This is a genomic window from Kitasatospora sp. NPDC087271 (genome assembly GCF_044744605.1).
Classification (GTDB): domain Bacteria; phylum Actinomycetota; class Actinomycetes; order Streptomycetales; family Streptomycetaceae; genus Kitasatospora.
Genome location: NZ_JBIUYQ010000001.1, coordinates 684,717 through 742,387, shown reverse-complemented (window position 1 = coordinate 742,387; position 57,671 = coordinate 684,717). Strand labels below are relative to the sequence as shown.

The window sequence follows — 57,671 nt, the reverse complement described above, 5'->3', positions numbered from 1 at the left end:
CAACAAGACTGACATTCCTACGCCGCTGAACCAGATCGCCAAGATGGACACGCCACAGGCGGTCTACTTCAGGTACTTCTGGATGCAGATCCTGGACACCCCGGAAGCGTGGGTGCACCTGGAGCCTTGGTTCAATGGGCCGGCCGCCTTCCAGCGCACGCTCGGAACGGCCCGGGGCCTCTACTATGAGTTGCTTGTGGAGCAGCAGACTGCGGCGCTGAAGACCAGCAAAGCTGGGCAATCGGAGCCGCAGCGGAAGATCGAGGCCCAGCGGACGGTGGCGGCCGCGCTTCGCTACGCGCTGAAGAACTGGTTCTACGACAGCCACGAGCCCTTCGCCTCCTGGATTCAGGAGTACGGCGAGAATGCGAAGTCGGTGCAAACACCCGCCGTAGTGGCGGCAGGTGTGCCGGCCCAGTCCCATTTGCCGCTGGACTCCGAAGGCGGCGACGAGGCGCTCTCGGGGCCCGGTGTGGCTGACCTCCTGAGCGAGTGATCGTAAGTGAGCAGTCAGGTGAGGCAGGGGACCGTGGCACTCGGTGAGGAGCCATCCGTGCAGGGTGTGTCTTCCGGAAATCCCGCCGGCCTCAACGGAGACGGGGCTGGATCACGTTCATGTGGGGCCGCACCCGGCCCCACATGGCGGATTCTGCTTCCGTGGCTGGACTGGCTGGCGCCCTCCGAACTCCTTGCGATGCAGCGGTTGGGTGGTCCCGCGCAGTGGTGGCTGCGTGAGACTCCGGACCAGACTGGCGGGCGCCGGCCCGATCTGGAGGACGTCTTCGAGCTGCTCGGCTCCTTCCTCGAATCGGCGCCGCTGGACGACGAGCCGCTCTCGTCCCTCCTGCCCGCCCTTCCCGTGACCGGGACGGGTACCGCTCCGGGACTCACCGCGGAGGTGCGTGCCGTCCTGGAGACGGCCGGTGGTTCCACCCTGGGGGCGATGGGTCGGCTGACGCCGCGGAACATCCTGCGCGTACCACTCGGTACTGCCGGGGAGCGGCGGAGCGTCCTGGCAGCACTTGTGCGCGAGGGCGTTCAGCCGGGCGTCACCGGGGCCGAGCCCGCTCTCCCATTGGAGTACGGGGCGTCCTGGCCTTCGGCCACGGACAGTCCCGACGGCGCAGTCGCCGATTGGTTCGGCCGACTCGACAGCCGCCAGCGGGATCTCATTGTTCACAACCTGTGTGCCGAAGCACCGCTTTCGGTGGAGGTGCTTGCAGCACGCCACCGGACACCGCGTGAGCAGATGAGGGAGCTGCTGGCAGGGCTCTCCCGGAGCCTGAGGGAGGAGGCGGGGCGACAGCCGATGCTCGGCAGCGCCGTCACGCGGTTCGAGGACGCGGCCGGCGAGCCGGTGACCCGTACTGATCTGGCTGGCCGCCTGCCGTGGCTGTGCTTCGCTCCCGCTGCCGGCGACGTGACCGTCCTCGATGTCCTGGCCGCGGTCCTCTTGGGCGCGTCCCCAGCCGAGGAGTGGTTGTTCGCGGGATCGCTCACGCGGGCCCGTGCGCTCACGCTTGAAGCACTGGCCATGGTTCCCGGGGAGTGCCTGTCGTTGACTGCGGCCGCGCGGTTGCTCGGCGACACGGGCATGCCACTCAAGCCCACCCGGGCATGGCTACGGTCCTGTGGTCTGAACGTCGTGGCCGGGCAGGTGGAGAACGCCGCCGGTGACCGACCGGTGCCCGATACGGACCAGGAGACGCCGAGAGCACATCGACCCGAGGACGACGAGAATTGCCTGCTCGTTCTTCCCGCGGTCACCGTCGAGCCCGTCCAGGTGTGGATCGATCCGGAGAGCGGCGCTGACCCGCTGCTGCGGCTCCTCGATGAACTGCACACCCATGTCGTCCAGGAGGCGCCCGGCGTGCGGCTCTTGGACCTGCTGGCCGGAAAACATTCATTGTCCGGGCCAGCCGGGCGGCTGGTCGCACGTCTCTTGGCTGCGACTGTGGAGGCTGACGGCTGGGTCCTTCCAGAAGAGTTGCCCCAGCTCGTCCGTCTCGTGGTGGTGGCGGACCGGGCCAACCTGGCGGAGAGCTCGGATGACCCGGAACGCACGGAGGAGGCTGCCTCCGCGCCGATTGACGGCACGCTCAGGGAACGAGCATGGCACGTCCTCGACCAAGGGGGACACCCGATGACCACGCAGGTCCTGGCCGAGCGAATGGGAGACGGCGTCAACCTGCGTTCCCTCAAGTCCCAACTCCCGACCGACGAACGGTTCATGCGCAGCAACGCCGACACCTGGGCGCTCGTCGCGTGGGGACTGCGTGCGTACACGACGATCAAGGAACTGATCGCGGAGGAGATCGACAATGCCGGTGGCGTGATTCCCACGGCCGAGCTGGTCGCGATCCTGACCAAGGATTTCTCTATCAAGGAGTCGAGCCTGCTCCAGGCGGCTTCCTCGCCCCCGTTCACGGCCCGGGGCGGGGTGGTCCGGCGTCTGGGTGATACCCAGGGGGACAACATTGTGCCCCTGGGGCGTTCGGCGACGGCAGACACCGCGGTGGACCGACCCGATGGCGAGGGGCCATCCACCGAAGACCTGATCGATCTGATGGGCCTGTGATGTCGACCCGTCCCATGACTGACCTGCGCTCAGCCGGACTGCTTGGCGACTACCGGAGTGATCGCTGCGACATGGTCACCGACTTCTACGCCCCTTGCCTGGCGGTGGCTAAGGAGTACGACCGGGCAGTCGGGTACTTCAGCGCGTCGGTCCTGGCTGTACTGGGCCGAGGGCTGGATCGCTTCGCGGCCCGCGGTGGAACCATGCGCATCATCGCCTCCCCCCAGCTAAGCGCACAGGACGTGGAGCAGATCCGGGCGGGGTACGAGGTCAGGGCCGTCCTCGAACGTGCGGCCCTGAAGGACCTTCAGGACGCCTGCGAGGACCCGAGGGCCGTTCACGGGCTTGGCCAGCTCGGTGCACTCGTTGCAGAGGGTCGGCTCGACATCAAACTTGCCTACATCTCCGCGGGTGACCGCATCGGCATGTACCACGAGAAGATCGGCATCTTCCGGGACGGCCAGGACCTCGTCGCCTTCAAGGGGAGCGCGAACGAGACCATGCCCGGACTTGTGGGCAATTTCGAATCCATCGAGGTCTTCCGCACGTGGGAAGCCGGGGATAGCGCCCGTGCCATGCGGATAGACCAGGACTTCGGGGACCTGTGGTATGACCGCACCCCATTGTTGCGAGTCCTCGACTTCACCGATGCGGCGAAGGAGATCATCGAGTCCCGCGAGCACCGGTCGTCGGGAACGGCCGATTACGTGCTACCGCCGTTGGACGGGGCAATGATCACGGTGCCACGTCTGGACCAGCCGGGTCAGCTGGCCATTCCCGCCGAACTGGTGGTTCGTGACTACCAGAAGCGAGCGGTGGAGCGCTGGTTCGAGGGTGAGGGCCGCGGCATCCTGCGCATGGCCACCGGGACGGGGAAGACCCTCACCGCGCTGTCCGCTGCCGCGCAGCTGGCACGGATGCTCGCCAAGCGTGACGAGCCCCTGCTCACCGTGGTGATCGCCCCGTACCAGCACCTAGTTGACCAGTGGAGCCGTGACATCGCATGGTTCGGCGTGACTCCGGTGCGCGCCTATGAGTCTGTTAACCGCTGGTACGGCGACGCCTCCGCGTTGCTTGATGCCCTGGCCCTGGGCACCAGGAAGGGAGGCGTGATCGTAACCACCAACGCCACCTTGGCCGGCGGACCCCTCCAGGATATCCTCGAACGGCACCGGGGCCACACGCTGGTGATCGCGGACGAGTGCCACAACCTGGGCGCCAAGCGGCTGCGCGACAAGTTGCCGGCTAACGCACGCTACCGACTCGGCCTTTCGGCAACCCCGGAACGCTGGTTCGACGACGACGGCACCGCATCCCTGCGCACCTACTTTGGCAGCGTCGTCTTCGAGATGGGCATAGGTGACGCCATCCGGGCCGGAGCGCTGTGTCGTTACACCTACACTCCGGTGCTCGTCGAACTCGACGACGAGGAAGCGGAACTGTACTCGGAGGTCACCGAGAAGATCGCGAAGCTCATGGCAGTGCGTGATCTGGTTGATGACGCGGACGAGGACACCCCGCTGGGCAAGTTGCTCCGCAAACGGTCCAACATCCTCGGCCACGCCAGGGCTAAGCTTCCGGCACTGCGCCGGGAGATCAGTGGGCGTCGGGACGACTGGCACCAACTGCTCTACTGCGCGGAGGGACGCCACCCTCTTGTGCACGAACACGGCACATCTGACGAGCCGACCCAACTCCAGCAGGCGCTGATGATGGTCGGTCAGGACTTGCGCATGCCGGCCGCCCAGTACGTTGCCGAGACACGCCGCGGCGAACGGCAGGAACTGCTGCGCCGCTTCGCTGATGGCCGTGACCTGCAGGTCCTGTTGTCGATGAAGTGCCTGGACGAAGGGGTGGACGTGCCGGCGGCCCGCACGGCTTACCTGCTGGCCAGCTCCTCCAACCCCCGGCAGTTCATCCAACGCCGGGGCCGGGTGCTGCGGAAATCTCTGGGGAAGGATCACGCGGACATCGTCGACTTCATCGTTGTTCCGCTCGATCAGTCCCCGGGAGCGCAACGTGGCACCGAACGCCGCATGTTGGCGCGGGAACTGGCGCGTGTCACTGAATTCGCACGTTTGGCTGACAACGAGGGACAGACCCTGGACATCCTGCGTCCCCTGCGCGTGCGCTACGGCCTGCTGGACACCTGAGTAAGAGCGGCCAACCATGACCACAATCCGAAGCGTGGAGGCTTCATGACCACTCAACAGACGCCTCGGGAGATCCTCAACGAGCTCTCCCCGGAGGCCAAGGCGCTCGCGCAGCGGGTCTGGCAGATGGAGCGGCAGTATCTACACGTGAAGAACCCGACCCTGCTGACCGAAGAGATCGTTCGAGCCGCCAAGGAGCTGGCCAAGTGAAGCTGCTCAAGCTCACTCTTGAGGACTTCAGGGTCTTCCACGGCGTCCAGGAGCTGAACCTCGAAGTCACCGAGGAGAAACCGGCAGTCCTGTTCTTCGGAATGAATGGAGCGGGCAAGACCACCCTGCTCAATGCCTTCACCTGGGCGTTGTACGGAACCTTCTCCGGGGACGTGGAGTACCAGGAACGCGTCATCAACGACCACACGTGGAGTCAGGCCAGCCCTGGCGATCAGATTGGGGCCTCAGTTCGGCTGCTCTTCGAGCACGAGGGGCTGCTGTTCAACGTGCACCGCTCGGTTTCCACCGTTAAGAGATCGGACGAGCAGAGCGGACTGCCCGCGAAGCTCACCGTCACGGAGACCGACCACGGAGTCAGCAAGACGGTCGAGAACGGCCAGGACCGAATCCAGAAGATCCTTCCTGAGGAACTACGACAGTTCTTCTTCTTCAACGGTGAGCGCATGGAGCGCATGTTCACTGGTGATCGGACCGACGAGGTTCAGCAGGCCATCAAGACCCTCATGGGCCTGGAGGAGATCGAGCGTGCTATCAGCAATCACCTGCCCAAGGCCTCGGCCAAGCTAGCCCGGCAGGTGGGCAAGGACGGCGACTCCCGTCTGCAGATGCTGACCGCAGACCAGGAACGGCTCGTGCAACAGAAGCTCAAGGTGCACGATGAGCTCCTGAGACTGTCACAGAACGCGGCAGGGTACGAGCGAGAAGTCGACGCCGCGAACCGCGCACTTCTCGCGAACGGCAAGGCCGCGCCACTGCAGCGCCAGCGAGCCAAGCTCGAGGAGCGTCGCCGGGAGCTCCTGGAGAAGCGGGACGCACGCCAGGAGGACAAGAAGGACCTGCTCGCCAAGAACGCGTTCCTAGCCTTCACCGGATCCCTCGACGAACAGGTGCTGGACCTGGCTGAGGGCATGCGCAAGCGTCGTGAGCTCCCGGCCGGCATCCAACGCGACTACATCGACGGGTTGCTGGACGACGGCGTGTGCATGTGCGGTCGTGATCTCGCAGAGGGGTCTGGGGCCCGTAGGGCGCTCGAGGAACGCCGGTACAACGCGGGACTGGCCGACGTGGAGACCCGCTGGATGTACCTTGCGGGCAAGGCCGCCGATCTGCCGCAGGTGCGTGCCGAGGTGTTGGAGCGACTGCGTACCTGTGTCCAGGACATCGAAGAGCTCAAGCTGTCGATCGACAAGGTCGACGCCGAGGAGAGCGACATCGCCCGCGAACTGCAGGGCGTGGACGTGGTGGACGTCCAGAAGCTGGAGGAGCGCCGCAAGGACTTCGACCGCAAGCGTGTGGAGGCTCTGCAGCTGCACCGGGATGCCAAGACGCAGATCGAAGAGCTCGACGAGCAGATCGAGAAGGTCAAGCGCCAGTTCCATGCTGCGAAGGTGCAGGACGAGGAGTCGCGCAGGATTCAGCGCCAGGTTGCCTTGGTGGAGGAGGTTCTGGAGGCCTTCCGGAAGGTCCGGGATGTCAAGACCGAAGAAGTGCGCAATGCGCTGGACGCGAAGATCAAGAGTGTGTTCGCGCGGATCTGTATCAAGCCGTTCACCCCGCACCTGACACCGTCGTTCGCTCTGGAACTGGTGAACGACACGTTTGGTGGTTCTGCCGCACGCAGCACTGGTGAGAACCAGATCCTTGGCCTGTCCTTCGTCGGCGCGGTCTCCGAGTTGGCCAGAGAGACCCACGACCGGAAGGAGGGGGCGGGCGACGCCGCGATCGGGGGAGGGGGCATCTACCCCGTCGTGATGGACGCCCCGTTCGGTAACCTCGACGTCGCCTACCAGAACGACATCGCCGAGTCCTTGCCCAAGCTGACCTCGCAGATCATCACCCTGCTCTCCCAATCGCAGTCCCGCGGAATGGTTCTGGACCACCTCGGCGGAGCAGCCACTCGCATGTACGTGCTGCGTTCGTTCACCACCAACGGCGATGCCGACGAGCAGACCATCACCATTTGTGACCAGGTCTTCCCCTACGTCTCGCACGGCGAGTTCGACCACACCGTCCTGGAAGAGGTGTCCCTCTGATGGTTGTCGAGATTCGTTTCCGGCGTCCTGCCGAGCACGAGCAGCTGCTCCTCGCCCTTACCGGCAAGGACGGGCCGTTCCGGTCAAACTACGAGGCCCTCCTCTTCTCGGCGGCCCTCGGCAAACGGAAGGGACAGCGCAGGGCCTTCGAGAAGTCCGGCGAGCAGATTCGTTACGCCTTGGTGGAGAACCGTCCGTACGGAGATGTGCTCATCGACCTCCTCGCAACCACCGAGAAGCCGGGAGACGCCAAGATTCTCGCGGACGAGCGTCTCGGCGAGCGGCTGAGGATCTTCGAGGAGTACGCCAACGGCGGGTTGCACTACCTTCAGGGTGAGGTCAACAGCCGGGGCAGCCGGGACCTGGTTGCGATCGTCAGTTCCCTGGTGCTGGACGCTTTGACGCCCGCTCCCGTGGTGGACGACAACCCGGTCAAGGACATGCTCGACGCCTTGGAGTGGTAGCGCTGCGGTGGTCCGCTGGGTGCCCTGCGGACCACCGCAGCGCTGGTGAACTCCCATTGTCAGCGTTGCTCCCTACCCTGTTCGAGGGGCCATGCTTCCCCGACAGTCGCAACTACGTGGAAGAGCCTGTGACTCGCCGTACCGAACACCACAGCCAGACCAGCACCACGCTGTGCGATCTCCTCCCCGCGTTGCGTTGGGGCGATCCCCGGCAGCTCGGGTCCGTGCTTGACGACCCCCGCCTCCCCGACGCCTGGTGGATTCGTACGGGGCTCGCTGATGCGCTGGCGACGACCTCGGCGGACGCGATCGCGCACCGTGCGGCGACCGCACTGCGTGCCTTCTGGCCGCACCTGACGCTCAATGCGGCCCTGCCCCATCTGAGGTTCTGTACCGAGGGCCAGCAGTTCGACCTCGACCAGACCGTGGAACAGGCCGTCGCGGGCATGCCGGTCGCGGACGGCGACGCGGTGCTGTACGGACTCGTGCAGGCCCAGCTGCATCCCTTCCAGCACCGCGGACGCGACCTGAGCGTGCCCCAGGCGCCGGAGCCGCCCGGCAGTGCGGCGGCACGGGCGGATGATCTGGGTACCCTAGCTGCGGCACTGCTGGCGGTCCTTCCGATCGATGCGCCCGAGGAGATCAGGAGCGGGGCGGAAGCCGTCAGTAGGTGGGCGCGGGATTATTCGGTCAATGCGGTGGAGGGGGCCGGCCTGTCAGGAGGCGTGATTGCTGCGCAGCCTCCGGACGTGGTGCCCGGATTCCTCGACAGCCCGCTAGCCGTCCTCGGTGAGCTGATCGACGCTTGGGACGAGCGGCAGCTCGCAGTTGCCAGGGCACGCATGTTCACCACGAACAGGGTGGCCCTGGAGGTTCTCGGTGAGCAGTTCGGTGTGACGCGTGAACGAATGCGGCAGATCCAACTCGGTTTGGAGAAGCGGGTCCAGGAATGGCGGCTCGCCGAGCCCGGTCGGGGGTTGTACGGCCATCTGCTCGCTGCCCAGGAAGCCATGGGCGCCGTGGCAGTGGAGACGGAGTTTCTGGCGCTCCATGAGGAGCACGGCCACTCGGTGCCAGGTCTGGAACTCCCCTTGTGGCAGGTTCTCGTCTGCTGTCTGCCTGACCGCCGGTGGTCGGACGGATGGCTAGTCCAGGGTGACTTGCGCGACCTGCAGGAGCGGACGCGCATTTCGCTGCAGGAGCTCTGCGATGAGAGCGCCAAGCCTTGGGCCGAAGCGCTGGACCTGCTAGCGGAGGCCGGAATCCGTGAGGAGAGCGCACGAGACTGGCTGGAGGAGCTGAGCGGTTTCAAGATCCTTGACGATCACCTCCTGTGCTGGGGGCGGTCGGTCAACGAACGGGCGGAGGCGGTTCTCTCCCTGGTTGGCCGTCCCCTGCCGGCAGCCGACCTGCTCGCTCGACTCGACGACGGCATCGCCCTGGCCAGTCTGCGCAACCAACTCCAGAGTGACGGCCGATTCGTGCGTCGTGACCGGGACCTCTACGGGTTGAGGCGCTGGGGTGGAGCGGAGTATCTCGGAATTCGCGAGATGATCGTCCGTGAGCTCGAAGCAGTCGGTGGTTCCGCCAGGGCCGAAGACGTCGTGAGTGCGTTGTGCGTCGAGTTCGACGTGTCCGAGAAATCCGTTCATGCCTACCTCAGCGGTCCCGGCTTCGAGCGTTTCCAGCGTGGCTGGGTCCGGCTCGCTCCAGTAGCTGCCGAGGATGGGGGTGAGTACCAGCCCCGACGCGACGTCGCGCGGACCCGCCGGTGCTTCCAGACCGGACAGGGCATCTGGTGGTACCGACTTGACGTGAACCACGACCACCTGCGTGGTTCCGGCTTCCCGGTGCCCTCGGGATTCGCCGTACACCTGGGTCTCGCTCCTGGCGGCAAGATCGAGCTGGTGCACCAAGCCGGTGACGCCACTGTCGCCTGGGGGAACCAGCCGACGTTCGGCTCCTTGCGTCCCTTGCTGGAGTCGCTCGAAGCGGTCGAAGGCGACCACGTCTTCCTGACGGCGAAGGACGGCCGGATCAAGGCACAGCGCATCGCCCAGGAGCCGACGAACCAGCTCGCCGATGTCCAGTGCGCACTGCGCCTGATGGCACTGTCCGGCCAGGTCGACGAGGCCACGATGCCCGAGGTCATAGGCCGCCGGATCGGCTTGACCGGGGCGACCACGATGGAGGAGGTGTACAGCCACCTGCGTGTCCGCGGGGACAAGGACATTCTCCAGCTTCTCCAAGCCGATGTGGAACCGGCCGACGATGGCTCCACTACCCCGAGGCTGGACGCGTCCTGTCGCTCGGAGAAGGAGCCCGGCCAGCTACACGCCGAGGAGGAAGGCGGAGACGAGGCGGCCGCCGCTGTTCAGCGGGACCCTGCTTGGGATATGGAGATCATTCCCCTCCTCGATGAGGGCTCCGAGGTACAGCTTGTCACCCTTGCCCGAGCCCTGGCTGCTCGCGGCAAGCAGGTTCCGGTGTTCGGTTACGAGCTCGGGGATGACCGCTGGCAAGCCGACTTCGCATGGGACACGGAGACCGGCAGGATCGCGGTGGTGTCGGAGCAGCCGGCCTCGCCCGGGGGGTCGGCCGAGATGGTGGAGCGCGATGAAGCCTACCGGTCCGCGGGGTGGATGGTCCGCACGGCCGCTGAGTGGCTCGACCAACTCGACGAGCTCGCCAGGAGCTTGCCCGATGCCGAGGTCAGGAACTGACACGCCCCGCCAAACCGTGCACCTTCACGACCCACGCGAAAGGCACACCCCATGACTGTTCGGCTCGCCATGTACCAGAAGGCGGAGCAGGAGCTCTACCGGCTCGATCGCGTGGTGAAGGCGAAGTTCTACGACTTCACCCACCGGTTCCGGGCGAACCCCTACGGCAACGGCCTGCAGCTCAAGCAGCTCAAGGGGAACCCGCGTGTCTTCTCTGCACGGATCGACGATTCCTACCGCGCGCTGCTGGCCCGCGCGGGCACGGAGACCGACGGTACCGAAACATGGTTGGTCATCGCCGTGCGCCACCGGCGCGACGTGTACGAGCAAACCACCGTCGCAATCAACCGGGTTTCCGGAGAGATCGAGTTCATCGACCTCTCGGTAGTGGGGGCGGACGCCCTCCACCGCGCCGGGATCGAACTCACGCCGGCCGAACCGGCTGCTGTGACGATGCCCGGGCGCACCGAAGGCATCACGGCAGCCGAGCCGTTCACCACGGGGCCGGGGCCGTCCGAGCCCGCGCTGTTGGCCGGCCATTCCGCAGAACTGCTTCGTGAACTCGGAGTTGCGGAGCCACTCATTGCCTTGGCACTCGCCGTGACCCGCAGCGAGGACCTCGATCGCCTCCTGGCCGACGCGCCGATGCTGTCCAAGGACGTCCTGTACGGCCTCGCCTCCGGCTTCACGCCGGAGGAGGTCCGCGTGGAGATCACCGATCCGGTGGCTGTGGAGGGGCATGTAGACACCGACGACTTCCGCGCGGCGCTGTCCCGTACCACCGTGACCACGGTCGACGACGCGTTGCGCAAGGTGCTGGAGGAGGATGACTTCCAGGCCTGGAAGGTCTTCCTCCATCCGACGCAGGCGCGTCTCGTGGGGCGGAACTACAACGGTCCGGCCCGGGTCTCCGGCGGCCCCGGAACCGGAAAGACCATTGTTGCCCTCCACCGGATTAACCACCTCGTCCGACAGCTTGGGCCTGGCCGGGACAAGCCGATCCTGTTGACCACCTTCACCAAGAACCTGGCCGCCGACCTCAGCGACCGTCTCGCCGAGCTCATCGATGATCCCGAGCTGTTCGCCCGCGTCGAGATCACCCACATCGACGAGCTGGCGTACAAGGTCGTCAGCGAGAACACACTCGCTGGCCGAGCCAAGCAGCGGGTGGCCGACAGCGTAGCGCTGGCGGAACTGCGGGCGCTGCTCACCGAGTCAGGGGAGCCAAGCTCCTGGGAGCCCGAGTTCGTTATCGACGAGTGGGAACAGGTCATTCTCGCTCACTCCGTCCCCAACCGCGGAGCGTACTTCCGGACCCGTCGCGTGGGCCGCGGCCGAGCTCTGACCCGACCGGAACGCGCCGGAGTTTGGGGGCTCCTCGACCAGTTCACCGTTCGGCTCGACAGGAAGGGCATCGAGACCCTGGGACAGGCTGCCGAGCGGGCCGCCCGCTTCGAGCAGGAGCGGGCGGCCCGCATTGAGGCCCGACGGGTGTACAAAGAGCAGATCGGTGGCCCCGACCTCATACACCGTGACGTCGAGGCCCTGATCTCTGACTTGAAGCATCGGTACCAGCACGTCGTTGTCGACGAGGCCCAGGAACTGCGGGCGGCGCACTGGAAGATGTTGCGCGCGATGGTGGCCCCCGGCGTAAATGACCTGTTTATCGTGGGGGACCCACACCAGCGAGTTTCGGACAACCAGGTGGCGCTCGGGGCTCTCGGCATCAACATCAAGGGCCGCTCGGCACGGCTGTCGCTCAGCTACCGCACCACGAAGGAGATCCTCGCCCGAGCCCTCACAGTGATGACCGGGGAGCCCTTCGATGACCTCGACGACGGCACCGACACTCTCGCCGGGTACCGTTCAGTTCTGCACGGTCCGGTGCCCGAGTACCAGCGCTATCTCACCTGGGAGGAGGAGCTTGACGGCCTTGCCGGAACCCTGTGTGCCTGGCATGAGGAACTCTCCGTTGATGGGCAGGGCAACCCGCGCGAGACCTGCGGACTCATCGCCGTCGCTGTACCCGACCGTGACATGGTCAGCCAGGTCATGTACCACCTGGCGTCGAAGGCGGGCCTCGGGTACGCGCAGTTGACCTCTGAGGGGCCGCGTGGGGACGGGGACATTCACGTGGGCACCATGCACCGGTTCAAGGGGCTGGAGTACCAGCGCGTCATCATCGTCGGCGCGAGTGCCCACCTGGTGCCGTTGGCCTCGGTGATCGACCGCCTTCGCAACGACGACCCGGCTCGCTACCGTCGGGAGGTACGGAAGGCACGGTCGATGCTCTTCGTCGCCACGACCAGGGCCCGCGACGCTCTCAGGGTGACCTGGCATGGCGAGCCGAGCCCGTTCATCGATCCGACAGCGACCGCCAGCCTGCCTGAGTAGAAGAATGCTGTTACGCGGTGACACCCGGGTCTCTTAGAGTGTCAGGGTCGGTTTAGGGGCTCGAATAGGGGAGCATTCGCAGTGGGGTTGGACAGTCCGTTCTTGAAGACAGTGCTCGAAGACGTGGGAACGGGCAAGGTTCAACTTCCCAACTTCCAGAGAGAGTGGAAGTGGGACGACGAGCGGATCAAGGCCCTGATCGCTACGGTCACTCAGGGTTATCCACTGGGTGTCATCATGACGTTGAGTACGGGTGGCCAGCCGCAGTTCCAGCCGCGCTCGCTGGCCGGCGTGGAGCTGCATGCTGAGGTCGTTCCCGACGACTTGCTCCTCGACGGACAACAACGGACGACCTCGCTCTTCCAGGCCCTGTGCCGGAACGAACCGGTCGAGACCGCGGATGCCAGGGGGCGTCCCCTTCGCCGTTGGTACTACATCAACATGGAGGCGGCGGTCTCGGAGGGAATCGATCGGGAGGATGCCATCGTTTCGGTTCCCGAAGACCGGGTCCTCCGCGACGACTTCGCCCGCAAGATCCGCTTGGACCTGAGTTCGGGCAGACAGGAGCGTGAGTACGGCCACTTCCCGTTGAACCTTGTGTTCAACACCGAGGGGCGCGCCCACTGGCGCAAGCTCTACTGCCAGCAGACGGACAACTGGGCCCTATGGGACAAGTTCGAGGCGTGCGTACTCAAACAGGTTGACCAGTTCCTGGTTCCGACCATCAGCCTTCCGGCGAACACCGCCAAGGAGGCTGTGTGCTCCGTTTTCGAACGCGTCAACACCGGCGGCGTGGTGCTAAACGTCTTCGAGCTATTGACCGCCACGTACGCCGGTGACCGTGCGTACCTTGAGGAGACGGGCAAGGACTTCGACCTGGCTGCTGGCTGGCGAGAGATCCGGACTTCGCTATGCCAGGAACACCCCATGCTCGGCGTGGCCGATGACTTCGGTCAGGATGGCCTGACCAGTAGCGACTTCCTCCAAGCCGTTGCGCTGGTCTACACCTACAACCGCAAGCTGCAGCGCCGCGCCTCCGCGGTCGCCTGCAAGCGGAAGGACCTGCTGAACCTGCCGTTGGCGGATTTCCGCGACCTCGCCCCGAAGCTCACCGAGGCGTTCGCCTGGGCAGGTTCCTTCCTGGCCCGGCAGTGCATCTTCAACGCACACGACGTGCCGTACCGAACCCAGCTCGTCCCGCTCGCCGCGATCCGCGCCCTGCTCGCTCAGGAGGACGCATGGACGTCACGGGCTGAGGGACAGATCACCCAGTGGTACTGGGCGGGAGTGCTGGGCGAGATGTACGGGGGAGCGATCGAGAGCCGCTTTTCGCGCGATGTCGAGCAGGTGCTCGCCTGGGTGACCTCGGCGTCGGCCCCGGTTCCCGACACCATCGCGGAGGCGAACTTCCACGAACAGAGGCTGGCAACCCTCAAGACGAGGAACAGTGCGGCCTACAAGGGCATCTATGCACTACTGATCAAGCAGGGCGCGGTGGACTGGTACTACGCCGCCGAGCCGATTGGACGCGAGGCGGTGGTGGGCCGCGGCGTAGACATCAGGCAGGTCTTCCCCAAGGCGTGGTTTCAGAAGCGGTACGGTCAGGACCCGAGAATGGCCTCGATCGTCAACAAGACGCCGATCTCTTATCAGGCTGCGCTCTGGGTTTCGGGCGCCCCTTCGCGCTTCCTGCCGATCCTTGCCATGGAGGCGGGAATGAAGCCAGTGTGGTTCGACGACGTCATCGCCTCACATCTGATCGACCCGAGGCATCTCTACGACGACGACTTCGAGGCCTTCTACTCGGACCGGTCCACTCGCTTGATTAAACTGATCGAAGAAGCCATGGGGCGCCCGGTGTTGCGTATCGCCGATGCTGAAGAACTCGACACCACGCTCGAGGAGAAGATGTAGTGGCCGATATCTTCCCCGACCGTGAGCAGGTCGCCGGGCTCAAGGGTAAGGAGTGCACCGTACTCGAGCTCCTCGACTTCTTCGGTGTGCGGGTCCGTCACCCAGGCGAGATTGCCAAGATCGATCATGCGCTGTTGGACGCTGGTCTTGCCACGCTGCCCTACTTCGGCAATACCCCTCGTGACGAGCGCGTACGCATTGTGATAGCCAGTGTGGAGACCGCACCTGATGGCAGTTCGTCGAGTGGCTCGAAGGGAGATGGGTCGGACGGCGAGCTTCCCATGGGGGTCATGCCGACCGATCCGCTCCTGCTGAGGTCAGTGCCGTCGGCGAGGGGCGGCTTGGTCTCGGTGCGTACGGATAATACATTGCAGCACGCAATTTCCTTGATGATGCAGCGGGATTTCTCACAACTTCCAGTTATTGATAACGTGTACACGCTCGTGGGTGTTGTTACCTGGGACTCCATTGCTCGGATGTATGCAACCAGCGTGCAGCACGACCTCAAGCGGGCAATGGTTGAAACTGGCCCGGTAGCTGAGATCAACACACCGCTCCCAACGGCGCTTCCCCTGATTGAGAAGGAAGGCTACTGCCTCGTTCGCGATAGCAGAGGGCAGCTCCAGGGTATTGTCACCGCATCCGATATCGCCATTCAGTTCGAGCAGTTGAGTAGGCCGTTCTTTACCATCGGTCAGATCGAGCGATGCCTGCGTGAACGTCTCGGTCCGGTCTTCACTCCGCAGGAGATCCAGGAAGCTGGCGCGCGATACCAGGGGAAGCCATCCCAGTCCATTGAGCACTTGATGTTCAGTGGATATGCGAAGCTCATCAAGGATCCGGAAGGCTGGAAGCGGATGAACTGGCACGGAATTGACCACGATGAGTTCGTGCATCACCTCCGCAAGACTGGACATATCCGAAACGAAGTCATGCACTTCGATCGAACTCTCGATGCGGCGAGCTATGACGCGCTCACTCGCTTCGCGGAGGTCCTTGCTAGTATTCCTAGGCAGAATTACGGGGACTGAACACCATCTGGTAGTGCGTTGTCAGATGCGGCACGAGGCTTTCATGGGTGCGGAGTTCCGGGGGCGTCGGTGTGAATGCCGGCGACGGTTGAACCGCGACCCTTGGCGATGTCCGCCAGCGCCACCGACTGCAGCTGCCCGCGCCGGCCCAGCGACTCCTCGTACACCGCGACCGCCCGCAGCGCCGCCTGGCCGTGGCGGGTCAACTGGTAGAGGTAGCGGGCCCGGTGGAAGTCCTCGACCGACGTCACCCGGCCGGTGTCGGCGTCCGCGCGGAGGTTCTCCCAGTCGACCAGCTTCTCCAGCGCGCCACCCACCGCCTCGATCGACACCGGCACCGCGCTCCGGTCCTCCGCCGCGTCCCGGCGACGGAGCTCCGCCGCGACGTCCTCGGGCCGCAGATGGACGATGAACCGCTCCCGCGCCTGTGCGAAGACGTCCAGGATCCGGCCGTACAGGACGGCGTTCGGGGCTTGGAGGTAGGCGAAGGGCTGGGGCTGCGGAGCGGTGGACACGCGCTCCAGTGTGGCAGACCGCCCCGGCACCGGAGGAGCTGCGGCGGGAACGAGGCACGGGACCGAACCGACGCGCAAGCAGGCGACTGTGCACCCACGGTGAGGTTGCGCAGGCTACCGTGGGGCCGGACGCGAGGGTGCGGCGGCTGCTGGTCGGGTGTGCCGCGATGGACCAGGGGGTGTGGGGTGTTCGAGCCGGTGTCGCTGTCGGCGGTGGCCGCTGTTTTCGGCGCCGTGGGTGCGAGCGTGGCGAACGAGGCCGGTAAGTGGGCCTGGGAGTCGGCGGGTGCCTTCGTCCGCCGGGTGACGGGACGGGACGTGCCGGCGCCGACCGGCGCCGCCGAACGGGCCACTGTGGCGCAGCTGTTGCTGGATGCGGCGGGGTCGGATCCCGCGCAGGCCAGGGCGCTTCGTGCCTGGCTGGGTGGCCAGGGCGGGGGCTGGTCCGGGCCGTTGGCGGCGCCGTCCCTGCTGCCGCCCTCGGACCGCTTCTTCACCGACCGGCGCAAGGTGCTGGCGCTGCTGGACAGGGAGGCCGGACGGAAGGCGGACGGCACGCCCCGCGTCAGTGTCCTGTACGGGCCTCAGGGAATGGGTGTGAGCGCCGCGGCCGTTCACTGGGGTGCGCTGCAGCGGAAGCGGTTTCCGGACGGGCAGCTCTACGCTGACCTCTCCGGCGGGTCGCCGGCCACCGCACCCGATGCGGCCGCCGTGCTCCGGCAGTTCCTGATCCACCTCGGCATGCCGGCGGACCGGGTTCCGCCGGCCGCGCAGGACCGGGTCGAGCGGTTCCGGTCGCTGGTCGCCGAGCGGCAGCTGCTCGTCGTGCTGGACCACGCCCGGTCGGCGGCCCAGGTCCGGCCGTTGATCACCGCGGCCCCGGGCGTCGTCACGGTCGTGGTGGCCCGGCGTCCGCTCACCGGTCTCGACGCCGTTCCGATTCCGGTGGGGCCGCTGTCCGACAAGGACGCCAGGCGGCTGCTCACGGACCTCGCGGGGAAGGAGACCGTCTCCGCCGCCGGCCCCGCCCTGTCGGGTGTTCTCGAACGGTGCGGCGGATCGCCTTTCGCCCTGCGCGCCGCGGCTCCCCGGCTGGCGTTCATCCCCCAGCAGCGCCGGGGCCGGGGCGGTGGTGGCGACGGCGGTGGCGATCCCCACGCGGGTGATCCGGTGCGCGCCGCCGTGCAGGAGTCGTACGAGGTGTTGGAGCCGGAGGAGGCCCGGCTGTTCCGGCTCTGTGCCCTGCGGCCGTGGCCGGCCGTCGGTCCCGAGCTGGCCGTGGCGGTCGCAGGCCCCGGCGGACCCACGGTTGAGCGTGCTGGTGTCCTGCTGGCCGGGCTCGCCGAGGCCGGTCTGGTGGAGGCCACACCCGAGGGCCGCTACCGCTACCGGCCCGCCGTGCGCCGGTTCGCCGAGGAGCAGGCGGCGCGGGTGGACGGGCTGGCCGCGTGCGCGGGTGCGGTGACGCGTGCCGTGGAGCACCTGCTGCGCTTCGCCGTCCGGGCCGACTACGCGGCGTTGCGGGAGCGTTGGCACGTCGGGCCGCTCTACCGCGAGCTCGGGCCCGGCGACTACCCGGACGCCGGTGCGGCGTTGGCCGCTCTGGCCGCGGAGGTGGGCAACCTGGTCGAGGCGGTGCTCGCCGCCGAGGAGTTGGCCGCGCCGGCCACGGCGTGCGAGCTGGCGGAGGCGTCGTGGGCGGTGCAGCTCAAGGCCGGTCGGCACGAGGCCTTGTTGCCGGCGCTGCGAACCGCCGTGCGGGCGGCGGTCGCGCACGACCCGGACTCGGCGATGGCCGGCCGGATGCACACCCAGTTGGCGTTCGCCCTGATGGAGCTGGACCTGCTGGCCGAGGCCGAGAGCTGTCTGGTCGACGCCTCCTCGGCGTTCGAACGGGCCGGCCACCTGCTGGGCCAGGCCACGGCCGTCGAGTCGCTCGGGCTGCTGAGGCTTCGGCAGTGGCGGTGGCAGCCCGCGTACGACTGCTTCGAACGGGCCGACGGACTGCTCGCCTCGATCGGCCCGGACCACGAGCGGGCGGGGGACGTTCCGCGGGCCCGGGCGCTGCTGAAGCGGCACCGGGGGCGGGCGCTGCGAGGCCTGACCGAGTACGAGCGGGCCCGGGTCTGGCTGACGGAGGCGTTGTCCGAATTCCGGCGTCTGCGCGACAACTACAACGCGGCCCGCACCCTCACCAATCTCGCGGAGACCTGGGCGGACACCTCGGCGACGGATCAGGCGCTGGCCGCGATCGAGGAGGCCACCGCGATCCTGGACCGCGAGCAGGCGGAGCCCCATCTGCGCTACCTGGCGGGCCTGCGGCAGCAGTGCCTCACGGAACGGGACTGACCAGGACCGGGTGGGACGCGCCGCCGGTGCGCACCGTCAGCTCCATCGGCGGCAGGGGTCGCAGGGGTCGGGGGACGGCGGCGCCGTCCAATTGGGCGAACAATGCCGAGGCGGCCGCCGCCGGGTCGAGCGAGGGACTGGTGAGGCGGACGAATCCCCACTCACGCAGCAGCACTTCGCAGGTGTCCGGACCGGAGACGAAGGCCGCGAGCGAGCAGTTCGGGTAGCGGGCGAGCGTCGCCGCGGCCCACTCCCGGGGCGGACCGATCCGGGGATCGTCGGCCTCCCCGTAGCGGAGGATCGCGTCGGCCAGACCGAGGAGGCCCTGGTCGAGGGTGTCCTCGTGCACCGCGAGGTGATCGGAGCCGGGCCCGGAAGGCCCGTACCGGCCTTCGGCGACCCGCTCGACGGTGACTTCGTGCGGGCGGGGCCCCGGGCGGGTGCGGACCCGCAGCGGCACGGTTCGGGTCGGTGGCCGGTAGTCCGGGAGTGGGAGCAGGTCCAGGAGAGCCGGCTCTGTCGGCTCGGGCAGCCCCATGACCTCGTAGAAGAGCGAACGCAGCAGGCCGGCCGCCTCGCCGGGCGCCGAGGTCGTCAATTCGCTGGCACTGGTCATGGATTGATGATCCATCAGGAGCTGGTCCAGCTGCGGTCGCAGGGGGGAGTCCAGGGCGAGTCGGGGGGCTTCGCGGACGAAGGCCGCTACCGGCGAGGTGGCGCCCAGGACCTCGTCGGAGGCCGTGCCGAGCAGAACGGGGGTGCCCAGTGCCGCGGCGTAGTAGCTGACCGAGCCGAAGTCCCCGATCACCGCGTCGGCGGCGATCAGCGCCTGTCGCCAGCTGTCCAGGGGGTCGATCAGGGTGAGGCCGGCCCGCTCGGCGCGGTCCAGCCAGAGGCGGACCTGGCCGGGGCCGTGGCCGTGCCAGATGTTCGGGTGGAGGACGGCCGCCACCCGGTAGTCGTCGACCGGGAGTTCGGCGGTGAGGCGGTCGAGCAGCCACGGCAGCGGGTCGTCCGTGCCGGCGTCACCGAAGAGCGACTGCGGGTTCCAGGTGGAGTTGAGCACGACGAGCCGCTGTCCGGGCCGGACAGCGAACGCGCGGCGGTGGCGTTCCCGGTGCGGAAGGGCGGCCAGGATGCGGTCGAAGCAGGGGTCGCCGCCGAGCACCGCCGTCGGAGCGGCCTCGGGGCAGGCTTCGCGCAGCCGGCCGAGCTGCTCGGGGTGGGAGAGCACCATCGCCCGGGCGAGCGGAACCCCGTCGGACAGCAGCCACTCGGGCGCCAGGCCGAAGACAGGGGCATGCGGTGCGTTCGGTGTTCGGTGTTCGGTGTTCGGTGTTCGGTGTTCGGTGTTCGGTGTTCGGTGTTCGGTGTTCGGTGTTCGGTGTTCGGTGTTCGGTGTTCGGTGTCGCAAGCCTTTTATTGTATCCGGCTCCGTGCGAGAGGACGACCAACTTCCCCTGGAAAACGGAGAGTTCGCCGCCGAAGCTGGCTGACAGGGCGAGGTCGACGGGTGTCTGCTTGGCCTGCTCCCACGGAAGTACCGGAACCCCGAGGGAGCTCAGCAGCTCGGCGACTCCTGCGCTGAAGGGGGACGATCCCGTGCAGGCGGCCAGCAGTTGGATCCTGAGGTCGTCGCGGAACAGCGGAACGACGTCCAGGAGCCGGGTCGCGGAGGTCACGTTGTGGACGACGAGGAGAACCCGGCGGCAGCCACCGCGGGTGGTCCACCTCGAAGCGTCCTCGCCCACCGGAACCCGGATCCAGTCGGTCACCAGCCCTGCCAACCCGCCGCTCCTTCGATGCTCGCCGCCTCCCCTCGCGAGGTCCGTCCATTGTTCCACGGCGTGGATGTCGAGGATCGGCCTCGGTCGGGACCGGTCGGTTCGGCCGGACCCGACGCGCGGTCAGGGTCTCCGCCCGGCGGCGGGTTGGAGGGTGGGGGTGATCAGAGGTGTTCGAGGCGGATGGCCGCGGCCGGGCAGACCGCGGCGGCGTCCTGGACGGCCTGGTGGAGGTCGGCGGGGGGTGCGGCGTCGAGGAGGATGACGATGCCGTCCTCCTCGCGCTGGTCGAAGACCTCGGGGGCGGCGAGTACGCAGTGGCCGGCGCCGCAGCACTTTTCCTGGTCGATGTGGATGAGCATGGCTTTCCCTTCGGAGGATCGGTTCGGACGCGGGGGGCCGCTACCAGGCGAGGGGGAGTTCGTGGACGCCGTAGATGAGCATGTCGCCCCGGAAGCGGATCTCCTCGAACGGTACGGCCAGGCGCAGTTCGGGCAGTCGCTGCAGGATGGAGTTCAGCGCGATCTGCAGTTCCAGCCGGGCCAGGGGCTGTCCGAGGCACTGGTGGACGCCGAAGCCGAAGGCCAGGTGGAGGCGCGCGTCGCGGGAGAGGTCGAGCTCGTCGCCGTCGGGGAACTTCTGCTCGTCCCGGTTCGCGGTGCTGATCATGCAGATCACGCCCTCGCCCGCTCGGATCCGGACGCCGCCGACGGTGACGTCCTCGGTGGCGACCCGGGTCAGGCCGGAGTGCACGATGGTGAGGTAGCGCAGCAGTTCCTCGACGGCGCCGGCGACCGACTCCGGGTGCTCGCGCAGGTGGGCGAGCTGGGTGGGGTTCTGCAGCAGGGCCAGGATGGAGAGCGCGGTCATGTTCGCCGTGGTCTCGTGTCCGGCGACCAGCAGCAGCCGGCCCATGGCGCCGATCTCCTCGGTGCTCAGTTCGCCGCGGGCGACCAGGCGGCTGAGGATGCCGTCGTCGGGCTCGGTGCGCTTGGAGTCGGTGAGCTTGACCAGGTAGTCGACCAGGTTCTTCTGGGCGATCTGCACCTCTTCGGCCGAGGAGTCGCGGCGCAGCAGGACCCGGCTGCACTCCTGGAAGAAGTCGTGGTCCTGGTAGGGGACGCCGAGCAGCAGGCAGATGACCAGGGACGGCAGCGGCAGCGCGAACTCGTGGACCAGGTCGCCGGAGTTGCGGCCGGCGGTCAGCTCGTCGAGCAGTTCGTCGGCGATGCGCTGGACCTCGGGGCGCAGTGCCTCGACCTTCTTGATCATGAATTCGCTGGTGAGCATCCGGCGCAGGTGGGCGTGCTCCGGGTCGTCCATCCGGATGAAGGTCCGCTGGCCGGTGCTCAGCTGCCGGGCTCCGGCGCTGATGAACGGGAAGCCGGTCCGGGCGGCGTCCGAGCTGAAGCGGGCGTCGCTGAGCACGGCCTTGATGTCGTCGTGGCGGGTGACCAGCCAGCTGGGGGCGCCGTCCCAGAGGGTGATCCGGCTGATCGGTTCGTCCTGCTGGGCCTGCTGGTAGGCCGGCGGCGGGTCGAACGGGCAGCCGCCACGGGCGGCGGGGTGGGTGAACCGGGGGTTGTGAGCGGCGGTGGCCATCATGGGCTCCCTTCGCGGAGCGGATTTGCCGGTGGCGCCGAGCGGATGGGCCTGCGGTGCCGTGGGGTAGCGCCCGGGACCATTGCATGCCCTAAGCAACTAACTCACCGTCACGCTAACTCGCGGTCAGTGGTGGCGAAAGGGCCCATCCGGTGGCGAACGAATCTGTCCGGAAACCGGTCAGTGGTCGAGGGGGGAGCCACTCCCCGAACGGGGTCGCTACAGTTCCCCCATGCCGGACGCAACAGACAATCCGACCGCCACCTCCGAACTGGAGGAGGTGCTGGCCTCGCTGGCCTACCTGCTGACCCGCTCGCAGGAGCACGAGCGCCAGACGGCGCGGGCTGGCATCACGGCGGCGCGCTCGGACGTCTACCTGCTGCGCGCGCTCGCCGAGGCCGAGGAGGTCAGCCGCGTGGGCGACCTGGCCGCCCGGCTGATGGTCAAGCCCTCCCACGTCACCCGGCAGATCGACCGGCTGCAGACCCAGCAACTGGTGGAACGCACTCCGGACGCGCTGGACCGCCGGGCCCGCCAGGTGGCGCTCACGGCCGAGGGGCGGGCGATGCTCAATCGTCTGAAACAGGCCAACATCGCCGGTCTGGCCAATGCGCTGGACGGCATTCCGGCGCCGGACGTCGCCGCCACGGTCAGCGTGCTGCGCCACTTGGTGGACCGGTATGTGCGGCAGGTCCGGATCAAGATGCTGTCCGAGGACGCCACGCCGGCGGACCGGGCGCCCGGGAGCGTCGGCATCGCCGACCCGGGCCCGAACCGCTGCCCCTGACGCGGGGCCCGGCAAGGAGGGGGCGCCGGAGCGGGCGCCCCCTCCGAGGTCAGGACCGTACGGCGATCGAAACCGTACGGTGATCAGGACCGTGCGGCGATCAAAACCGTACGGAGATCAGGACCTTACGGAGGTCAGGACCGAGCGGCGATCAGGGCGGCCAGTCCGTCCAGCCCGCGGTCGACGGTGTCCGGGTCGACCTGGCTGACGGAGAGCCGCAGTTGCCGCTCCCCGCCCGCGCCCGGGTAGAAGTGCGACATCGGGGTCCAGATCACCCCGTACTCCGAGGCCGAGAGTTCGAGCAGCGCGTCGTCCACCGCGAACGGCACCGTGACCACCAGGAAGAACCCGCCGCGCGGCTCGTTCCAGCTCACCCCGCTGCCGGGCGGGAAGCGCCGGGCCAGGCCCGCCAGGACGAGCGCGAGGTTGCGCCGGTAGAGCGCGGCGACCTCGGTGTTGGCGGCCCGCAGGCTGTAGCCGTGTTCGAGCAGCGCCCCGCCGATCACGGCCTGGGCGATCGGTGAGGTGTTCACCGTGGTCATGCTCTTGATCATGCCGAGCAGGTCGGCCAGCAGGTCGGTGCCGCCCGCGCCGTCCGCCACCGGCTGGTCCGCCACCACGTACCCGACCCGGGCGCCCGGGAGGGCCGTCTTGGCGAAGGAGCCGAGGTGGATGACCCGCCGTTCGGTGTCCAGGGCCTTGAGCGAGGGCAGCCGCTCCTCGCCGGCGAAGACGCAGTACGGGTTGTCCTCCAGCAGGAGGAAGTCCTCCTCGGCTGCCAGGGCGAGCAGTTCCCGCCGCAGCTCCAGCGGCAGGCTGGCCCCGCTCGGGTTGGCGACGTCCGGTACCAGGTAGAGGGCGCGCGGGCGCAGCCCCTCGGCCCGGGCGGCGGCCAGTTGGCGGCGCAGGTCGGCGAGGTCCACGCCGTCCGGGCCGTCGGCCACCGGCCGCACCGGCAGGTCGGCGAGCAGCGCCGCGCCGGTCAGCCCCACGTACGTGGGCGAGACGGCGAGCACCACGTCCTCGGGGCCGCGGCGCAGCGCCCGCAGCACCAGGAACATCGCCTCCTGGCAGCCCACCGTCACCACGATCGACTCGGCGGGCACCTCGATGCCCTCGTCCACCGCGAGGTGGGTGGCGATCAGCTCGTGGATGATCCCCTTGGTCCGCCCGTACTGGAGCACCTGCCGCCGGGCCGCCTCCTCGGAGAGCCCGCGCTCGGCGCGCAGGTGGGCGACGTAGCGGTCCAGGTGGCGGTGGACGGCGTCGAGTTCGAAGAACTGCTCCGCCGGGCGGCCCGCGGCGAAGGAGACCGCCTCCGGGTAGCGGATGGAGATCTCGTTGAGCAGGTTCATCGAGGTCATCGCCGGGTCGGCGAGGGAGGGGTGCAGGTCGGCCCGCAGCAGGCCGCGGGGTGGGGCGGTGGTGGTCACGGTGCACTCCAGGTGGGGCAGGGCATGGGGGTGGTGCGCAGCGCGGCGGCCGCGCTCAGGTCGGCGCAGCCCGCCAGGCCGAGCGCGTGCCGCAGCTCCGCGGCCAGCAGGTCGAGCACGTGGGCGCAGCCGGCCTCACCTCGGGCCGCCAGGCCCCAGATCATCGGGCGTCCGAGCAACACCCCGGACGCCCCGCGGGCGAGGGCGGTGAGCACGTCCGATCCGCCGCGCACCCCGCTGTCCAGCAGCACCTGGCAGTCGCGGCCGGCCAGCGCCTCGGCGACGGCGGGCAGCGCGGTGATCGAGGGGACGGCCCGGTCGAGCTGGCGGCCGCCGTGGTTGGACACCACCACGGCTTCGGCGCCGAGTTCGGCGGCCCGCACCGCGTCCGCCGGGTCGAGCACCCCCTTGACCATCAGTGGCAGGCTGGTGTGCTCGCGCAGCCAGGCGAGATCCGCCCAGGTGACGGCGGGGGAGAGCAACTCGGCGGTGTGCGCGGCCACGGCCGAGACGGCGGTGGTCGCTTGGTGGGCCCGCCCGGCGGCGCCGTCTTCGAGCAGGACCGCGCGGACGTCCGCGGGCAGCGCGAAGGCGTTCTTGGCGTCGCGCAGGCGGCGGCCCATGAACGGCACGTCGGCGGTGACGACCAGGCATTCGCTGCCCGCCGCCTCGGCCGCCGCGACCAGGTCGAGCAGCCGCCCCCGGTCGCGCAGCCAGTACAGCTGGAACCAGAGCGTGGCTCCCGTCGCGGCCAGCTCCTCGAAGCCGACGCTGCTGAGCGTGCCGACGGTGAACGGCACCCCCGCCGCGGCCGCCGCCCGGGCCGAGGCCAGCTCGCCCTCGGGGTGGAACAGCCGGTGGTACGCGACGGGCGCCACCGCCACCGGCGCGGTCGCGCGGCTGCGCACCAGGGTGGTGGCGGTGTCGCAGGCGGAGACGTCGGCCAGCACTCGGGGCACGAGGGCCAGTTGGTCGAAGGCCGCCCGGTTGCCGGCGAGGGTGCGCTCGCGCTCCGCGCCGCCCTCCAGCCAGTCCCAGACCTCGGGCGCGAGGACGGCCCGGGCGGGCTCCGCGTACTCGGCGACGGAGAGCGGCTGGGAGGAGGGCGACGGGGTGGGGGGCGACGGGGTGGGGGAGGGCTGGTGCCCGGTCAGGGCCGGCGCGCTCATCCGGCCACTTCGCTGGCGCTGCGCTGGAGTTCGACGGCCTCGTAGAGGGCGCGGACGTTGTTGCTGCCGAAGGTGCGGGCCCGGATGCGCTCGATCACCTCGAAGAAGAAGGTGCCGCGCGGGTGCTGGGAGCGGGTGAAGATCTGGAACAGCTGGCCGTCGTGGTCCTGGTCGACCAGCAGGTGCAGGGCGCGCAGCTGGTCGAGCGAGTGCCGCAGTGGCGTCAGTCGGGCGGGCAGCGCGTCGAAGTACGCGCCCGGGGTGCGCAGGAACGGCACGCCGCGCTCCGCCATCGCGGAGACGGAGTGCACGGCGTCGGCGGAGGAGAAGGCCACGTGCTGCACCCCGGCGCCGCCGTGGTCGGCGAGGAAGGAGGCGATCTGGCCGCCCGCGTCCGGGCTGAGCGGCTCGATCAGGGTGAGCGTGACGCTGTGGTCGGCGCTCTGCACGACCGCCGAGTCCATGCCGAGCGCGCCGACCTCGATCCGCTCCTCGAAGATCATCCGGAAGCCGAAGACCTCGCAGTACCGGCGGACGGTCTCGCGCAGCTCGCCGGAGGGGACGCAGACCGCGAAGTGGTCGACGGAGCGCAGCCCCGTCGTGCCGGCGTCGGTGACCGGGGCGGCGTCCGGCAGGCCGGGGATCCGGTCGGCGGGGGCCTCGGGGCCGCGCTCGATCAGGGTGTGCACCACGTCGCCGAAGGCGCCGACCACCGCCGTGACGCAGCCGTGCGCGGCCTGCGGCGGGCGCAGGCCGTCGGCGCCCCGGCCGGTCAGCGTCCGGTAGGCGTCGGCGGCGTCCGGCACCCGCAGGGCCAGTGCGCCCACGCCGTCGCCGTGCCGGGCCAGGTAGTCGGTGGCCGGGTGGCCGCCGGCCAGCGGCTGGGTGAGCAGCAGCCGGATGGTGCCCTGCCCGACCAGCGCCGAGAGGCAGCGCTCGGCGGCCTCGCCGCGCTCGGTGGGCGGGACGAGCAGCTCGAAGCCGTACTCGCTGGTCAGCCGGGCGGTCTCGGCGGTGAGGTCGGACAGGTAGAACTCGACGTGGTCCAGTTCGACGGGGAGCGGGGCGGCGGCGGGCGAGGAGCGGTCGGTCATCTGAGGAGCTTTCTGGTGAGGAGGAGAGGAGGTGTCGAGGGTGATCGGGCGATCAGGTGCGCTGGAGGCCCGGGGCGCTCCCGGGCTCGGTGGGGCTCTCGGAGCCGGCCGGAGGCTCGGTGGGGCTCTCGGGCTCTTCGGGGGCCGCGGTCTCGGCGGAGGTCTCGGTGCCGGCGGGGGCCTCGGTGCCGGCGGGGGCCTCGGGCCCGGTCGGGGCCTCGGGCTTGCCGAGCAGGTGGGCGGCCGCGAGCAGGGCGCCGAGCACCATCACGGCCAGCACGACCCGGAAGTCCAGGGCGGCCACCAGCCCGGAGCCGACGCCGACCGCGAGGGCCTGCGGGGCGGTGAGCGAGAGGTTGACGGCCGCCTGGGCGCGGCCCATCAGCTGGGGCGGCGTGGCCGCCTGGGCGGCCGTGGCGAGGCCGACCATGGCGGCCGGGATGCCCGCCCCGGCGATCACCAGGCCGGCCGCCACCACGGGGAGGGACGGCGCGAGCAGGAGTACCGTGCCGAGGCCGAACACCACCGACCCCGCCATGACCGTCCGGCGCGGCCCGAGCCGGCCGATCAGCAGACCTCCGACCACCGAGCCGCCCAGCGCCCCGACCGCCTCGGTCGTCTCCAGCACGCCGAGGAACTGCGGCGGGCGGTGGAGCCCGTGCTGGGTCAGCGCGAACAGCACCGGCTGGAGCAGGCTCAGCACGAAGCCCGTGACGGCGGTGGCCGCCACCAGCGGGCGCAGCCCGGTCGCACCGCGCAGGTGGGCGAAGCCCGCCAGCACCTCGGTGCGCCACCGGAGGCCCGAGGGCTCCGGCCTGGGCTCGTCCGCCCGCAGGCCGAGGAAGGCCAGGGCCGCCAGCAGCAGCACGCCGAGGTCGGCCAGCGCCACGGCGTGCCCGCCCAGCCAGCTGTAGAGGCCCGAGCCGAGCAGTGGCGCGACCAGCGTGGTGCCGGCCCGGGCGCTCTGGGTGAACCCGGCTGCCGCGCCGAAATCCTGACGGTCCGTCAGGATCGTGCGCAGCAGGGCGCTCTGCGCCGGGGCCAGCACGGCCCCGGCGAGACCGCAGAGCGAGGCCGTGCAGTAGATGATCCAGACCCGGTCCGGACCGTCGACGAGCAGCAGGGGCGTCAACCCCACTGCCACCACCAGGTTGACGCCGACCAGCAGCGGTCTGCGCCGGACCCGGTCGGCGAGCAGGCCGCCCAGCGGCAGGAGCAGCAGCGGCGCGGCGAAGCAGAACAGCACCAGCCCGGCGGCGGAGTTGCTGCCGGTCAGCACCTTGGCCCAGATGCCGAGGGCGATGGAGAGGGCGCTGTCGCCGAGGACGGACAGGGTCTGCCCGGCGAGGTAGCGCCGGAACTCCGGGCGGGCCAACAGCGGGTGCATCACGGTTCCTTCGCTGCGCCGACGGCGCTTCGGGTGCTGGGCGTGCCGGGCGTGCCGGGCGTGCTGGGTTGCTGAGGGTGCTGGGCTGCTCGGCGCGTGGGGCGCGGACGGTGCGCCCTCACGCGCCGTGCGCGGGGATGTGCGGGGACGTGCGGGGACGTGCTGGGACGTGCTGGGGCGTGCTGGGACGGACGGGATGCGCGGGCGCGGGGTGCGGTCAGGGAGCGGCGGGCGCGGTGGCGGTGAAGCCCTCGATCACCGCGTCGTTGGCGTCCTTCTCACCGACGGCGATCCGGATGCCCTGGCCGGGGTAGTAGCGGACGGCCACTCCTCGGCGCTCCAGCTCCGCCCGCAGGGGGAGCTGGTCACCCGGCGCGACGACCCAGAGGAAGTTGGTCAGGCTGGGCGCCACCGTCCAGCCCAGCCGCAGCAGTTCGGCCCGCAGGCGCTCCCGCTCGGCGGCGATCTCGGCGATCCGCCGGTCCACCTCGTCCTGGGCCGAGACGGCGGCCAGCAGGCCCGCCTCCTGGAGCCGGTTCACCGCGTACGGGACCTGGTGGTCCCGTACCCGCTGGGCCACGGACTCCTCCGCGAGCGCGTAGCCGATCCGCAGGGCGGCGATGCCGTGCGACTTGGAGAGGGTGCGCAGCACCACCAGGTTCGGCCACTCGGCGATCCGGTCCGGCACCGCCGGGGCCGCCCAGTCCCGGGCGAAGTCGACGTACGCCTCGTCCAGCAGGATCAGCGCCGTGGCCGGGACCAGGCGGAAGAAGTCCGTCAGCTCCGCCCAGGAGTAGACCGTGCCGGTCGGGTTGTGCGGGTTGCACAGCACGACGATCCGGGTGCGCTCGTCCAGCCGATCGGCCATCGCGGCCAGGTCGTGCCGGGCGTCGGGGCCGAGCGGGACGGCCCGGGCCTCGGCCCGGGCGATCTCGCAGAACAGCGGGTACGCGTCGAAGCAGGGCGCCGAGTGCACCACGTTGTCGCCGGGCCCGACGACGGCGTGGAAGAGGTCCAGCGCCACGCCCGCCGAGCCGTGGCCGACCACGACCTGAGCGGCCGGGACGCCCTGCCAGTCGGCGATGATCCCCTCGATCCGCTGCGGGCGGAAGTCCGGGTACCGGTGCAGGTCGCCGGCGGCCGCGGCCAGGGCGGCCACGACGGACGGCAGCGGCGGGCCCGGGTGCTCGTTCTGCGCCAGCAGGTGTCTGGCGGCGGCGGCCATCAGTCGGCCTGGAGGACGTAGAGCCAGGAGTGCGGGGTGGCCAGCGCCTCGACGCGGTCGATCCGCAGTCCGGCGTCGGTGAACAGCTCCTCGTACGTCTCCTTGGTGTGCAGCGGCACGCCCATCATCGCGTGCGCCAGCTCGAAGCCGACCGAGAAGACCGGCAGGGCGCTCTGGGACTCGCCCGGGCCGCGCAGCATGGTGTCGCCGAGCACGAAGGTGCGGGCCTTCGGGAAGGCCTCCCGCATCCGGGTGAAGATCGAGGAGCGGGTGGCCGGGTCGGCCAGCAGGTCGTGCAGCAGGAAGAAGCTCATCACGGTGTCGACCTCGGCCACCTCGGCGGCCTCGGCGTCGTTGTCGATCTGGGTGCCGAGCAGGCCCAGGACGTCGGCCCGGACGGCGGTGACGCGGTCCTGCATCCCGGCCGTGACGATGTCGCGGCGGGCGATGTCGGTGGCCGGGCGGCTGATGTCGATGCCCAGGCCCCGGGTGCCCTCGCGCTGTCCGACCACCCGGCGCACCCGGGCGGAGGTGCCGCTGCCCAGGTCGGCGATGGTGCGGAAGTCGATGCCGGAGAGCACGTCGGTCAGCTGCGCGGCGAACAGCGACTGGTCGCACTGGGCGGAGCCGAGGGCGACCATCGCCTCGTCGCGCAGGACGTCCTCGCTGTAGCGGTGCGTCCCCGCGCTCAGGTGCCCGGCGCGGCCGAACACGTCGTGGTACCCGCCGACGGCCCAGGTGAAGTAGCCGCGCGCGGCGGCGACTTCGAGGCCCACCTCGGTGGGCACGTAGGTGCCGCCGTCGGCCTTGACGTAGCCGCAGTCGGCGGCGGCGCGCAGGACGGCCTCGGTCCGGGCGGTGTCGCCGCCCTGGGCGGTGGCCTCGACGGCCGAGAGCGGCTCGCCGCGCCCGAGCTTCTCCAGCACGCCGATCCGGTCCAGCGCGAAGATCACGTTGGCGGCGATGAAGCCGTTGTAGGCGTCGGTCGACGTGATCGGCGACGGGGTGACGCCGCGCCAGGTGTCGGGGATGGCGGCAGTGGTCATGGTGGTGTCCGTTTCTCGGTGGGCGGGCCGGGTGCGGCCCGCGCGGTGGGTGCAGGTCGGTGGCCTGCGGTCGGAAGGGATGCGAAAGTCGGCGGGTCAGGAGGTCGGTCGGCGGCCGGTCGGTCAGGCGGGCGGTCGGCCGGTCGGTCAGGCGGTCAGGCGGTCAGGTGGCCGGTCGGCCGGTCAGGCGGGCGGCGAGCACCGGGCCGATGACGGCGAGCGCCTCGGGGCCCGTCATGGCGCCGTGGGTGCTCGGCACCTCGTGGACGTCGATCCGGCCGCCCACGTGGGGGCGCCAGCCGTCCGGGTCGGGGGCGTCGGCCGGGCGGTCCTTGGCGGCGGTGAAGACCACCGCGTCGCCGTCGTAGCCGGGCAGCGGGAGCGCGTGCGCCAGCTCGGCGTTGGCCTGGAAGACCGCGACCACCCTGGCCACCGCGGCGCCGCTGAGGCCCGCGAGCGGGCCCCCGCCGTGCCGGACCAGCTCGGCGTAGCCGTCCTCGCCCTCGGGCCAGGCGCCGATCTCCCCGGCCGGGTGGCCGAGCGAGTCGAGGATCACCGCCAGCTGCTCCGGGTCGTCCCGCCACTGCTCGGGCCCGGCCTCGCCGGCGCCCGGATAGGCGTCCAGCAGGGCCAGCAGCCGGACCTCCTCGCCCTGGTCGCGCAGCAGCGCGGCGATCGCGTGGGCGACGGCCCCGCCGAAGGACCAGCCGAGCAGGGCGTACGGGCCCTCGGGGCGGACGGCGCGGATCTGCGCGAGGTAGTCGCGCGCCAACTCCGCGACGGAGGAGGGGCGGTGGCCCGGATCGGCCAGGCCCGGGGCCTGGAGGCCGTAGATCGGCTGCTCGGCGTCGAGGTGGCGCAGCAGCCCCGTGTACACCCAGCTGATGCCCGCGGCCGGGTGGACGCAGAACAGCGGCGGGCGCGAGCCCCGGGTGCGGATCGGCAGCAGGACGGGGAAGCTCTCGGCGCCCGGCCCCCGGGCGAGCCGCTCGGCGAGCCCGGCGACGGTCGGCGCCTCGAACACGGTGCGGACCCCGATCCCCTCGCCCGCGCCGACCAGCTCCCGCAGCCCCGCGACCAGCCGGGCGGCCAGCAGCGAGTGCCCGCCCAGCTCGAAGAAGTTGTCGTCCACACCGACCCGTTCGAGCCCGAGCACGTCGGCGAACAGCCCGCAGAGCACCTCCTCCTGCGGCGTGCCGGGCGCCCGCCCGGCGCCGGGCCAGGCGGCGGCGTCGGGGGCGGGGAGGGCGCGGCGGTCGACCTTGCCGTTGGCGGTGAGGGGGAGGGCGTCCAGGGCCACGACGGCGGAGGGCACCATGTAGTCGGGCAGGGTCGCGCCGACGTGGGCCCGCAGGAGGGCCTGGTCGACCGTCTGCCCGGGCCGGGCCACGGCGTAGCCGACCAGGCGCCGGTCGCCGGGGCGGTCCTCGCGGACCAGGACGAAGGCCTGGGCGAGGGAGGGGTGGCGGACGAGGGCGGCCTCGATCTCGCCGGGTTCGATGCGGAACCCGCGGACCTTGACCTGGTGGTCGGTGCGGCCGAGGTACTCCAGGGAGCCGTCGGCCCGGCGGCGGGCGAGGTCACCGGTGCGGTACATCCGGCTGCCGGGGGCGCCGTACGGGTTGGCGACGAAGCGCTCGGAGGTCAGGCCGGGCCGGTTGAGGTAGCCCCTGGCCAGGCCGGCGCCCGCGAGGTAGAGCTCGCCGACGACCCCGGCGGGGACGGGCTGCAGGGCGGCGTCCAGGACGTGCAGCCGGGTGTTCAGGATGGGCCGGCCCAGCGGCGGTGCGATCCGGCCGGACAGCGGGGTGGTCATGCTGGCGCAGACGGTGGACTCCGTCGGCCCGTAGGCGTTGACCATCCGCAGGCGGGCGGACCAGTGCTCGACGAGGTCGGGCGGGCAGGCCTCCCCGGCGACGGTCAGGGTCTCGACGTGCGCGAGCGCGTCGGGGGGCAGGACGGCCAGGGCGGTCGGCGGCAGGGTGACGTGGGTGACGCCCTGCTCGGCGATCAGTTCGACCAGGGCGGGGCCGGGCAGCAGCTGGTCGGCGTCGGCGAGGACGGCGCGGGCGCCGGTGAGCAGGGCCAGGCTGAGCTCGGCGACGGCGGAGTCGAAGGAGGGGGAGGCGAACAGCAGGTAGCGGCTGTCCGGGGTCACGGCCAGGCTCCGGCGCTGGCTCTCGACCAGGGCGGCGAGGCCGGTGTGGGGGACGACGACGCCCTTGGGGCGGCCGGTGGAGCCGGAGGTGTAGATGACGTACGCGGCGGCGTCGGGGGTGGTGGCGGTGCCGGTTTCGGCGTCGGGTTCGGTGCCGGTTTCGGCGTCGGTTTCGGCGTCGGCGAGGTCGTGCGCCGGGTGGCCGGAGGTGTCGAGCTCCTCGACCAGCAGACGCGGGACGGCGCTGTCGGCCGGCAGGCCGGCGGCCACCGTGCCGGTGGTGAGGACCAGGACGGGGGCGGCGTCGGCGAGCATGTAGGCGATGCGGTCGGCCGGGTAGCGCGGGTCGAGCGGGAGGAAGGCCGCGCCGGCCTTGAGGACGGCGAGCTGGGCGACGATGAGCTCGATCGAGCGCTCCAAGGCGATCGCGACGAACCGCTCGGGGCCCGCGCCGTGTGCGGTGAGCAGCCGGGCGAGGCGGTTGGCGCGTCCGTTCAGCTCGGCGTAGGTGAGCTGTTCGGCGCCGAAGGCGAGCGCGACGGCGTCGGGGCGGGCGGCGGCCTGGGCCTGGAAGAGCGCCGGGAAGGTGGCGGGGGCGACGGAGTGGTCGGTGTCGTTCCAGGCCGTGATCAGCTGTCGGCGCTCCTCCGGCGCCAGGATCTCCACCTGGCCCACCCGCTGGTCAGGGTCGGCCAGCACCGCGCGCAGGGCGCGCTCGAACCGCGCGGCCGTCGCCGCCGCCGTGGCCCGGTCGAACAGGTCGACGGCGTACTCGACCGTCAGCTCCAGGCCGGCGGGGGCGCCGTCGCGGTCGAAGGCCTCGCTGAAGGCGAAGGTCAGGTCGAACTTGGCGAGGTCCGAATCCAGCGCCTCGACCCGGCCCGGCAGGCCGCCGAGGCGGATCGTTCCGGCGTCGCCGCCGGAGGTCAGCATCACCTGGCAGAGCGGGTGCCGGGCCGTCGAGCGCGCCGGGTTGAGCAGCTCGACCAGGCGCTCGAAGGGCACGTCCTGGTGCCCGAAGGCGTCCAGGGTGCCGATCCGGACGCGCTCCAGCAGCTCCCGGAAGCTCGGGTCGCCGGACGTGTCGGTGCGCAGCACCAGGGTGTTGACGAAGAAGCCGACCAGGTCGTCGAGCGCTTCGTCGGTGCGCCCGGCGACGACGGTGCCGATCGGCAGGTCGGTGCCCGCGCCCAGGCGGCCCAGCGTGGTGGCGAGTGCCGCCTGCATCACCATGAACACGCTGGCTCGGCTCTGCTGCGCCAGCTCGACCAGGGCGCCGTGGAGTTCGCCGTCCAGGTGCAGTTCCACCGCTGCACCCCGACGGGTCGGCGCGGTCGGGCGGGGGCGGTCGTAGGGGAGCGCCAGTTCCTCGGGGAGGCCGGACAGCACCTGCTGCCAGTGGGCGAGTTGTTCGGTGAGCAGGGTGGTGGGTTGTTGCGGGGTGCCGAGGAGTTCGTGTTGCCAGAGGGCGTAGTCGGCGTACTGCACCGGCAGCGGCTCCCACTGCGGTGCGGTGCCGGCGAGGCGGGCCTCGTAGGCGGTGGCGAGGTCGTGCAGGAGCGGGGCGACGGACCAGCCGTCGGTGGCGATGTGGTGCATCAGGACGAGCAGGACGTGTTCGTCCTGCGGGAGGGAGAACAGCGTGGCGCGGACGGGCAGGTCGTGGGCGAGGTCGAAGACCTCCCCGCCGGCCTCGGCCAGGGCGTCCTGGAGCGCTTCCTCGGTGGCCACCGACACGGTGTGCAGCGGGAGTTCGGGACGCTCGACGATCAGCTGGTGCGGCTGGCCGTCGGTGGTCGGGTAGACGGTGCGCAGCACCTCGTGGCGGTCGAGGACGTCCGTCAGCGCCGCCTGGAGGGCGGGGGCGTCGACCCGGCCGGTCAGGCGCACCGCGCACGGGGTGTTGTAGAGCGCGTTGGGGCCCTCGAACTGGTCGATGAACCACAGGCGTTGCTGTGCCGGGGAGAGCGGGATGCGCTCGGGCCGGTCGACGGGCCGCAGGGCCGGACGGGCCGTGCCGGAGGCGGGTAGGACGGCGGCCAGGGCGGCGACGGTCGGGGCGTCGAACAGGGCCCGGATGGGAAGTTCGGTGCTGAGGGCGGTGCGGATTCGGCTGACCAGTTTGGTGGCGAGGAGGGAGTGGCCGCCGAGGTCGAAGAAGCGGTCGTCGATGGTGACGGTGGTGAGTCCGAGGACGTCGGCGAAGAGTGTGCAGAGGGTTTGTTCGGTGGTGTTGCGGGGGGCGCGGCCTTCGGTGGTGCCGGTGTAGTCGGGGGCGGGGAGGGCGCGGCGGTCGACTTTGCCGTTGGCGGTGACGGGGAGGGTGTCGAGGATGACGACGGCGGCGGGGAGCATGTAGCTGGGGAGGGTGTCGGTGACGGCGGCGCGTAGTTCGCCGGGGGTGACGTTGCCGGTGATGTTGCCGGTGGAGGTGGTGGTGAGGGTGGTGTAGACGACGAGGCGTTTGTCGCCGGGTTGGTCTTCGCGGACGTGGGCGAGGGCTTGGCCGACGGCGGGGTGGGCGGTGAAGGCGGTTTCGACTTCGCCGAGTTCGATGCGGAAGCCGCGGATCTTGACCTGGTCGTCGGCGCGGCCGAGGAATTCCAGGACGCCGTCGGTGGTCCAGCGGGCGAGGTCGCCGGTGCGGTACATCCGTTCACCGGTGAGGAACGGGCAGGCGACGAAGCGTTCGGCGGTGAGGGAGGGGCGGCCGGTGTAGCCGCGGGCGAGTCCGGCGCCGGCGATGTAGAGCTCGCCTGCTACGCCGGCGGGTACGGGCTGCAAGGCGGTGTCGAGGACGTATGTCCGGGTGTTGGCCAGCGGGCGGCCGATCGGTACGACGTTCGGGACCGCCGAGGCGGGGGTCATGGTGAAGGTGGTCTTGATGGCCGTCGTCTCGGTGGGCGCGTAGACCGCGACGACGGAGGTGTCCGGGCACGCCTGGAAGAGCCGGCGGACGGCCTCGGGCGGGACGACGTCGCCGCCGGTCCACACCTGCCGGACGGCCCGGAAGGCCTCCGGCGTCTCCTCGGCCATCAGCCGCAGCAGGCCCGAGGGCGCCTGGACCAGGGTCACCCGGTGGGTGGTGATGGTCTCGGCGAGGCGCCGGATGTCCAGCTCGCCGGGCTCGGCCAGCACGATCGCCCCGCCGGTGACGAGCGGTGCCCAGATCTCGGTGGTGGAGGCGTCGAAGGCGGTGGGCGAGTGCAGCAGGACACGCTCGTGGTGGCCCGCGCGGAAGTGCTGGTTGCCCAGCAGGTCCACCACGTTGCGGTGGGTGACGGCGACGCCCTTGGGCAGGCCGGTCGAGCCCGAGGTGTACATCACGTAGACCAGCTGGCCGGGGTGCACGGGCACGGCCGGGTCGCCCGCTTCGGGGGCCGTGGCGAGCAGGGCGTCGGTGACCTCGACGGTGGCGAAGCCGCCGGTGGCGAGGACCGGATGCCCGTGGTGGGCCGGGTCGGTGAGCAGCAGGCCGGTGCGGGTGTCGGTGAGGATGTGCTGGAGCCGGTCCAGCGGGTAGCGGTCGTCCAGCGGGACGTACGTGCCGCCCGCCTTGGCGATCGCGAGGACGGCCGTGAGCAGCCCGGCGGAGCGCTCCATCAGCACCGCCACCGGCTGTTCGGTGGTCAGGCCGCGCGCCAGCAGCAGGGCGGCGAGGCGGTTGGCGCGGCCGTTCAGTTCGGCGTAGCTGAGCTGTTCGGCGTCGGTGATCAGGGCGGGGGCGTCGGGGGTGGTGGCGGCCTGGGCCTCGAACAGCCGGGGCAGGCTGGTGTCGGGCACCGGCGCGGTCGGTCCGTTCCAGCCGGTGAGCAGGTGCTCGCGTTCGGCGGGGTCGAGGATCTCGATGCTGCCGATCGGGGTGTCCGGGTCGGCCGCGACGGCGCGCAGGACGCGCAGCAGGCGCTCGGCGAGGGCGGTGGCGGTGGCGTGGTCGAAGAGGTCGGCCGCGTAGTCGACGGCGCCGCGGACACCGAGGCAGTCGCCGTCCGCCGTGAGGTGCTCGACGAAGTTGAAGTTCAGGTCGAACTGGGCCTGGGCCTCGCCGGCCTCGACCGGCCGGGCCGACGCCGGGCCGAAGGCGAGGTCGTCGGCCCGCTCCGTGTTCAGGGTGACGAGCGACTGGAAGAGGGGGTGGCCGGCGGTGCGGGTGGGGTTGAGGTGTTCGACCAGGCGCTCGAAGGGGATGTCCTGGTGGTCGTAGGCGTCGAGGTCGGTGCGGCGGACGCGGTCCAGCAGTTCCCGGAAGCTCGGGTCGCCGGTGGTGTCGGTGCGCAGCACCAGGGTGTTGACGAAGAAGCCGACCAGGTCGTCGAGGGCTTCGTCGGTGCGTCCGGCGACGACGGTGCCGATCGGCAGGTCGGTGCCCGTACCGAGGCGGGTGTAGAGGGTGGCGACGGCGGCTTGCAGGGCCATGAAGAGGCTGGCGTTCTGTGTGCCGGCCAACTCGGCCAGAGCGGTGTGCAGTTCGACGTCGAGTTCCAACTCGGCGGCGCCGCCCCGGCGGGTGGGCGCGGCCGGGCGCGGCCGGTCGTACGGGAGCGCCAGCTCCTCCGGGAGACCGGACAACGCCTGCTGCCAGTAGGCGAGTTGAAGGGAGACGACGCTCTCGGGGTCGTCCTCCTCGCCGAGCAGCTCGCGCTGCCAGAGGGTGTAGTCGGCGTACTGCACCGGCAGCGGCTCCCACTGCGGCTCGGTGTCGGCGAGCCGGGCCTCGTACGCGGTGGCGAGGTCGCGGAAGAGCGGGGCGACGGACCAGCCGTCGCTGGCGATGTGGTGCGTCAGCAGCAGCAGGACGTGCTCGCCCGGCGAGGGGAGGGCGTACAGCCAGGCGCGGACGGGGAGGTCGGCGGCGAGGTCGAAGACCTGCCCGGCGTCCTCGCGCAGCCGCTCGGACAGTTCGGCTTCGTCGGCCACCGGCACCCGGTGCAGCGGCGGGCGCCCCTGGTCGAGGATGTGCTGGTGGGGCTGGCCGTCGGTGGTCGGGAAGACGGTGCGCAGCACCTCGTGCCGGGCCACCACGTCCCACAGCGCGCCTTCGAGGGCGGCGGCGTCGAGCTCGCCGGTCAGCCGGAGGGCGAACGGCGTGTTGTAGAGGGCGCTCGGGCCCTCGAACTGCTCGATGAACCAGAGCCGCTGCTGGGCGAATGACAACGGGATCAAGGTCTGCCTCCGACTGGCGACTTACGGCTGCTGTGGCTGGTAGGGCTGGTAGGGCTGGTAGGGCTGGTGGGGTTCGGCGGTCGCGGGACGCGGCGGGCCGCGCCGCCGGCCGGGCCGGCGGCGGGCGCGCATCCTGTGGTGGACGGGGCCGCGACGTGGGCGGCAGGTCAGGCCGGGCCGCCCGGGCGGCGCATCGGCCGCAGGGCCGGGCGGGCCTTCTTCGGCGCGGCTGTCTGCTCGCGCCCGGGCAGGACGGCGGCCAGGGCGGCGACCGTGGGAGCGTCGAACAGGGTGCGGATCGGCAGCTCCGTCCCGAGGGCGGTGCGGATTCGGCTGACCAGTTTGGTGGCGAGGAGGGAGTGGCCGCCGAGGTCGAAGAAGCGGTCGTCGATGGTGACGGTGGTGAGTCCGAGGACGTCGGCGAAGAGTGTGCAGAGGGTTTGTTCGGTGGTGTTGCGGGGGGCGCGGCCTTCGGTGGTGCTGGTGTAGTCGGGGGCGGGGAGGGCGCGGCGGTCGACTTTGCCGTTGGCGGTGACGGGGAGGGTGTCGAGGATGACGACGGCGGCGGGGAGCATGTAGCTGGGGAGGGTGTCGGTGACGGCGGCGCGTAGTTCGCCGGGGGTGACGTTGCCGGTGACGTTGCCGGTGGAGGTGGTGGTGAGGGTGGTGTAGACGACGAGGCGTTTGTCGCCGGGTTGGTCTTCGCGGACGTGGGCGAGGGCTTGGCCGACGGCGGGGTGGGCGGTGAACGCAGCCTCCACCTCGCCGAGTTCGATGCGGAAGCCGCGGATCTTGACCTGGTCGTCGGCGCGGCCGAGGAATTCCAGGACGCCGTCGGTGGTCCAGCGGGCGAGGTCGCCGGTGCGGTACATCCGTTCACCGGTGAGGAACGGGCAGGCGACGAAGCGTTCGGCGGTGAGGGAGGGGCGGCCGGTGTAGCCGCGGGCGAGTCCGGCGCCGGCGATGTAGAGCTCGCCTGCCACGCCGGCGGGTACGGGCTGCAAGGTGCTGTCGAGCACGTACGTCCGGGTGTTGGCCAGCGGGCGGCCGATCGGCACCACGTTCGGGACCGCCGAGGCGGTCGGCATCGGGAACTGGGTCGCGCACAGCGTCGTCTCGGTCGGCCCGTACAGTGCCCGCACCGCGATGCCCGGGACGGCCTCCAGCACCCGGCGGACGGCCGGGGCGGAGACGACGTCCCCACCGGTCAGCACCTCGCGCACGCCGGTGAAGATGCCCGGGTCCTCCTCCGCGATGACGCGGAACAGCCCGGCGGTGACGTGCACGTGGGTGAGCCCGTGCGCCCGGACCAGCTCGCGGATGGCGGAGGCGTCCAGGTCGCCCTGCGGTGCGACGACCACCTGGCCGCCGGAGAGCAGCGGCGCCCACAGTTCGTAGGTCGAGGCGTCGAAGGCGTGCGGGGCGTGGAAGAGCACCCGCAGCCCGTCGGGGTGGTGCCAGCACGGGTCCGTCGCGAGCTGCACCACGTCCCGGTGGGTGATGGCGATGCCCTTGGGCACCCCGGTGGATCCGGAGGTGAACATCACGTACGCGAGCTGCTCAGGGTGGAGCCCGGCGGGCTGGGCGCGCCGCCTGCGCGGGCCGTCGAACCAGCCCTCGGTGAGCGGCAGGACGGGGCAGGGGGCGTCGGCGGCCAGCGGGTGGCCCTGGTGGGCGGGATCGACCAGGACGAGCGCCGCCCGCGTCTCGGCGGTGATCTGCCGCAGCCGCTCGGCCGGGTGCCGGTCGTCCAGCGGGACGTAGGTGCCGCCGGTCTTGGCCACCGCCAGGATCGCCGTCACCAGGTCGGCGGAGCGGTCCATCAGGAGGACCACCGGGGTGTCGGCGCCGACGCCCGACTCGGCGAGGTGGGCGGCCAAGTGTTCCGCCCGGGAGTCGAGTTCGGCGTAGCTGAGCTGTTCGGTGCCGGTGATCAGGGCGGGGGCGTCGGGGGTGGCGGCGGCCTGGGCCTCGAACAGCCGGGGCAGGCTGGTGCCGGGCACCGGTGTCGTCGGTCCGTTCCAGCCGGTGAGCAGGTGCTCGCGTTCGGCGGGGTCGAGGATCTCGATGCTGCCGATCGGGGTGTCCGGGTCGGCGGCGACGGCGCGCAGGACGCGCAGCAGCCGTTCGGCGAGGGCGGTGGCGGTGGCGTGGTCGAAGAGGTCGGCCGCGTACTCGACCGCCACCGACAGGCCCGCCTGGGAGCCCTGTTCGGTGAAGCGGAAGGACAGGTCGAACTTGGCCACGTCCAGCTCGAAGGGGTGGTCCGCGCAGGCCAGGTCGCCGAAGGCGGCGGGCACCACCGGGCCGCTCTCCAGGGCGACGAGCGACTGGAAGAGGGGATGGCGGGTGGTGCGCGGGGGGTTGAGGTGTTCGACCAGGCGCTCGAAGGGGATGTCCTGGTGGTCGTAGGCGTCGAGGTCGGTGCGGCGGACGCGGTCCAGCAGTTCCCGGAAGGTGGGGTTGCCGGACGTGTCGGTGCGCAGCAGCAGGGTGTTGACGAAGAAGCCGACCAGGTCGTCGAGGGCTTCGTCGGTGCGGCCGGCGACGGGGGTGCCGAGCGGGAGGTCGGTGCCCGCGCCGAGGCGGGTGTAGAGGGTGGCGACGGCGGCTTGCAGGGCCATGAACAGGCTGGCGTTCTGCGTGCCGGCCAACTCGGCCAGGGCGGTGTGCAGTTCGGCGCCGACCTCGAACTCGGCGGAGCCGCCCCGGTGGCTGGGCGCGGTCGGGCGCGGCCGGTCGTAGGGGAGCGCCAGCTCCTCCGGGAGGCCGGACAACGCCTGCTGCCAGTAGTCGAGTTGCTCGGTAAGCAGGGTGGTGGGCTGCTGCGGGGTGCCGAGGAGTTCGTGCTGCCAGAGCGCGTAGTCGGCGTACTGCACCGGCAGCGGCTCCCACCGCGGTGCGGCGCCGGCCAGCCGGGCCTGGTACGCGGTGGCGAGGTCGCGCAGGAGCGGGGCGACGGACCAGCCGTCGGTGGCGATGTGGTGCATCAGGACGAGCAGGACGTGCTCGTCGTGCGGGAGGGAGAACAGCGTGGCGCGGACGGGCAGGTCGTGGGCGAGGTCGAAGACCTCCCCGCCGGCCTCGGCCAGGGCGGCCCGGAGCGCCTCCTCGGTGGCCACGGGTATGGCCCGCAGGATCGACTCGGGGGCCTCGGCGACCAGTTGGTGCGGCTGGCCGTCGGTGGTCGGGAAGACGGTGCGCAGCACCTCGTGCCGGGCCACCACGTCCCGCAGCGCGCCTTCCAGCGCGGTGCGGTCGAGGGTGCCGGTCAGCCGGAGGGCGACGGGGGTGTTGTAGAGCGCGCTCGGGCCCTCGAACTGCTCGATGAACCAGAGGCGTTGCTGCGCGGAGGACAGCGGGACGCGCTCCGGCCGGGTGGTGGGCCGCAGGGACGGGCGGGCCGCGCCGGAGGCGGGCAGGGAGGCGGCCAGGGCGGCCACCGTCGGGTGGTCGAAGAGCGCGCGGATCGGCAGCTCCGTGCCGAGGGCGGCGCGGACGCGGCTGACCAGCTTGGTGGCGAGCAGCGAGTGGCCGCCCAGGTCGAAGAAGCTGTCGTCGATGCCGACCGAGGCCAGTCCGAGGACCTCGGCGAAGAGCGTGCAGAGCGCCTGCTCGGTGCCGGTGCGCGGGGCCCGGCCGGCGGTGGCGCCGCTGTAGTCGGGGGCGGGCAGGGCGCGGCGGTCGACCTTGCCGTTGGGGGTGACGGGCAGCGCGTCGAGGGCGACGATCGCGGCGGGCACCATGTAGCCGGGCAGGCGGTCGGTGACGAAGGCGCGCAGTTCGTCGGGCCGGACGGGGCCCGTGACGTAGGCGACCAGGCGCTTGTCGCCCGGCTGGTCCTGGCGGACCATGGCGACGGCCTGGCCGACGGCCGGGTGGGCGGTGAACGCGGCCTCCACCTCGCCGAGTTCGATCCGGAAGCCGCGCAGCTTGACCTGGTCGTCGGCGCGGCCGACGAACTCCAGTTCGCCCGTGGTGGTCCAGCGCACCACGTCGCCGGTGCGGTACATCCGGCCGCCGGGCTCGCCGAAGGGGCAGGCCACGAAGCGCTCGGCGGTCAGGCCGGCGCGGCCGACGTAGCCCCGGGCCAGCCCGGCGCCCGCGACGTACAGCTCACCGGCGACGCCGACGGGGACCGGGCGCAGTCCGGCGTCCAGCGCGTACACCCGGGTGTTGGGCAGCGGCCGCCCGATCGGTACGGCGGCCGGCACCTCGGCGGCGGTGGCCATCGGGTGGCGGGTCGCGAAGGTGGTCGTCTCCGTCGGCCCGTAGCCGTTCACCACCCGCAGGCCGGGGCAGTGCTCCAGCACCCGCCGGATGGCGGCCGGCGAGACGATGTCCCCGCCCGTCCACACCTCGCGCAGCCCGGCGAAGGTCTCCGGGGCCTCGGCGGCCAGCACGTTGAAGAGCCCGACCGTCATCCAGGCGGCGCCGACCCGCCCCCGGCCGATCGCGGTCGCCAGCTCGGCGACGCCGAGCCGCCCGGCCGGGGCGACCACCACGCGGCCGCCCGAGAGCAGCGGCACCCAGAGCTCGTAGGTGGAGGCGTCGAAGGCGACGGGGGAGTGCAGCAGGACGCGCTCGTGGCCGCCGCCCGCGAACGCCCCGCCGAGCGCGAGGTCCACCACGGACCGGTGGGTGACGCCGATGCCCTTGGGCACGCCGGTCGAGCCGGAGGTGTGCATCACGTACGCCAACTGGTCGGCGCTCAAGGGGAGTCCGAGGTTCCCGGCGGTCTCGTCGCCCTCGGGGTCGAGTACGTCCGAGGGGTCGAGCACCTCCAGCCCGGCCAGCGCGGGGTGCGCCCGGTGGGCGGTGTCGGCCAGCACCAGTCGGGCCCCGGAGTCCGCGAGGACGGCCCGCAGGCGCTCGGCCGGCTGCGCGCCGTCCAGCGGCACGAAGGCGCCGCCGGCCTTGAGTACGGCCAGGATCGCCACCACCAGGGCGGCCGAGCGCTCCATCAGCAGTGCGACGGGGGTCTCCGGGCGGACCCCGGCCTCGACCAGCCGCACCGCCGACCCGTTGGCCCGTGCGTTGAGTTCGGCGTAGGTCAGCTCGACGTCGCCGGCCGTGAGCGCGACCGCGTCGGGCGTCGCGGCGGCCCGCGCCTCGAACAGTTCGGGCAGCGCGGCCTCCGGCAGCGGCGCGGTGGCGCCGGTCCCGCCGGTCAGCAGCCGTTCGCGCTCCTCCTCGGTCAACACCTGGACGGTGCCGACGAGTTCGGCCGGGTCGGCGACGATCCGGTCGAGCAGGGCGAGGAAGCGGTCCAGCAGGGTGCGCGCCTCGGCGGGGGTGAAGGCGTCGGGCCGGTGGTCCAGGCGCAGTTGGAGGCCGTCGCCCGGGGTGAGGGCCAGCAGCAGCGGGTAGTGCGCGCTGTCGACGTCCTCGACCAGGGTGACGTGGGTGGCGCCGCTCGGGTCGGCCTCGTCCAGGGCGGACGGGTCCGGGTAGTTGCCGTACACCGTGACGGTGTCGAACAGGCTTCCCACTCCGGCGAGTTGCTGGATCTCGGTGAGGCTGAGGTGCTGGTGGTCCAGCAGCGCGGACTGCTCGTGCTGGAGGCGCAGCAGCAGCTGCCCCCAGCTCTCGGCCGGGTCGAGGGTGACGCGCACCGGCACGGTGTTGATGAGCAGGCCCACCATCCGCTCCACGCCCGGCAGGTCGTGCGGCCGGCCGGAGACGGTGGTGCCGAAGAGCACGTCCTCGCGCCCGGTGAGCCGGGCCAGCAGCACGCCCCAGGCGGCCTGGACGAGGGTGTTGAGGGTGACGCCGTAGCGGCGGGCGGTGCGGGCCAGCGCCTCGGTGGCCGCCGGGGTGAGGCCGGTGTGCAGGCGCAGCGGCAGCTGCGGGGCGGCGGCCGAGCGGCCGGGGGCCAGCAGGGTGGGCTCGTCGGCGCCCGCCAGGGCCCGGGCCCAGGCGGCGCGGGCGGCGGCGCCGTCGCGCCGGGTGAGCCAGCGCAGGTACTCGCGGTAGGGGGCGGCCGGGGGCATCGGCTGCTGGAAGTACAGGCCCCACAGCTCCTCGGCGAACAGCGGGGTGGACCAGCCGTCGAGCAGGATGTGGTGCGCGGCGGCGATCAGCTGGTGGCGCCCGGGGGCGAGGGTGAGCAGGGTGTAGCGCAGCAGCGGCGGCCGGGCGAGGTCGAAGCGGCGGCCGTACTCGGCGGCGGCGATCCGCGCGGCCTCGGCCCGCGGGTCGGCGTGCGCCGTCAGGTCGAGGACGGTGAAGGGCAGTTCGACGCCGTCCGGCACGGCCTGCACGGGCGGGCCGTCGGGGCGCTGGTGGAAGCCCGCCTTGAGGTTCGGGTGGCGCAGCAGCAGCGCCTCGGCGGCGGCGCGCAGCCGGTCGGCGTCCACCGGGCCGGTGAGGTCGAAGGTGCAGACGGAGGTGTAGACGTCGGCGCCGTCGGTGTCGTACGCCGCGTGGAAGGCCATGCCCTGCTGGAGCGGCGAGGTGGGCCAGACGTCCACCAGGCGGGCGGGGGCGTGGTGTTCGGCGAGCCGGTCCACGTCGGACTGGCCGAGCGTGACGAGCGGGAAGTCGGAGGGGGTGTGTCCGCCCGCGTCCGGCCGGTCGGCGTGCTCGGCGAGCGCGCGCAGCGCGGTGAACCACGCCTCGGCGAGCGCGGCCACCCGCTCCTCGGCGAGCAGCCCGGTGGCGTAGGACCACTGGGCGACCAGCAGCGGGCCCTGCGGGGTGTCGACGGTGGTGGCGTCCAGGCCGAGCACCCGGCCGAGCGCGAGGCCGGTCGCGGCACCCTCGCTCATCGCCTCGGTGCCGGCGAGCACGTCCTCGGCGGTGACGCCCTCCGGCGCGAAGCGGCCCAGGTAGTTGAACTCGACCTGCGGATCGGCGTACCCCTCCAGCACGGCGGCGGTGGCCGGGTTGAGGTGGCGCAGCAGGCCGTAGCCGATGCCGTTGTCCGGGACGGCGCGCAGCTGCTCCTTGACCCGGCCGAGGGCCCGGCCGAGCCCGGGGCCGGCGGCGGTGACCTCGGACCAGGGCAGCGCCCCGGGGGCGAGCCGGACGGGGTAGAGGGAGGTGAACCAGCCGGCGGTGCGGTGCAGGTCGACGCCGTCGACGATCTCCTCGCGGCCGTGGCCCTCCGCGGTCACCAGCACGGCGCCGTCCGGACCGGTGGTCGCCTCGCCGCGCCAGTGGCCGAGGGCGAGCGCCAGCGCGGTGAGCAGCACGTCGTTGACCTGCGCGTGGTAGGCGGCCGTGACCCGGGTCAGCAGCGCCTGGGTGGTCTCGGCGGGCAGCACGAGCCGCAGGACGCCCTCGGTGGCGTAGGTGTCCCGGGCCGGGTCGAGCGGGCGCGCGCCGAGCAGCGGGTCCGGGGTGGCCAGGGCGGCCTCCCAGAGCGGGAGTTCGGCGGCCCGGCGGTCGGTCCCGGCCTCGGCGGTGAGCCGCTGGGCCCAGCGGCGGAAGGAGGTGGGCACCGGCGCCAGCGCCACGGCCCGGCCCTCGCGGACGGCGGCGAGCGCGGCGAGCAGGTCCTCCTCGACGATGCGCCAGGTGACGCCGTCCACCGCCAGGTGGTGGATCACGAGCAGGAGCTGCGGGGGCAGGCCCGGCCCGGCGTCGAACCGGACGGCCTGGAGCATCCGGCCGTCCTCGGGCGAGAGGCGCTCGCGGGCGGCCTCGGTCTCGGCGCGCAGCGCCTGCTCGGTGGCCGGGCCCGCGACGTGCCGCAGCGCGGCCTCGGCGGGGACGGCGCCGGGGGCGGGGACGTGCAGCGTCCAGGGGCGCTCGGCGAGCGGGGAGGTGCGGGCGCGGAAGACGTCGTGGTGGTCGAGCAGCGCCTGGAGGGCCGTGGCCACGTGCTCGGGCCCGCTCCCGGCGGGGAGGGTGAGCAGGGTGGACTGGTAGAAGCTCTCGACGGCACCGTGCTGCGCGGCCAGCCAGTGCACGATGGGCGTCGGCGGCACCTCGCCGAGGCCGGCCCCGGCGGGTTCGGCGACGACCGGCCCCTCCAGCGGTCGGGCGATCCGGGCCAGTGCCTCGACGGTCGGCGAGAGGAACACCTCGCGGGGGGTGAGCTGCAGCCCGGCGTGCCGGGCCCGGGAGACGAGCCGGATGGCCACGATGGAGTCCCCGCCGAGCTCGAAGAAGGAGTCCGTGACGCCCACCGCGGGCAGGCCCAGCACCTCGGCGAAGAGGCGGGCGAGGGCGTGCTCCAGCTCCCCGGCGGGGGCCCGGCCGCCCTCCTCGGCGGCGGCGAAGACCGGCGCCGGCAGGGCGCGCTTGTCCACCTTGCCGTTGGGCGTGAGCGGCAGCCGGTCGAGCACCACGACGGTGGGCACCATGTGGTCGGGCAGCCGCTCGGCGCAGTACGCGCGCAGCTCGGCCGGGTCGGCGGCGCCGACGGTGTAGCCGACCAGGCGGCGCTCGCCCGGGTGGTCCTCGCGGACCAGCACCACGGCCTGGCGCACCTCGGGGTGGGCGGAGAGGGTCTGCTCGACCTCGCCGAGCTCCACCCGGAAGCCGCGGATCTTCACCTGGTCGTCGGCCCGGCCGACGAAGTCCAGCTGTCCGTCCGGCCGGTGGCTGCCGAGGTCGCCGGTGCGGTACATCCGGTCGCCGGGCTCGCCGAAGGGGCAGGCGACGAAGCGCTCGGCGGTCAGGCCGGGGCGCCCGAGGTAGCCCCGGGCCAGGTGCGGGCCGGAGACGTACAGCTCGCCCACGGTGCCCGGCTCGACCGGGCGCAGCCGCTCGTCCAGCACGTGGATGCGCACGTCCTGGCAGGGGTGGCCGATCGGGGGCTGCTCCTCGCCGGTGAGCGGCTCGCTCATCGTGACGATGACGGTGGTCTCGGTCGGCCCGTAGCTGTTGAGCATCAGGCGGTCGCGGCCGCAGCGGGCGGCCAGTTCGCGCGGGATGGCCTCGCCGCCGCCGATCAGGGTGCGCAGGGAGGGCAGCGGCACGTCCGGCAGGGTGGCCGCCATCGCGGTGGCGATGTCGGCGTGGGTGACGCCGTACTGCTCGATCAGCGCGGCCAGCGGCTCGCCGACCAGCTGGCTCTGCTCGCGGGGGAGCACCAGGGCGGCGCCCGTGGAGAGCGCCACGGCCAGGTCGGAGACGGAGACGTCGAAGCTGAGCGAGGCGGCCTGGAGCACCCGGCTGCCGGGGCCGACCCCGGTGGCGGCGACCTGCGTGTCGATCATGCTGGGCAGCCCGGTGTGGGTGACGGCCACGCCCTTGGGCACTCCGGTGGAGCCGGAGGTGTAGATCACGTACGCGGTGTTCCCGGCGCTCAGCGGCCGCACCCGCTCGGCGGCCGTGAAGGGGGTGCCGGGTCGGGCGGCCAGCTCGGCGAGGTGCCCGAGGGAGTCGAGCAGCAGCCGGGGGGCGCCGGTCTCGGGCAACTGGGCGGCGGCCTCGGCGGTGGTGAGCACCAGGGCGGCGCGGGAGTCGGTCAGCATGTGGCGCAGCCGCTCGGCGGGGTAGGCCGGGTCGGCGGGCAGCCAGGCGGCGCCGGTCTTGGCCACGGCGAGGATCGCGGCGACGGCCTCGGGGGACTTCGGCAGGGCGAGCGCGACGATGTCCTCGGTGCCCAGGCCGCGGGCCGCGAGCACCCGGGCCAGCCGGTTGGCGCGGGCGTCCAGCTCGGCGTACGTGAGGGTGGTGCCCTCGGCGTACAGGGCGGGGGCCTGCGGGGTGCGGGACGTCTGGGCGTCGACCAGCGCGGTCAGGGTCGGCCGCCGGTCGGCTCTGTGCGTCTGCTGGACCCCGGACATGTGACTCTCTCCCTCGTACGGCTGGCCCCCGCGGTGGCGGGAACGGCTTGCTCGGCGACCTTCGGGGCGGTCGGCCCGGGCGGTCGATGGAGCGGCGGTGCGGTGGCGTGGTGGCGCGGTGCTGGTGGTTCCGGCTGTTCTGGTGGTTTTGGTGGTGCGGCTTCAGCGCTGGGCTGTCGCGGTCAGTGGCCGGACTGCTGGGCGAGCAGGCTCTTCGGCCGCAGGTCCTGCCAGTGCTGTTCGACGTAGTCGAGGCAGTCCTGCCGCCCGGCGGCGCCGAAGACCTGCTGCCAGCCGTCGGGCACCGGGCTGAAGACCGGCCACAGCGAGTGCTGGCCCTCGTCGTTCACCAGGACGAGGTAGCTGGCGTCGGGGTCCTCGAACGGGTTCGCCATCGTCGGTTTCCTCTTTGTTCGGAGAAATTTCGGGGAGGGGGGAATTACGCCGGAGCGCGGCTCACGGACCCCAGCCGGAGTCGGCGTTGGGCGCCGAGACGGGGGTGGCGGCGGCCAGGGGTGAGGACGGGTCGGCGCTGCTCTGGACGCCCAGTCCGGCGACCAGCAGAACGGCGAGAATCCCGAGCATATGGTGAATGCGAACGGCAAGATTCTTCATCGTTAATTCCTTTTTCCGAGGGGGCGGTCGGCCCTCTTCGCTCGGAAATTCATCCTGCCGAGGCTCAAACGGGGGTGGAAGCTCTGGCCATGATCGGGAACACGCATTGCGGGAACCGGAAGCTCGAACAGATCATGTCAAAAACAGACAGATCTGATCCAAAGAGTGCCTGGCACTGTCAGATCAGTGGTGGGAACAGGTCACTGGCGAGGGTTTCGGTCAACCGCGCCCCCGGCGCGTCGGCGAGGGCGGCCCCGGCCCCCGGAAGCCGCCGAAGCCGCCGCGGGGGCGGGGGTTACGGAGCGTCAGGACAAGGGTTCACGGAGCGTCAGAAGTGGGAGCCCCGGCGCAGTTCCTCGCGGACGGCGGGCCAGTCACCGGTCCACGTCCGCCCCGCCGAGGCGGGTGACTCCAGGGCGATCGTCGCCAGGTAGGCGCGCTTGAGCGCGGCCCGCTCGTCCTGCACCCGGCCCGAGGCCTGCTCGATCCGGCGCAGCCGGGCGTGCAGCCGCTCCAGCGCGCCCCCGCCCGCGAGCAGGCGCCGCGCCTCGGGGCCGAAACGGAAGCCGGCGGCGAGCAGCGGCCAGGCCGACCGCCACACCCGGAACACCTCGCGGTGGCCCGGACCCCACTCCCGCTCGGCCCGGGACAGCCGCGCCATCGCCGCCCGCTCGGTGGGCGCGGCACAGATCTCGCGCAGCGTCCGTGCGAGCGCACCCCAGTCCTCGCCGGGCGCGTGCCGCAGCGCGGCGGGCAGCAGGTGGGCCATCGAGCCGTGCACCAGGGTGCGCGGCCACCGCGCCGCCACCGCCTCGGCCAGGCCCCCGCCGGTGTCGCCGACCAGCACCCAGACCTCGCGCACCCCGCGCTCGGTGAGCTCGGCCAGCACCTGCGGCCAGTGCTCCCCGTCCGTGGCCGGCCACAGGCCCAGGACCTCGCGCCCGCCGTCGGCGGAGATCCCGAGCGCCAGGTGCACCAGCGGGCCGCCCGAGCGGCCGCTGCGCACCGCGTCGAGGAAGACCACCGGGTAGACGGGGTCGAGCGGGCACCGGCGCCGCTCGTCGAGTTCGTCGAGCACCTGGTCGGTGATGGCGGAGACGGTCTCCCGGCTGAGCTCCACGCCGTACACCTCGGCCAGGTGCGCCACCAGCTCGCCGGAGCTGAGGCCGCGCGCGGTGAGCGAGATGACCAGCCGGTCGAGGCCGGGCAGCCGGCGGGCCCGGGGGCGGACGGCCCGGGGGGTGAAGCTGCCCTGGCGGTCCCGGGGCACCCGCACCTCGACCGGGCCGACCTCGGTGAGCAGCCGTCTGGCCCGGGCGCCGTTGCGGACGTTGGCGCCGGGTTCGGCCCCGCGCAGGTGCTCCTGGAGTTCGAGCTCCAGGGCGTGCTCGATCAGCTGCTTGGCGAGCGTCTGGAACAGCCCGCCGTCGCCCAGCAGCCGGATCGCGCCGGAGCCGACCTGCTCGGCGGCGGCCTCCGCCAACTGCCGTACCAGCCGCTGGTCCACCAGCTCGGCCAGGTCCACGGGCGGGACCGCCGGGCCGGGATCAGCTCGCAACAAGGGGTGCCCTCCGTCTGTCGGCCGTTCGTCCGCCGGCCGTCCGCCCCGGCCGCCCTGACGGGGCGACGGGCGCGAGACGGCGGCCATCCGCCTGTCACCGCGGCCGGGTGCGCTCGGGTCCGCCACTGCCGCGGTCGGCTCCCCCGCCTCCGGGCGCGCTCGGCTTCGCCGTCGACCGCTGATTTCCGCGCCACTTGGGCGTACACTCACGGCAGTCAGAGCCCGGGGGGACGGCTTCCGAACGACAGGTGATTTCCATCCTGCCATTTCAGATGCCTTGCGGTGGCCGGTACGGGCATTCGTGAAACCGCAATGCCGAAGCCGGAAGGATGCCCAGATGTGCCTATCCCAGGACAACAGCGCGGGAATGGGGACACCGCAGCTCTGTGACCGGGGGATCGAGTTCTACCGGGTGGCGCTGGCCGAGGGCTGCGCCACCGGAGACGCCCCCGAGTGCCTGCTCGCGATGGGCCTGCTGCGCTCCGTACCCGGCTCCGGCGAGCGGCTGACCCCCGTCCCGCCCGACATCGCGGCCACCGGCCTGACCCGGCCGCTCGAACTCGCCGTGCTGGGCCACCAGGAGCGGCTCGCCGAGCTGCGCACCGCCTTCACCGCCGCCGACCGCGCCTACCAGGACGTCATGCGCCGGGCCCAGCTGCCGGTCCGCCTCCTGACGGGCGAGGAGATCAACCCCGCGCTGGAGAAGGCCGTCGCCGCCTGCACCGAGGAGCTGCGCACCGCCCAGCCCGGCGGCGGCCGCAGCCCCGAGCACCTCGCGGACGCCCTCCCGCGCGACCTCGCCCTCGCCGGGCGCGGCGTGCGCCAGCGCACCCTCTACCAGCACACCGTGCGCTCGCACGGCCCGACGCTGGCCTACATCGAGCAGGTCACGGCCCAGGGCGCCCGGATACGCACCCTGAACGAGGTGTTCGACCGGGTGATCATCTGCGACCGCTCCACGGCCTTCGTCCCGGCCGCGGCCGACCGCGAGGCCGCCGCGATGCTCATCCAGTTCCCGCCGCTGGTCGAGTACCTGCTCAAGATCTACGAGTTGATGTGGGAACGCGCCGAGCCGGTCACCTACCTGGAGGGCCGCCACCGTCCCCAGCTGCTCACCGACCGCACCCGCCAGAACGTCCTGCGCCTGATGGTCAACGGCTACACCGACGAGGCCATCGCCTCCCGCCTTGGCATGAGCACCCGTACGGTCTCCAGCCACATCCAGAAGGCCAGCGAACTCCTCGGCAGCCGCAGCCGCGGCCACCTCGGCTACATCATCGCCCGCGAGGGCGTCCTGGACGAACCCCTCGACGACCTGTGACCGGCACCGGCACCGGCACCGGGGGCCGTCGCCGTCGCTCGGCGGGACGGCCCCCGGCGGCCGGTGCTACTCGTAGCGCAGTTCGGCCGGCCGCATCAGGCGCAGGAGCTGCGGCAGGCCGAGCGCGGTCGTGAGGAGGACGGCGCCGGCGGCGATCGCGGACATGGCCAGCATGGAGCCCCAGTCGAGGGCGAAGGGCAGGCCCGCCGTGTACTGGAGGACGGCTCCCATCAGCAGGCCGCCGACGGCGGCCAGCAGCATGCCCAGGACCATCGGGACGAGGGTCTGCCACAGCACCGACAGGCCCAGGATCCGGCGGCGGGTGCCGACGGCGCTCAGCACGCCGAGGATGCGGCGCTGCTCCCGGAACCGCTCCAGCTGGCCGACCAGCAGGCTGAGGGCGACCAGCAGCAGGGTGACGGCGGAGCCGGCGGTGAGCAGGCGTTTGACGGCGAGGTAGGTCGGGTCGAGGGTGCGGTCGAGGGGGGACCCGGCGACGCCCTGCGGGTCGATCGCCATGACGTCGGTCGCGAGTTGCTCCTTCGGGTCCGGCAACCCGGGGGCCATCGCGACCAGGACGGTCGCGGGCTGGCCGCGCAGTGCGGCGGCCGGGGCGGCGCCCGGGGTGAGGAGCAGCAGGCCGGAGCCGAGCCGCCCGTTGGGGTCGGCGCCCTCGACGGGCTCGACGGTGGCCGTCACGGCGGGCAGCGGCCAGGACGGCGGCTCGCCGTCACCGCGGAAGAAGGCGGCGTGGACGGTCGTGCCGGGCTTGGCCGCGGCGGCGGCGTCCGCGCCGGTGTTCGGACCGGTGTTCGGGCCAGTGTTCGTGCCGACGTCCGTGCCCGCGCTCGCGCCGCCGCTCGTGCCGACGTCCGTGCCGGCGTCCGGTCGGGTGGTCCGGCCCTGGACGGCGAAGGCGTCACCGTCCTTGCAGTCGGGCAGGGTCGCGAAGCCGCGCAGCACGGCGCAGTCGGCGATCCGGACGGCGGGCAGGTCCCAGAGCTTGGCGGTGGGGGTCTCCAGGGCGAACTCGGTGTAGGCGGCGGTGGCCCGCACCCCGGGGGAGCGCGCCAGCGAGTCGGCGAGCCGGTCGGCCTGCGGGCCGCCGCCGGGGAAGGACACCGACTGCTGGTACGGCCCGACCGCGGCGCGGGGGCCGGGGCGGTCCTCGTAGCTCGCGCTGACACCGAGGAAGAGCGTCTGCAGGGCGATCGCCCCGGCGACGGCGACGACCACGCCGCTGACCGCGGCCGAGGCGGGGCCCGAGCTCAACTGGAGCCTTCGGATGGCGAGTTGCCAGGACACACCGCCGCCGGAGCGCCGGGTGGCGGCCTCCACCAGCCAGGGCAGCAGGGTGCAGACGCCCACCAGTATCAGCAGCACGCCGAACGCGACCAGCAGCGAACCACGCGTGTCCTGAACGGAGTTGAAGACGGCGGTGCGTCCCATCCCGGACGGGTTGTACTGCGTGGGCAGTGCCAGCGCGAGCGCCGTCAGGGCGAGGCCGGCCAGCGGCAGCGCCAGCCGCCACCCGATCCGGCGCCGGCCGGGGCCGGACCGGCGGACCACGCCGAGCGGGTCGACGGTGACCCGGCGCATCGCCAGCAGGCTCACGCCGATGCCGAGGAGCGGCACGACCACGGCGATCGCGGCGGCGATGGCGGGGTGCGGCGCGATGTCCTCGGGGTAGAAGCTGAAGCCCGCGAGCCGCAGGTGGCCGGTCAGCCGCCGGCCGAGCAGGAACAGCGCCGCGCCCGCGACCAGGCCCAGCACCGCGCCGACCAGGGACTCCCCGGCGGCGAGCCGGGCGGTCATCCGGCGGTCCGCGCCGACCAGGCGCAGCGCGGCGAGCCTGCGGTCGCGCCGTTCGCCGCCGAAGCGGGCGGCGGCGGCGAGGAAGACGCCGACCGGGGCCAGCATCACGGTCAGGCCGACCGCGTTGAGCAGGATCAGCCGGGGGTCCATCGGCTTGGGCGGCGAGAAGTGGCCGTACGAGGTGATGCGGGAGGCTCCGGCGTCCCGCGAGAGCCGGTCGCTGCCGAGCAGGTAGCCGGCCTGGCCGGGGCCGAGCAGGCCGTCCGGGCCGATGCCGCCGACCACCGGGTAGGGGAGGCGGTCGCGCAGCAGCTGGTTGGCCGGGTCCTTCAGGAGCTCGGCCAGGGCGGGCGAGACGACCATCCGCCCCGGCGGCGGGTACGCGGCCACTCCGGGCGGGAGCGCCGCGTCCGGGCCCTCGGGCTGGACGACCCGTCCGCGGATCGCGGTGCCCCGGAAGGTGGTGTCGGCGGTGGCGATGAGGACCGTCCGGTCGCCGGGCGTGGGCAGGTCCTCGTCGCGGAAGGTGTCGTTCTGCACGTACAGGCGCTCGTTGCGGTGCTGGACGATGCCGGGGAAGGAGGCGGTGAACAGCAGCAGCGCCACCCCCAGGCCGACGCCGCAGGCGGTGAGCAGCAGCCGCCCCCAGCCGTCCCGTCCGTTGGTGAGGGCCAGCCGCACGCCGAGGCCGAGCTGGTCCAGGAACGGCGAGCGGACCCGGTCGGCGGCGGGGATGTTCGCGTCGGGGCTGCTCACGCCGGGGCTACTGGTGTCGGGGCTGCTCACGCCGGGGCCGCTCGTGGTGGAACTGCTCATATCGCGCCCGCCAGGTCGCGGGTGCGGCCGTCGCGGACGACGATCTCGCGGTCGGCGTAGGCGGCGACCCTGACCTCGTGGGTGACCAGGACGACGGCGGCGCCGCTCTCCCGGGCGGCCTGGGTGAGCAGCTTCATCACCCGCTCGCCGTTGAGGGAGTCGAGCGCGCCGGTCGGCTCGTCGGCGAAGACCGCCTTGGGCCCGGTGATCAGGGCCCGGGCGGCGCCGACCCGCTGCCCCTGGCCGCCGGAGACCTCGCCGGGGCGCTTGGCGGCCACGTCGTCGACCTCCAGGCGCTCCAGCCATTCGCGGGCCCGGGCCTCGGCGGCCCGGCGGCGCAGTCCGTTGAGGCGCAGCGGGAGCGCGACGTTCTCCAGGCAGGAGAGTTCCGGGACGAGCTGGCCGAACTGGAACAGGAAGCCGAACTCGGTGCGCCGCAGGGCGCTCAGCTCGGCGTCGGAACAGGCGGTGAGGTCGCGATCCCGGTAGCGGAGGCGGCCGCTGTCGGGTCGGGTGATCCCGGCGAGGCAGTGCAGCAGGGTGGACTTGCCGGAGCCCGACGGGCCCATCACGGCGACGAGTTCGCCGGCCGCGACGGTGAGCGAGGCCCCGCCGAGCGCCGGGGTGAGCCCGAAGTTCTTGTGCAGGTCGTGGGCGGCGAGCAGGGGTTCGGACATGGTCAACGCTGGGACTCCGTGATGCGGGCGGCGAGTTCGTCCAGGCGGGCGGCGGTGAGCTCCAGCCAGCGCAGGTCGGCTTCCAGGTGGAACAGGGCGTGGTCGCAGATCAGCTGGTCGGTGAGGTCGCCGGTGAGCTTGCGGCGGGTCAGCTCCCGCATCTCCTTGAGGTGTTCGGCCCGCTGCGCGTCCAGGACGTCGGCGCCGGAGCGGCCGGTCAGGAGGGCGAGCACGACCTTCTGGTAGAGCGTGCTCTGCAGGTACGGCTGCGGGCTCTCCGGGTGCGCGAGCCAGTTGGCGAGGTCGGTGACCCCGGCGTCGGTGATCGCGTACCGCTTGCGCTCCGGGCCGTCGCCGGCCTCGACGCCGTCGACCACCACCAGCCCGTTCTTCAGCAGCCGGGAGAGCGTCGCGTACACCTGCCCGTAGTGCAGGCCGCGGTCGCGCCCGAAGTGCTCGTCATGGAGGCGTTTGATGTCGTATCCGTGGCGGGGCTGGGTCTCCAGCAGGCCGAGGAACAGCTGTCCGAGTGACATGCTCCGGGACTATACAGGCCATGTATACACGCAGGTGTATAGCGGGCCCCCTCGGGTCCGGTTGCCGGCGCCGACACGGCCGCGGCCTCCCCGAGCAGGGCTCGGGGAGGCCGGAGCGGTTCGGTGCCCGGGTCAGTTCAGACCGTGGGCCCGGCGGTCAGGACGCCTGGGCGCGCACCAGCCAACGCTGGTTGGCATTGGCGGTGCAGGACCAGACCCCGAGCGCGGTGCCGTTCGCGTCGGCCCAACCGGGCAGTTCGAGGCACTTGTCGGAGATCGGGTTGTAGAGCGTGCCGTCGTAGCGACGGACCCGACCCTGGAGGAGTGCGCCAGCGGGATGGCCAAGTGCTCCAACATGGGCACCAAGATCGAGGGCGAGGGGCCGAACTACCAGAGGATCGTCGAGGAGAACAAGAAGGTCGACGACAAGTATGATCAGGCCAAGGAGGCTGGCTGGGGTTCGATTCCGAACGGGGCGAAGCGTAAACCCCTCAAGGTGAACCCCGGCGCGGATAACGGCATTATCATGGCCCGCTTCTACATCCACACCAAGCTGGCTCTTATGGACGCGCTGCTCGGCGACAATAGGGGGCCCACCTTGAAGCCGGATGCCAGCTATCGGATGGCTCTTTTCTGGGACACGGGGTCCGGGAATATGACCTTCACCGTATCTGCCTCTCACGAGTCCCCGCCGTCTAATTACCAGATTGCAAGGGGGCTGGCCAGGCCTGGGATTAAGTTGAAACCTGCGATGGATATCGTGGAAGCCGAACCAGACGTTTGGCACAGTTTGAAGTGGCAGAACGCCATTCACGTCGAGGGCACAAAGTCGGGTGCGAAGGTGAAGATCCACGGGATCAACAGCGAGCTCCCAATTTTCGCTGTTGACGATGAATTGGACATCGACTTCAGGGGTAGCGGTGACGTTTCCGTGTGGCGGCGCGGCGATTCGTACCCCGACATGGAAGTGGTCCAGTATAAGCGCGGGCAGCATGCGTCGATGCTCGCCTTTGACCCAATGTCATCGGAGACGGGTCTCCCAGCGGCTCCATTCTGGCCCAAGATGGACAGCACTTGGGTCTCCGGAAAGTGCACGGAAGGTTGCTAGCTATGACTGAGGCAAGCTGTCGATCGGTTAGCGGGTCCACCTTCCGGTGGATTTCTACCTGCGCCGTTCGCTATGCCGTGGTCTTCATGGTCGGCTGGATGGCGGTATCGCTGACGGCTCCCAGGATGTCGGACCGGGCTGGAGGTTACGGTGCCCGGAAGACTTTGTGGGGATCTTTTCTGGGATACATGGAAGGGGCTCCAGGGATGTTCCTGATGATCGGAGTCCCATCCCTGATATTGCTGGCGCTGATTTCCAGGAGAAGAGGAACCTCTGCGCCTGATGAGTTCAGGGCATTTGCCGCGGCGCTCCTTGTCATCCCTGCGCTGGTGCTCTTCCTGGTCGGCACATGGGTGATGGTCGCCATCCAGGTGGCGGTGCAGATCCTCTTTGCAGCGATCATCATGCCGGTTGCCAGGGAAAAGGAAAGCTTCTAGGATCGTTGAAGCACGTGGCCGGTTAAATTAGGTCACGATCAGTTTATGTGGGCGCTCGGCTGGATTTCCCGGCCGAGCGCCTCGCAGAATCCAGCGCTTGTTGGGCCGAAGGGATCGTCTGAGGCGGCAGTGAATGTGGATGCTTCGGGCGCGCAACTCAAATAAGTGGTTCTCTGTGAGGCGAGGAGGTGTGTTGCCTCGGACGGCTTCGCCCGCCCGGGTGACTTCGAGTAGTGCGCGTTGAGACGTTTAGAACGCAGGTATCGGGTGATCGAGACTCTGGGGTCAGGCTGGGAACGAGCCCAGGGCCTATTGCGTGTCCTTGCTGTCTCCCTGACTGGCATCTTGCCGCTGGCGGCTTCGTGCACGGTGGCGAAGGAGCCTCTCCCAGCTGTCATCGGGTCCTGGAAGGCGCCCGTCGCTTCGATCCAGTTCCTGGAGGGCGGCAAGATCGGCGAGGCAAGTCTGCTCCCCGCCATGTGTCGTGGAAAGAAGTCCCCGACTGCGGTGAAGTTCACCGGCACCTGGAAGTACGGGACGCTTTCCGACGCCGGACCTGGCGCGGTCGCCCAATTGGTCTCCGTCGACGGCGATCTGAGGTGCGAGCGGTTCTTCCAGTACGTCAAGGACCAAGGTGAGGAGCGGTTGCGACTGACCGATGCGGACGACGGCGGCGTGCCGTTCGCCGCGTTCCTTCGGCAGTAGGTCCGTTTCGAGAGCCGCCCCATCCGATGTGTCGGATGGGGCGGCTCTCGTAATGGAGGATGGGCGACGCGGGGTCGGGGGTCTTCGTGGTGCTGCGGGGCTGCTACTCCGGGGGTGACTGGGAGATCTATCTACGGGAGGAGCGGAAAGGAGCGGTGGCCAGGCTGGGCGGACAGTCGTCGGGGGAGCGCGCAGCGGGGCTTCTCCGGGGTGCAGGGACTCGGAGAGCGATGGCTTCAGCGCCGGGTTGGAATTTCAAGTGGGCCACCTCCACCTGGAGCGCCGCTGGCTCGGCCAATGCCTCCACGCTGACCTGGGACGTCGAGGGCAAGCTCGCCTCGCTCGCCCAGGGTTCGGCCGTCACGACGTACGTCTACGACGCCGACGGCAACCAGCTGATCCGCCGCAACCCCGGCAAGGTCACCGTCAACCTCGGTGGCGGCGACGAACTCACCTACGACACCGGCACCAAGACCAGCAGCGGATATTTCTCGTGGAGGATTGTGTGGCGAGGCGGCGGCTCGTCTTCTTTGGTGTTCTCGGTGGGGCTCTCGGAGTTCTCGGCGCGGGCGTGGTTGTGTGGCTGACATTCCGGCCTTCCTGGCCTGTGGTGCCCGATCCGGTCGGACGGTGGGTCGGAGGAACGGCGGCTGTCGAGCTTCTCCCGGAAGGGCGGGTCGGATCGGCACGAGTGCCGGCCCGCGTGTGCAGCGTTGCCTCGGTGGACCGGGAACAGCCGACGGAGATCGAGGGGCGCTGGAAGCAGTCGATCCTCGATGACGTGGGGCCGGGAGTCTACGTGGACGCGACCCGGAAGGACGGGAGCGGTAGTTGTCGGTTCTGGCTGACGGCCGAGGAGAACGGAAAGGACCTGTGGGTGCTGGTCGGTCAGGGGTTCGCCATGAAGAAGGACTGAAATGTCGCGGTGGATTCGGATCCTGGCGGTATGGAACGGGGCGGGGGTGATCGGGATGCCGAGGCCGGGCCGGGTGCGTACCCGTGGAAGGCTGCCTGTTCTGACCGTCTGTGTGGCATCGGCTCTGCCGCTGGCGGCTTCGTGCGCGGTGGCGAAGGAGCCTGTCCCGGCTGTCATCGGGTCCTGGG

At 71.3% G+C, this 57,671-nt stretch carries 36 protein-coding genes (1 of these 36 only partly in view); 18 read left to right on the top strand and 18 right to left on the bottom strand.

All coding sequences use genetic code 11. From position 1 onward, the window contains the following. From ACIO9K_RS02895 to ACIO9K_RS02850, 10 genes are all read left to right on the top strand, one after another. Positions 1-496: the final stretch of a hypothetical protein gene (locus ACIO9K_RS02895; RefSeq protein WP_400326464.1), read on the top strand. The gene continues 1,661 nt to the left of window position 1, outside the view; only the last 496 of its 2,157 coding nucleotides appear in the window; its start codon lies beyond the left edge, outside the window; the stop codon is at positions 494-496. A gap of 57 nt (positions 497-553) precedes the next feature. After that, positions 554-2,578 carry a hypothetical protein gene (locus ACIO9K_RS02890; RefSeq protein ID WP_400326461.1) on the top strand — a complete coding sequence of 675 codons (2,025 nt, stop codon included), beginning with the start codon at positions 554-556 and terminating at the stop codon, positions 2,576-2,578. 14 nt (positions 2,579-2,592) lie between these two features. Then, a complete protein-coding gene (locus ACIO9K_RS02885; RefSeq protein ID WP_400326458.1) occupies positions 2,593-4,731 on the top strand; it encodes a DEAD/DEAH box helicase family protein in 2,139 nt (712 codons plus the stop codon). 45 nt (positions 4,732-4,776) lie between these two features. After that, positions 4,777-4,941, top strand: a complete 165-nt coding sequence (locus ACIO9K_RS02880; protein WP_400326455.1) for a hypothetical protein — start codon at positions 4,777-4,779, stop codon at positions 4,939-4,941. Then, a complete protein-coding gene (locus ACIO9K_RS02875) occupies positions 4,938-6,995 on the top strand; it encodes an AAA family ATPase (protein ID WP_400326452.1) in 2,058 nt (685 codons plus the stop codon). Before ACIO9K_RS02880 ends, ACIO9K_RS02875 begins: the two co-directional genes overlap by 4 nt. Next, positions 6,995-7,459 carry a DNA phosphorothioation-associated protein 4 gene (locus tag ACIO9K_RS02870; protein WP_400326449.1) on the top strand — a complete coding sequence of 155 codons (465 nt, stop codon included), beginning with the start codon at positions 6,995-6,997 and terminating at the stop codon, positions 7,457-7,459. The genes ACIO9K_RS02875 and ACIO9K_RS02870 overlap by 1 nt, the downstream gene beginning before the upstream one ends. A 116-nt stretch (positions 7,460-7,575) precedes the next feature. Further along, positions 7,576-10,182 carry a hypothetical protein gene (locus ACIO9K_RS02865; protein WP_400326446.1) on the top strand — a complete coding sequence of 869 codons (2,607 nt, stop codon included), beginning with the start codon at positions 7,576-7,578 and terminating at the stop codon, positions 10,180-10,182. A gap of 51 nt (positions 10,183-10,233) precedes the next feature. Continuing rightward, positions 10,234-12,576 (top strand): UvrD-helicase domain-containing protein, encoded by a 2,343-nt coding sequence (locus ACIO9K_RS02860; RefSeq protein WP_400326443.1) that lies wholly within the window; start codon positions 10,234-10,236, stop codon positions 12,574-12,576. 111 nt (positions 12,577-12,687) lie between these two features. Then, positions 12,688-14,490 carry a DUF262 domain-containing protein gene (locus tag ACIO9K_RS02855; protein WP_400326657.1) on the top strand — a complete coding sequence of 601 codons (1,803 nt, stop codon included), beginning with the start codon at positions 12,688-12,690 and terminating at the stop codon, positions 14,488-14,490. Then, on the top strand, positions 14,490-15,521 hold the full coding sequence (locus ACIO9K_RS02850) for a CBS domain-containing protein (RefSeq protein WP_400326440.1): 1,032 nt from the start codon (positions 14,490-14,492) through the stop codon (positions 15,519-15,521). The genes ACIO9K_RS02855 and ACIO9K_RS02850 overlap by 1 nt, the downstream gene beginning before the upstream one ends. 41 nt (positions 15,522-15,562) lie before the next feature. On the opposite strand, the gene ACIO9K_RS02845 is transcribed toward ACIO9K_RS02850, so the two are convergent. Continuing rightward, complete coding sequence (locus ACIO9K_RS02845) at positions 15,563-16,036, bottom strand: DUF2397 family protein (protein WP_400326437.1); 474 nt, start codon at positions 16,034-16,036, stop codon at positions 15,563-15,565. A 186-nt stretch (positions 16,037-16,222) separates the two neighbouring features. On the opposite strand from ACIO9K_RS02845, the gene ACIO9K_RS02840 reads away from it, so the two are divergent. Further along, on the top strand, positions 16,223-18,385 hold the full coding sequence (locus tag ACIO9K_RS02840) for a tetratricopeptide repeat protein (protein WP_400326435.1): 2,163 nt from the start codon (positions 16,223-16,225) through the stop codon (positions 18,383-18,385). Here ACIO9K_RS02840 and ACIO9K_RS02835 read toward each other — a convergent pair. From ACIO9K_RS02835 to ACIO9K_RS02825, 3 genes are all read right to left on the bottom strand, one after another. After that, complete coding sequence (locus ACIO9K_RS02835) at positions 18,369-19,622, bottom strand: hypothetical protein (protein ID WP_400326433.1); 1,254 nt, start codon at positions 19,620-19,622, stop codon at positions 18,369-18,371. The two genes, ACIO9K_RS02840 and ACIO9K_RS02835, sit on opposite strands and share 17 nt — an antisense overlap. Positions 19,623-20,333: 711 nt before the next feature. Next, positions 20,334-20,531: a 4Fe-4S domain-containing protein gene (locus tag ACIO9K_RS02830; RefSeq protein WP_363586152.1), complete on the bottom strand. Its 198-nt coding sequence runs from the start codon at positions 20,529-20,531 to the stop codon at positions 20,334-20,336. A 40-nt stretch (positions 20,532-20,571) separates the two neighbouring features. Then, positions 20,572-21,771, bottom strand: coding sequence for a cytochrome P450 (locus ACIO9K_RS02825; RefSeq protein WP_400326430.1), 1,200 nt, complete (start codon positions 21,769-21,771; stop codon positions 20,572-20,574). Between the two features lie 232 nt (positions 21,772-22,003). On the opposite strand from ACIO9K_RS02825, the gene ACIO9K_RS02820 reads away from it, so the two are divergent. Continuing rightward, positions 22,004-22,558 carry a MarR family transcriptional regulator gene (locus ACIO9K_RS02820; protein WP_363633372.1) on the top strand — a complete coding sequence of 185 codons (555 nt, stop codon included), beginning with the start codon at positions 22,004-22,006 and terminating at the stop codon, positions 22,556-22,558. A 134-nt stretch (positions 22,559-22,692) separates the two neighbouring features. Here the strand turns inward: ACIO9K_RS02820 and ACIO9K_RS02815 are convergent, their stop codons facing one another. The 11 genes from ACIO9K_RS02815 to ACIO9K_RS02765 form a co-directional block, all read right to left on the bottom strand. After that, positions 22,693-23,922 (bottom strand): PLP-dependent aminotransferase family protein, encoded by a 1,230-nt coding sequence (locus ACIO9K_RS02815; RefSeq protein ID WP_400326654.1) that lies wholly within the window; start codon positions 23,920-23,922, stop codon positions 22,693-22,695. Positions 23,923-23,987: 65 nt separating this feature from the next. Beyond that, on the bottom strand, positions 23,988-25,160 hold the full coding sequence (locus ACIO9K_RS02810) for an alpha-hydroxy acid oxidase (protein WP_400326427.1): 1,173 nt from the start codon (positions 25,158-25,160) through the stop codon (positions 23,988-23,990). Next, on the bottom strand, positions 25,157-26,254 hold the full coding sequence (gene hppD / locus ACIO9K_RS02805) for a 4-hydroxyphenylpyruvate dioxygenase (RefSeq protein ID WP_363626031.1): 1,098 nt from the start codon (positions 26,252-26,254) through the stop codon (positions 25,157-25,159). Before hppD ends, ACIO9K_RS02810 begins: the two co-directional genes overlap by 4 nt. Positions 26,255-26,306: 52 nt before the next feature. After that, the gene (locus ACIO9K_RS02800; protein WP_400326424.1) at positions 26,307-27,641 is read right to left on the bottom strand and encodes an MFS transporter; all 1,335 of its coding nucleotides are present in this window, start codon (positions 27,639-27,641) and stop codon (positions 26,307-26,309) included. Positions 27,642-27,858: 217 nt separating this feature from the next. Further along, positions 27,859-28,866, bottom strand: coding sequence for an aminotransferase class I/II-fold pyridoxal phosphate-dependent enzyme (locus ACIO9K_RS02795; protein WP_363626027.1), 1,008 nt, complete (start codon positions 28,864-28,866; stop codon positions 27,859-27,861). Continuing rightward, positions 28,866-29,912, bottom strand: coding sequence for a class I SAM-dependent methyltransferase (locus tag ACIO9K_RS02790; protein WP_363586159.1), 1,047 nt, complete (start codon positions 29,910-29,912; stop codon positions 28,866-28,868). Before ACIO9K_RS02790 ends, ACIO9K_RS02795 begins: the two co-directional genes overlap by 1 nt. Before the next feature lie 163 nt (positions 29,913-30,075). Then, positions 30,076-37,233, bottom strand: coding sequence for an amino acid adenylation domain-containing protein (locus tag ACIO9K_RS02785; protein WP_400326419.1), 7,158 nt, complete (start codon positions 37,231-37,233; stop codon positions 30,076-30,078). Positions 37,234-37,400: 167 nt separating this feature from the next. Continuing rightward, positions 37,401-46,976 carry an amino acid adenylation domain-containing protein gene (locus ACIO9K_RS02780; RefSeq protein WP_400326417.1) on the bottom strand — a complete coding sequence of 3,192 codons (9,576 nt, stop codon included), beginning with the start codon at positions 46,974-46,976 and terminating at the stop codon, positions 37,401-37,403. Between the two features lie 182 nt (positions 46,977-47,158). Continuing rightward, positions 47,159-47,371 carry an MbtH family protein gene (locus tag ACIO9K_RS02775; protein WP_363585184.1) on the bottom strand — a complete coding sequence of 71 codons (213 nt, stop codon included), beginning with the start codon at positions 47,369-47,371 and terminating at the stop codon, positions 47,159-47,161. Between the two features lie 61 nt (positions 47,372-47,432). Next, the gene (locus ACIO9K_RS02770) at positions 47,433-47,561 is read right to left on the bottom strand and encodes a hypothetical protein (protein WP_363623293.1); all 129 of its coding nucleotides are present in this window, start codon (positions 47,559-47,561) and stop codon (positions 47,433-47,435) included. Between the two features lie 358 nt (positions 47,562-47,919). Continuing rightward, a complete protein-coding gene (locus ACIO9K_RS02765) occupies positions 47,920-49,152 on the bottom strand; it encodes an IS256 family transposase (RefSeq protein ID WP_363585180.1) in 1,233 nt (410 codons plus the stop codon). Positions 49,153-49,489: 337 nt separating this feature from the next. On the opposite strand from ACIO9K_RS02765, the gene ACIO9K_RS02760 reads away from it, so the two are divergent. Continuing rightward, on the top strand, positions 49,490-50,473 hold the full coding sequence (locus tag ACIO9K_RS02760; RefSeq protein ID WP_363630386.1) for a helix-turn-helix transcriptional regulator: 984 nt from the start codon (positions 49,490-49,492) through the stop codon (positions 50,471-50,473). Between the two features lie 66 nt (positions 50,474-50,539). On the opposite strand, the gene ACIO9K_RS02755 is transcribed toward ACIO9K_RS02760, so the two are convergent. From ACIO9K_RS02755 to ACIO9K_RS02745, 3 genes are read right to left on the bottom strand one after another with little or no spacing between them, the layout of a single operon-like run. Further along, complete coding sequence (locus tag ACIO9K_RS02755; protein ID WP_400326413.1) at positions 50,540-53,044, bottom strand: ABC transporter permease; 2,505 nt, start codon at positions 53,042-53,044, stop codon at positions 50,540-50,542. 56 nt (positions 53,045-53,100) lie between these two features. Further along, complete coding sequence (locus tag ACIO9K_RS02750) at positions 53,101-53,781, bottom strand: ABC transporter ATP-binding protein (protein WP_363585174.1); 681 nt, start codon at positions 53,779-53,781, stop codon at positions 53,101-53,103. 2 nt (positions 53,782-53,783) lie between these two features. Beyond that, positions 53,784-54,317 (bottom strand): PadR family transcriptional regulator, encoded by a 534-nt coding sequence (locus ACIO9K_RS02745; protein ID WP_363374032.1) that lies wholly within the window; start codon positions 54,315-54,317, stop codon positions 53,784-53,786. A 355-nt stretch (positions 54,318-54,672) separates the two neighbouring features. On the opposite strand from ACIO9K_RS02745, the gene ACIO9K_RS02740 reads away from it, so the two are divergent. The 5 genes from ACIO9K_RS02740 to ACIO9K_RS02720 all read left to right on the top strand — a co-directional run bounded on the left by ACIO9K_RS02740 (position 54,673) and on the right by ACIO9K_RS02720 (position 57,483). After that, complete coding sequence (locus ACIO9K_RS02740; protein WP_400326408.1) at positions 54,673-55,425, top strand: hypothetical protein; 753 nt, start codon at positions 54,673-54,675, stop codon at positions 55,423-55,425. 206 nt (positions 55,426-55,631) lie between these two features. Beyond that, positions 55,632-55,862 carry a hypothetical protein gene (locus tag ACIO9K_RS02735; RefSeq protein WP_400326405.1) on the top strand — a complete coding sequence of 77 codons (231 nt, stop codon included), beginning with the start codon at positions 55,632-55,634 and terminating at the stop codon, positions 55,860-55,862. 267 nt (positions 55,863-56,129) lie between these two features. After that, positions 56,130-56,567, top strand: coding sequence for a hypothetical protein (locus ACIO9K_RS02730; RefSeq protein WP_400326402.1), 438 nt, complete (start codon positions 56,130-56,132; stop codon positions 56,565-56,567). Between the two features lie 230 nt (positions 56,568-56,797). Continuing rightward, positions 56,798-57,154, top strand: coding sequence for a hypothetical protein (locus ACIO9K_RS02725; protein WP_400326399.1), 357 nt, complete (start codon positions 56,798-56,800; stop codon positions 57,152-57,154). A gap of 134 nt (positions 57,155-57,288) precedes the next feature. Beyond that, the gene (locus ACIO9K_RS02720) at positions 57,289-57,483 is read left to right on the top strand and encodes a hypothetical protein (protein WP_400326396.1); all 195 of its coding nucleotides are present in this window, start codon (positions 57,289-57,291) and stop codon (positions 57,481-57,483) included. Positions 57,484-57,671 lie beyond the last annotated feature (188 nt).

What these genes read in the sequence shown, in the direction of transcription:
- ACIO9K_RS02880 (WP_400326455.1), top strand. Translation starts at nt 4,777, where the DNA reads ATGACCACTCAACAGACGCCTCGGGAGATCCTCAACGAGCTCTCCCCG.
- ACIO9K_RS02870 (WP_400326449.1), top strand. Translation starts at nt 6,995, where the DNA reads ATGGTTGTCGAGATTCGTTTCCGGCGTCCTGCCGAGCACGAGCAGCTG.
- ACIO9K_RS02885 (WP_400326458.1), top strand. Translation starts at nt 2,593, where the DNA reads ATGACTGACCTGCGCTCAGCCGGACTGCTTGGCGACTACCGGAGTGAT.
- ACIO9K_RS02860 (WP_400326443.1), top strand. Translation starts at nt 10,234, where the DNA reads ATGACTGTTCGGCTCGCCATGTACCAGAAGGCGGAGCAGGAGCTCTAC.
- ACIO9K_RS02820 (WP_363633372.1), top strand. Translation starts at nt 22,004, where the DNA reads ATGCCGGACGCAACAGACAATCCGACCGCCACCTCCGAACTGGAGGAG.
- ACIO9K_RS02740 (WP_400326408.1), top strand. Translation starts at nt 54,673, where the DNA reads ATGGGCACCAAGATCGAGGGCGAGGGGCCGAACTACCAGAGGATCGTC.
- ACIO9K_RS02725 (WP_400326399.1), top strand. Translation starts at nt 56,798, where the DNA reads ATGGCTTCAGCGCCGGGTTGGAATTTCAAGTGGGCCACCTCCACCTGG.
- ACIO9K_RS02745 (WP_363374032.1), bottom strand. Translation starts at nt 54,317, where the DNA reads ATGTCACTCGGACAGCTGTTCCTCGGCCTGCTGGAGACCCAGCCCCGC.
- ACIO9K_RS02750 (WP_363585174.1), bottom strand. Translation starts at nt 53,781, where the DNA reads ATGTCCGAACCCCTGCTCGCCGCCCACGACCTGCACAAGAACTTCGGG.
- ACIO9K_RS02825 (WP_400326430.1), bottom strand. Translation starts at nt 21,771, where the DNA reads ATGGCCACCGCCGCTCACAACCCCCGGTTCACCCACCCCGCCGCCCGT.
- ACIO9K_RS02770 (WP_363623293.1), bottom strand. Translation starts at nt 47,561, where the DNA reads ATGCTCGGGATTCTCGCCGTTCTGCTGGTCGCCGGACTGGGCGTCCAG.
- ACIO9K_RS02760 (WP_363630386.1), top strand. Translation starts at nt 49,490, where the DNA reads ATGTGCCTATCCCAGGACAACAGCGCGGGAATGGGGACACCGCAGCTC.
- ACIO9K_RS02835 (WP_400326433.1), bottom strand. Translation starts at nt 19,622, where the DNA reads ATGGTGCTCTCCCACCCCGAGCAGCTCGGCCGGCTGCGCGAAGCCTGC.
- ACIO9K_RS02830 (WP_363586152.1), bottom strand. Translation starts at nt 20,531, where the DNA reads ATGCTCATCCACATCGACCAGGAAAAGTGCTGCGGCGCCGGCCACTGC.
- ACIO9K_RS02800 (WP_400326424.1), bottom strand. Translation starts at nt 27,641, where the DNA reads ATGCACCCGCTGTTGGCCCGCCCGGAGTTCCGGCGCTACCTCGCCGGG.
- ACIO9K_RS02775 (WP_363585184.1), bottom strand. Translation starts at nt 47,371, where the DNA reads ATGGCGAACCCGTTCGAGGACCCCGACGCCAGCTACCTCGTCCTGGTG.
- ACIO9K_RS02815 (WP_400326654.1), bottom strand. Translation starts at nt 23,922, where the DNA reads ATGACCTCGATGAACCTGCTCAACGAGATCTCCATCCGCTACCCGGAG.
- ACIO9K_RS02780 (WP_400326417.1), bottom strand. Translation starts at nt 46,976, where the DNA reads ATGTCCGGGGTCCAGCAGACGCACAGAGCCGACCGGCGGCCGACCCTG.
- hppD (WP_363626031.1), bottom strand. Translation starts at nt 26,254, where the DNA reads ATGACCGACCGCTCCTCGCCCGCCGCCGCCCCGCTCCCCGTCGAACTG.
- ACIO9K_RS02790 (WP_363586159.1), bottom strand. Translation starts at nt 29,912, where the DNA reads ATGACCACTGCCGCCATCCCCGACACCTGGCGCGGCGTCACCCCGTCG.
- ACIO9K_RS02735 (WP_400326405.1), top strand. Translation starts at nt 55,632, where the DNA reads ATGTTCCTGATGATCGGAGTCCCATCCCTGATATTGCTGGCGCTGATT.
- ACIO9K_RS02810 (WP_400326427.1), bottom strand. Translation starts at nt 25,160, where the DNA reads ATGAGCGCGCCGGCCCTGACCGGGCACCAGCCCTCCCCCACCCCGTCG.
- ACIO9K_RS02795 (WP_363626027.1), bottom strand. Translation starts at nt 28,866, where the DNA reads ATGGCCGCCGCCGCCAGACACCTGCTGGCGCAGAACGAGCACCCGGGC.